A 57,671-nucleotide genomic window follows, 5' to 3' on the forward strand; every position below is an offset into this window, starting at 1 on the left:
AGCAAATGTCATAAATGAAAATTATGAGTACAGGCGGATAATTAACTAATAAATATATATTTCTGCTGCTTTACCTGTTTATTATCTGTGTAGGCGGGATAAAACTGTGCAGAAGCCCAATCAATTATCCCCCGGTATGCGTAGAATACAGGGGGAAGTAATTAAAAGTGGATTAATTCAGTAGCAGTGATTACTGGCAGACATTAGCGGAAGTAGTCATGCCTGTTGCTGCCATCGAAAGCAGCCGGTTTTCAGACAACACTTCTTAAAAGCTGCGGCCGGAGTTGCATGGACAGGGATCATTGCGCCCCAGCTTTTCATGCAGAACTTTGTCACCATGAACAGTTCTTATCAGTCCGCGTTTAACGTTGGTTTCTGACGGGAAACCTCTGCGGCGTTTGCTGGTTGGCTCAAAAGAAGCCTTTATCATTAAATTTGCGCACTATCGTACTCCTTTTTAAGATAATGTAATTAAACAGCAATCACAACTTGCTCGGAATATTTTACAGTAAAAAATATAACATTATCAATGTCGGATGCTTGTCATAAGCTATCTTCAGGAGAAGTAGAAAATAAAAAAACTGCCTGAATCTGAATTCAGGCAGTGTATTAAAAATACAGGTTATTGCGGCATGATACCTTTCATGCCTTTGGCCAGACGCATCAGTTTACCCATACCGCCCTTGGTAAATGATTTCATCATTTTTTGTGACTGCTCAAATTGTTTGAGCATTTTATTCACTTCCTGCACGGTAACGCCGGAACCATTGGCAATGCGGCGTTTACGGCTGGCTTTAATTAGCAGCGGATTGGCGCGTTCTTTGGCAGTCATTGAGTTGATAATGGCTTCCACACGACTCATGGCTTTTTCTGCCGTGCCTTCCGGAACCTGTTTGGCCATTTGTCCCATATCGCCCGGCAGCTTAGACATAATGGATTCAATTCCACCCATTTTACGCATCTGCTGAATTTGTGCTTTAAAGTCATTCAGGTCAAAACCTTTGCCTTTATGCAGTTTTTTTGCCATCTGCTGCGCGGTTTTTTCATCAATGCCTTTTTGTACATCTTCAATCAGTGAGAGTACATCCCCCATGCCGAGAATACGCGAAGCCAGACGATCCGGATAAAACGGTTCCAGCCCGTTGATTTTTTCACCTACACCAATAAACTTAATCGGTTTGCCAGTTACATGGCGTACAGACAAAGCGGCACCCCCACGGGCATCGCCATCCATTTTGGTTAATACCACACCTGTCAGAGGCAGCGTATCATTAAAAGCCTGTGCTGTATTTACGGCATCCTGACCCTGCATGGCATCTACTACAAACAGAGTTTCTACTGGATTAATCGCTGCATGTATCTGCCGGATTTCATCCATCATTTTCTGGTCAATAGCTAGCCGGCCGGCAGTATCCACCATCAGTACATCATAAAAATGTTTTTTGGCATGATCCAAAGCATTTAATGCAATGGTCACCGGCTGTTCACCTTCGTGTGACGGGAAAAAATCCACTTCAACCTGTTGTGCCAGCAATTTTAGCTGCTCTATTGCCGCCGGACGGTATACGTCGGCAGAAACCACCAGTACCTTTTTCTTCTGCTCATTTTTCAGCAGCCGGGCCAGTTTGCCCACCGTAGTGGTTTTACCCGCACCCTGCAAACCTGCCATCAGAATCACGGCCGGTGGAACTGCAGCCAGATTCAGACTGCTGTTTTGTGTGCCCATCAGTTCGGTAAGGGCATCGTTTACCACACCAACAAAAGCTTGCCCGGGTGTGAGACTGCCAATGACTTCCTGCCCGACTGCACGTTCTTTTACCGAAGCCATAAACGTTTTTACAACTGGCAGGGCAACGTCTGCTTCGAGTAATGCCATACGTACTTCACGCAGAGCATCTTTGATATTGTCTTCACTCAAACGCGCCTGTCCGCGCAGAGTTTTCGCGATTTTACTAAAGCGATCTGATAGATTGTCTAACATCGAAACCATCTCCGGCTAATTGTAAGCAGCCTGTATATGTTCGGTGAAAATTGCCTGTTGCCAGTCAATTCGCACAATAAATAGGTATGATAAGTAGCAATTTGGTTATAAAATGGCACCCCGTTGCTATACCTGCCTGTATTTTTTAGCAGGCATAGCAATAATAAATACCTATTTTACACTACGCGCGCCAATTTTTGGCGCGCTATTGCTGCGGAAAAATCATGAGCTTATTGCTGCTGGTGCTTATTCTTGCTTATGTCGTGCTTTCTGTACTGGCATGGCGGTTCTGGCAACGTCATACTGATGTGCCTTATCCGTTGCGGGGTGAGCAGTTACTGTTACTGCTGATATTGCTGCTGCATACCTTTGTTGTATGGCAGCCAATGTTGCAGCAGCATGTACTGCTGGTGGGGTTCGGTCAGGCACTCAATCTGATTACCTGGTTAATGGTAATGCTGTATTGGGTGGGCAGTTTTCGCTATCGCCTGCAGGGATTACAGCTGGCGCTGTTTCCCTGTTCGGCACTCGTACTGTTGATTGCCTTACTGCTGCCCGGGCAGGCTATTGCTTACCCGATGCACAACACAGCATTCATGATACATGTTTTGTCGGCATTGCTGGCTTATGCCCTCTTTGGCATTACAACCCTGCTGGCTGTGCTCATGCTGGTACGCAATCATTATCTGCACCGGCGTAAAACTGTTCCGCAGCAATCATTCCTGCCGCCTTTGCTGGCTATTGAAAAATTAATGTTTCAGGGCCTGCAGGCGGGTTTTGTGCTTCTGACTATAGCGGCTGTCAGCGGCACAGTATTTTCCGAAGCTGTATTTGGTGAGCCGGCACGTTTTAATCATAAAACGGTATTCGGCGTGCTGTCATGGATAATCTATCTGGTTATCCTGCTCAGACATCATATGCAGGCATGGCGCGGGAAAAAAGTGGCATGGTGGGTTATTGTGTCATTTGTCAGCCTGATGCTGGCTTATTTTGGCAGCAAGTTTGTGCTGGAAATTTTGTTTTAATCTTTTTTGTAACTAGTTTCACCCTGATTTGTAACCATAGGATATTTGAATGAGTGACTTACAATCGTCAGTTGACAGCCCGAAACTGAGCGCAGCTGAACAGCGTTTAGCCACACCTGAAGGACGACGGGAATTTATTAAGGCAACACTTTCCTGCTGGCTCGGAACCACCATGGAGTATGTGGATTTTGCTTTATACGGTCTGGCCGCAGGGCTGGTATTCGGAGATGTGTTTTTTCCCGAATTAACGCCTGCAATTGCTCTTCTGTCCAGTTTTGCCACTTATTCAGTCGGCTTTGTTGCCCGCCCGATCGGTGCCATATTTTTTGGCCGTCTTGGCGACCTTAAAGGACGTAAATTTGTACTGGTAACCACTATTGCCCTGATGGGTATTTCCACTACGCTGATTGGTCTTATCCCTAGTTATGCCACTATCGGGATATGGGCACCACTTCTTTTAGCTGTACTGCGTTTTATGCAGGGCTTCGGGGCCGGAGCCGAACTTTCCGGTGCTACAGTTATGCTGGGAGAATATGCTCCACCTAAACACCGCGGTCTGATTGCTTCTATTATCGGTATCGGTTCCAACAGTGGTACACTGGTCGCTTCGTCTGTCTGGCTGCTGGTGTTAATGCTGGATAAAGAAGATGTAGCCAGCTGGGGTTGGCGGATACCATTTATTCTCAGTGCACTGATAGCTATTGCCGCTACTCTTATTCGCCGCCATGTACGGGAAACTCCGGTATTCGAGCAGGAACAAAATGAAGTTAAACAGTCCCGGGTGCAAAAAACTGAAATATCAGCTTCACAAACTACGGTGACAGCTGAAAAAACTTCCTTTCTGGCACGTAATAAAGCATTTTTCGTCATGCTGGGCTTGCGTATCGGTGAAAACGGTCCATCTTACCTCGCACAGGGATTTGTTATCGGCTATGTGGTCAAATTTCTGAAAGTGAATCAAACTGTCGCTACTTCTGCAGTATTTGTTGCGTCTTTGTTAGGCTTTTTTGTGATTCCGTTTGCCGGCTGGTTATCCGACCGGTTTGGCCGCCGTATTGTTTACCGCTGGTTCTGTTTTCTGCTGATGCTGTATGCTGTTCCGGCTTATATGTTTCTGGAAACACGGGATCCTTTTATTGTAGCCAGTATTATTGTTATTGGTATGTGTCTGGCATCACTGGGTATTTTCGGTGTACAGGCAGCCTATGGAGTAGAGCTGTTCGGGGTGCGTAACCGTTATTCCAAAATGGCTCTGGCTAAAGAGTTCGGAGGCATTATGTCTGGTGGTATTGCGCCATTAGTTGCCTCAGCATTGCTGGCTCAGTATGGTACATGGTGGCCGATTGCAATTTATTTTGTAGCAATGGCAGGTATTGGCTTTATAACTACATTCTATGCTCCGGAAACTCGCGGACGCGACTTAAATGCAGTAGAAGACGCTATTTAACTGCTTTAACAAATTGATAGAATCACCAATAACGGAGTCAGTTACTGACTCCGTTATAATTGAAGCACAGGTAAATATTTATGAAGCGTATCGTAATTGACTGTGATCCCGGCAATGGTATTGCAGGCGCGAATGTAGATGACGGGCTGGCGCTGGCGCTGGCACTGGCTGCAGATTCAATTAAACTGGAATTGATTACCATTGTGGCCGGTAATACACCGCGGGATACCGGTTTTCAGGTAGCGCACCAATTAATGCAGGAATTGAATCAAAGCATCCCGGTAGTAAAAGGAGCTGCTCAGGCATTACTTGAACCGGCTGCCCCATGGCGTGAACAACTGGATAATAATGTACGCAAACAGGGATTATTGTCTTTATGGGACAATCTGCCACCGCTGCCGCCATTAAATGATCACAGTGCGCCACATGCGGCTCAGGCAATTGGTGAACTGGTATGTAATAACCCCGGTGAAATTACCGTGGTGGCTATTGGTCCGTTAACCAATATTGCCCATACCATCCAGCTTTATCCCGATTTTGCCCGGTCTGTTGCCGAAATTGTCATCATGGGCGGTGTATTTCAGCTGGACAGCTACCTTAAGGACACCAACTTTGCCGTTGATCCTGAAGCAGCCAAAATTGTTATCGAGAGTGGAGCCAATATTACCCTTGCACCGCTGGACGTAACTACACAGACACTGCTCACCCATCAGGATCTGGATAAACTTCAGAGCTTTGCCAATCCGCTTGCAGATTTTATTGTCCGTACATCACGTCCGTGGATGGACTATTCTATTCAGACACGCCAGCTGGCCGGTTGCTGGATTCATGATGTATTGTGTGTCGCCAAGCTGATTGATGAAAGCATTGTTACCAGCTCGCCTTATATGGTTGATGTATCCACTGCGCGTGACTGTACCCGTGCCAGCAGCCGCCGCTGGAAAGAGGGTGCGCTCAGACTGACTGTTGGTATGCCGCCGGTCAGTCATCAGCCTGTTAATGTAATGGAGCAGGTAGATAACCGGCGTTTACTTGAAATTATATTTAATGCATTAAGTCAGTATCGCTGCTAGAAAATATCAGAATATCTTACAGTAATAACAAAAATCTGTTCTAATACCGCTATAATAAATATTTATGGTTTTAATAACCATCATGATAACGATAATCCGCATCAGAATATTGCATTTGTTTATTTCAGTGTTAGGATAGGCACGCAATACAAGAGAAATCAGCAGGTTTACCATGTATAAATTAATTATCAATATTTCTCTTCCTGTTTTGTGGCGACAACAAAACAGGAGAGCATAATGTTAGCCAAAATCAGTCAGAAATTACCTGAGTTATCTTCAGCAGAACGCCGGGTGGCTGAATGTGTACTGGCGCAGACCAAGTGGTTTGTACACGCAGCTGTAGCCAATATTGCCAAAGAGGCACGCGTGAGCCAGCCTACGGTTATTCGTTTTTGCCGTACCATGGGCTATAGCGGGTTACCTGAATTTAAACTCAATCTTTCCGCCAGTATCGGTCATGACGGTATGCCGTATGTCCATGAAGAACTCAATAGCACCGATTCTATGCAGGATGTGCTGAATAAAGTTATAGCCAGTACCGCAGCCACGGTGCTTGGCAGCCGTAAATCCCTTAATGCGGCCGACCTGGAAACCGCAGTCAGGCTGATGGCCAAAGCGCGCCGTATAGAATTCTATGGGGCAGGCAATTCAGGTATTGTCGCAATGGATGCTCAGCACAAACTTTTCCGTTTTGGTTTGTCTACAGTTGCCTATACCGATAGTCATGTACAACTGATGGCTGCTGCCGTATTGTCACCACAAGATGTGCTGGTTGTTATTTCGCATTCAGGTTCTTCACGAGATTTACTTGATGCAATTAAAATTGCCAAGGGTAACGGCGCCAAAGTAATCGCTCTTACCCGTGCCGGATCACCCGTCGCACAAGCCTGTGACTGTGTCATTAGTGTTGTTACCCCTGAAGACAGCGAAAAATATACCCCGATGATTTCCCGTCTGCTGCAGCTGATGGTAGTTGATATGCTGACTATCGGCCTGGCCTTGCATCTGGGCGAAAATGTAAGCGAAATGCTGGCAAAAACCAAGGCAGGAGTTAAGCTGAAATTTTTACAACACTAATTTCAGCAGAAAAACAGCTTTTAGTATGATTCACTATCAGCCAATATGATTACCTGTATGAAGTTTCTGCCGGTTGTCAGCGGGTTTGCATTGTCCCCTCAGGCACGGTATTTATCTTAAATTATTACAACGAAATGAGCGCTAGTGAGTAACAAAACCCGTCAAATTAAACGTCAGACCGAACAGCAGAAAAACGTTAAAAATTCAGAAGCGGCTACGCAGCAGAAAAGAGGCTCTGCCATTCTGGTAGGCATTATTGCTATTTGTCTGCTTGCCGGAGGGCTGTATATCGGCGGCTGGTTTAATCTGGTTACGCCGGCACAGATTCAGCAGTGTGAAACAGCAGTCAGACAAACATTTCCACAGGCTGCTGATCAGAATGTCTTGCTGCCCAAATGTAATAATCGCCATATGATTGAAGGCATGAGCAGTCCGGGCAGCCAGAAACTGAGTTCTAAACAGATACTGGACAGTCTGGATGTGGGCAAAACTGTTGATTTAGTTTCCATGTTTATCGGTGGTGCGCTGATTGGTGCGGCTATTGCTGCATTTGCAGCCAGCTACCGTATTTTCCAGCGCAAGCTTGGTAAAAATACCGATTGATTTAAAAGCGTACTTTACAGCCTAAATTCTATAAAAACTGGTTAATCAATGTATATGCAGTATAATTAATCATTATTTACTAATAAGATATGGTTTGTACATGAATAAAAAAACTATCCGTTTATTGCTGGCTCTGGTGTGCAGTTTATTTTTCAGCCTGAATGTCTATGCCCAAAAATCCTTTAAACCACAAAATGGTGATCTTATTTTTCTGGAAAATTGTGACGGCGGTATGAATAGTGCCATTAAGGCTGCTACCAGTGGTCTGGCCGGATACAATTTTACTCATGTTGGAATTGTCTGGCAGAAAAACCCAAATCAGTATTTTGTTATTGAAGCCACCACTCCTGAAGTCCGTATCACATCACTGAAAACATATCTGCATCCCAAAAAAAAATGTCAGCCGCGAGCAGTAGTGGGCAGATTGAAAGCACCTTATCAGGCACTGATTCCTTCTGCTCTGATTTATGCACAGCAAAAAGTAGGTAAAAAATACGATGATGCCTTTGATATCAATAACGATCAGTATTACTGTTCTGAGCTGATTTATCAGATATTCAAGGAAGCCAATAACGGGCAGGAAGTATTCCCTTTACGCGCAATGACCTTTAAGTCTAAAGATACTGGAGAATTTCCTGATTACTGGGTAAAGCATTTCCAGAAAATGGGTATTCCGATACCTGAAGGTCAGCCCGGAAATAATCCGGGTGATATGTCCCGCTCTGATTTAATTGATATTGTTCATTATTATTAGTCATTAACCAACAGACCGGCATTAATTATGCTGGTCTGTTTCATTATAGAAACTAAACGTTATCCGGCACATACCAATTTAACCAATCACCAATTATGAGCCAGATAAACGGATTAATACAGATATCCGTACTATTCCTGAATAATGAAAACTAATAGCATCAAAAAATTTTATACCGAGTTAGCTGTCTTATATTTATGATTAGTAAAATGACAAATGTATTTTTAAAGAAAGAAATTTATATATCAATTCAGCATCATACTATTAATAGAATAGAAAAGCGAATAGATAAAATAATCCAATTGTAATTAACTTGCATAAAAAATTCAGAAGTAGATTATTATTAGCGCATAAAATTATTTATTTTGTACCGAGTTCACCCGCTTAAGCTCTATTTCATTATCTATATTGGTATTTTATGTTTACGTTGTGTAAATATCCTCTTTATAATACACAACACTCAATTTACACCTGAAAGCACTAAACAGTGTCATCGTCTGCCGTATTACAATCAGGACAGGAATTTAAAAGAGGGTTGATTACCGCTTTGCCGGTTATGCTGAGTTTTATTCCGTTTTCATTGGTGTTAGGTGCGCAGGCAATTCAAAAAGGAATGCGTACCGGTGAAATTTCACTGCTTACTGCGGTAAACTTTGCCGGTGGTTCCGAATTTGTAGCGGTTAATTTGTGGACTTCACCCCCGCATTTAATCTTAATTGCTTTAATGACACTACTGGTAAACAGTCGCCATATTCTGATGAGTGCGGCACTGACACCTTATCTAAAAGATCTGCCCAGACGAAAAGTATTATCTGCGCTGTTTTTAATGTGTGACGAAAGCTGGGCACTGGCATTTACTGATGCGAAAAACTCACCAAAGCAGAAATTCAGCTATTATTTTTATCTTGGTGCCGGCATAGGTCTGTATGTCGTCTGGGTCGGATTCACAACTGTGGGTGCACTTATCGGACCGGTTATTGGCGATGTTACTCATTACGGTTTTGATATGGCCTTTGTGGCAGTGTTTCTGGTTTTACTCAAAGGAATGTGGAAAGGTTTTACTGCAGCTGTTCCATGGCTGGTGAGCCTGCTGGCGGCGATTGCCGGCTATCTTTTTCTGCCTGGTGCATGGTATGTATTACTGGGTACAATATCCGGCTTAACTGTAGCTTTTATCATGGCAGCATATGATTGATTTATCAGCTTTACTCACTATTCTGTCCATGGCGGTAGTTACTTACATCACCCGAATCAGTGGTTATCTGTTATTACGCAATCGTGAGCTTAGTCCGCGCCTGACTAAAGTTCTTGAATCCATCCCCGGCTGTGTTCTGATTGCTGTAATCGCTCCTGCCTTTGCCACAACCAATCCGGCTAATCTTTTTGCCGTTATCATCACAATATTACTGGCGTGGCGATTTTCACTGTTACCAACAGTGGTGTTCAGTATCGCTATTACGGCTTTTCTGCGTCACTATCTGCTCAGCTAAATACCGCATATTCCTGACCCAATAACAGTAATAATTTCTAAAAATATATAAAAAACAGTCTGTTTGATTGCGCAAATCTGGCATTTCATGGAAATAAAAAATCAATTCCTGTAAGGAAATGCTGTGTAACAACGACTTCAAACCGGCGCAATTATCATCAATTCCGATTTATTTTGCTTGTTATGTTCTGTTTTTTAAGAAAATAAAATTTATTAGTATCTTAAATGAATAATTTTTGTACTGATAAACAGGGCTGGGTAGATGTAAATTTTTCCGCTAGTATATAAATGTATGTTGGAGTTAATTTATTAATTTAATTGCATAATGATAAAGGAAAGAACATGAATAATACATTAATAGAAGCCATTGAAAAACGTCGTACCCAGTATGCACTCGGCAGGAATATTACTCAGGCACAGGAAGAAATAACTGCTTTAATAGAAGAAGCCATTAAACTGTCTCCGTCAGCTTTTAATTCGCAAAGTTCACGTGCTGTAATCCTGTTTGGTCAGCAAAGTGAAAAATTCTGGCATATTGTCATGAATGAATTGCGTATCAGAGTACCTGCAGACAAATTTGACTCCACAGAAGCCAAAATTAAGAGTTTTGCGGCTGGTATCGGTACCATATTATTTTATGAAGATCAGCAAATCATCGCCAGCCTGCAACAGCAATATCCCAACTATGCTGAGCAGTTTCCTGTCTGGTCGGAACAGGGAAGCGGTATTGCCCAGTTTGCAGTCTGGTCTGCTCTGGCGAATGCCGGCATCGGCGCCAGCCTGCAACACTATAACCCTTTGCCGGATGCGGCAGCTGCTAAAGAATGGCAGATACCGGAAAGCTGGAAGCTGCGTGCCATGATGCCTTTTGGTTCCAATGAAGCACCTTTCCCTGAAAAAAGCTTTATTGATGATACGGAACGATTTAAAGTATTTTACTGAATCAGATAAGATATCTGCATAAAATGAATTCTGAAATGCTGCCGGCCGGATCAGAATATCTCTGATCCGGTCAGATTTTTATCGATTTTCCGCTTTGGAATGATAATTTTAGCCCTTTTGAACAATAAGAACTAATATTGCTTTTTTATTATAATTAAAAAATAAAATTTTAAGATTTTAAATAAATTAATTTAATATTGATAATTAAATATAAATTTAAACATAAAAAAAGCTAATACTGTATTTTGATATAAATTTTATATCTGAAAACTTTTATATAATTCATTAATTTTAATTAACTTAAAAAAATTATTTTAAAACATATATTTATATAATATTTAATATCGATTTAATGCAAGTTTCTATAAAAAATACTGTTACTACTAAAGTTATTAAGTATATTTATGTAAATGATATTAGAATATCTAAAGTTGTAATTAACTTTAAATAACGTTAAAATTAACTATTATTAACATTCATTAAGCATAAATGCGTATAAAAAACCCAGTTTTATTGTTAAATCTATTAGGGATAAGTCTGTTACAAGCCAATGCTGCATCAATGAACGAAGCGGCTGAACAGATAGATAAGAAACAACAGCAGCAGATTATACGCGAGCAGCAGCGTCAGCAGCAATTCCGGCAGCAAATGCAGCCTGATGTAAACGTACATTTGCAGCCTGCGGAAGAAAATCTGTCTGGAACAGGTAAACTGATAACAGATGAAACTCCCTGTTTTGCTATCCAGGACATCCGTCTGGTCGGAGAAGATGCAGGTCATTTTCAGTTTGCCCTGAAAAAAGCTCTTCGTCAGAGTCAGTTTACGCCCGGTATGTGTCTCGGCGGAAAAGCGATAAATCAGATTATGACTCTGGCACAAAATGCCGTTATAGAACGTGGCTATACCACTACCCGTATTCTGGCCAGTCCGCAAGATATTAATAGCGGGCAGCTACAGCTGAGTGTTATTGCCGGACGGGTTCATGCTATTCGTTATAATCTGGATGATTCTGCTTCCAAACATGTTGGTCGTATTCGCCATATTCAGAATGAATTTCCGGTCAGGGCTGGTGATATTCTGAATTTACGTGCATTGGAGCAAGGGCTTGAAAACCTTCGCCGAGTTCCGACTGCTGAAGCCGATATTCAGATTGTGCCGGCAGACGAGCCCAATCAGAGTGATATAGTAATAAGCTGGTCACAGCGTACCGTGCCAATGCGTTTAAGTTTCAATATAGACGATTCCGGCAGTCATTCAACCGGACGTTATCAGGGAGGTGTCACTCTATCGGTAGATAATCCTCTTGGATTAAGTGATTTATTCTACATCAACTACAATCATGATCTGGGTAGCAAAGACAGCTATTTTGACAGTGATGGCAATCGTACCGGCAGTGGTACACACGGCTATGCCCTGCATTACTCAGTTCCTTTCGGTAACTGGCAGATTGCCTTTAACCGCAATCATTACCGCTATCATCAGGCAATAGCAGGTTATAACGAAAACTATGATTACAGTGGTAACAGTGACAATACCGATCTGGGTTTAACCCGTATGCTTTACCGCAACAGCCATCGCAAAATCGATGTTACCGCTAAGGTATGGAAACGCGAATCGCATAATTTTATTAACGATGCCGAAATTGAAGTTCAGCAGCGTCATACTGCAGGCTGGGCTGTCAATCTGAATCATCAGGAATATATCGGTAATGCCGTCGTCAATCTGGGGCTGGGCTACAAGCGTGGTACTGGCGCGGATAACAGTTTGCGTGCACCTGAAGAAGAATTTGGTGAAGGTACTTCACGCATGAAAATCATTACCGTAGATGCCGGTTTATTGTGGCCGTTCACGCTGGGTAATCAGCAGTTAAGCTATGACAGCTCCTTTCACGGACAGTGGAACAAAACACCATTAATTACCCAGGATCAGCTTTCCATTGGCGGCCGTTACACCGTGCGTGGTTTTGATGGCGAAGTTACCTTGATGGGTGAGCGCGGCTGGTATTGGAATAATAACCTGAACTGGCAATACAAAGGCCGCCATCAGGTATATCTCGGACTTGATGTCGGCCACGTTTCCGGGCCGTCAACTGAAATGCAGCTGGGAAAAACACTGGCTGGAGCAGTTATCGGCTTTAAAGGACAAATCAAAGCCGGCGGACAATGGTATTACGACATCTTTGCCGGTAAACCAATATACAAACCGCAATACTTCCGTACGGACAGAACCAATGTAGGCTTCAGTCTTAATTATTCAATGTAAATTGTTAAAGAAACAAAAAATGGCTATGAATTAAAGATATAAAGCCAGATTTAAGAGGATCAATCATGAATAAAAACCGTTATAAAATCATATTCAATAAAAAAAGAGGCATGCTGGTAGCCGTAGCAGAAAACACCACTCGCGAAGGTAAAAGCACAGCCGACCGCAGCAGCAGTAACAGCATTACCGGCAGCCTGCTGGCCAAACTGCCATTAATCACCGGCTCTATCCTGTTAGGACTGGGCTTATGCGTACTGACCGGTAACGGAGCCATAGCGGCCGACATTCACGCAGATACATCTGCACCTAAGAATCAGCAGCCCACCATATTACAAACTGCCAATGGTGTACCACAGATAAATATTCAGACTCCAAGTAAAGGCGGCGTGTCCGTCAATCAGTACCGGCAGCTGGATGTAAATCAAAAAGGTGCTATTCTCAACAATAGCCGAAAAAGCATTCAGACACAGCAGGCTGGTTGGGTACAGGGCAATCCCTGGCTGGCCAGAGGCGAAGCCAGAGTCATCGTTAACCAGATTAATAGCAGCAATCCCAGCCGGATTAACGGCTACATCGAAGTAGCCGGTAAACGTGCCGAAGTTATCATGGCAAACCCCGCCGGAATCAATGTTAACGGAGGCGGCTTTATTAATGCTGCCGGTGTAACACTGACTACCGGCAAACCCATACTCAATAATGGTAGTCTGGATGGTTTTCAGGTACGTGAAGGCAATATCAGCATCAACGGACAGGGGCTGGATAGCCGGGGTAGTGATTACACCAATATCCTGACCAAAGCTGCTCAAATCAATGCCGGCATCTGGGCAAATAATCTCAATATTATTGCCGGCAGCAACGATATTACTTCGCAGGGAGCAATTACGCCCAGCTATCCGGCTGAGAACTCAGCCCAGAACCGGGTAGCCATAGACAGTAGCAAACTGGCCGGTATGTACGCAGGTAAAATCACACTCGTCAGCAACGACAAAGGTGTCGGCATTAATAATGCCGGTCAGATATTTGCCGGGGCAGGTGGCGTACAGATTAGTGCCGATGGCAAACTGAGTAACAGCGGCAGCATCGTTGCTGCTGATAAGAGCAGTGTCGGCGCAGATAGTGCCGCAGCCGCCATCAAAGCTGACAGTATCAGCAACAGCGGTACTGTCTCCAGCCTGGGTAAACTGCAATTACAGAGCCGGCAGCTGGACAACAGTGGTTTAATTACCAGTGCTGACGAACTGAATATCCGTAACCGGCAACAACTGGATAATCAGGGAGAAATCAACGGCGGCCGTCTGGACATCATCAGTGACAGCCTTCATAACCGTAACGGCAAAATTATCCAGAGCGGTTTGCAGGCGTTGAGTCTGGAAACAGATAAACTAAGCAACGAAAACAACGGTCTGATTGGCTATGCACCAGCAGAAAGCAGCACAGAACCAGCCCCTGACAAACCGGCTAACACCGGAGAACCGTCAGACAGTAATACCAATCCGCCAAGCAGTGCAACAGCAACAGGTCAGACCAAACCTGCGCTCAGCCAGCCTAAACAGTTTGCAGCCGGACAAATCATCAGCCGGCAGGAAATTATCAATGATAACGGGCAGATTACAGGTAACGGCGGCATCGATCTTAATGCTCATAACGGATTGAGTAACCATGCTAATCTGCATCTGAATCACCTTCAGGTAAGCGGAGATTTGCTGGATAATACTCAGGGCAAACTGATTGTCAGACAGGCACAAATCAAAACTGACCGGCTGGATAACCGGCAGGGTGAAATCAGCGGCAGCGAGCAGTTACAGTACGCAGGAAAAGTACTGGATAACCGCCATGGTCGTATCCAGTCAGCCGGACAGATAGAAATTAACAGCGCAGAAACAAATAACAGCAATAGCGGCGTAATAGCAGCCCAGAACAAATTGCAGCTTAATAGCAGCAGCTACATTGATAACAGCAATGCCGGGCAGTTGTGGAGCGGCGGTCAGACAGAGCTGGAAACAGACAGTCTGAACAACAGCAGCGGAGCGATAGACAGTAACAGCCTGAGGATAGATGCAGCAAATCTGAATAACCGGCAGGGTGCTGTCCGCAGCATAGCTGATCAGCAACTGAAGATACAAAATCAGGCAGATAATCGTGACGGACAAATTGGCAGTAATGGTCAGCTGACTATTTATGCTAAAAGCATAGAAAACAGCAATGGTAAAATCAGTGCCGGTAAACAGGCAGATATATACAGTAGCGAATTAAACAATCAGCAGGGTTCAATAGATGCAGAATCCATCCGGATTAGCAGTAATAATCTGAATAACAAACAAGGCGCTATACGTGCCAATGAAAAAATCGATGCCGTAATTAACCAGTCTCTCGTTAATCAGCAGGGGCAGATAAGCGCTCTTAAAGACATATCAATTAGCGGTAACGGCACTGATAACAGTGGCAATAATCTCCATGTGGATAATAGCGATAATGGCCGGATTATTGCCGGACAGAATCTTAGTCTGCATGCCAAAAATCTCAACAACCAAAGTACTATTGCTGCCGGGAATGATGCAGATATTGCACTGATTGATGATTTCAGCATTGATACAGATCTGAGTGCCGGTCATAACCTGAGTATCAGCAGTCAGGGAAATATCAGTAATAGCCATACCGTAACCGGCGGCAATAGCGTAATTATCAAAGCGGCAAACATCAGTAACCAGACCAATGGGATTATTCAGAGCAACAGCCATACCGAACTGAACGCAGCTGACAGCATTACTAATCGCGGTCTGCTCAATAGTAACGGTACTACACTGATACAGTCGGGCAGCAACATCAACAACATCGGTGCCGGCCGTATTTATGGTAATCATGTGGCTATCGGTACTCATAACTTGTTTAATCAGGAAGAAAACATTGGTACCGAAACCAAAGCGGCAGTGGTAGCAGCCAGAAACCGTCTGGATATTGGTGCTTCCAATATCATAAATCAAGAGCATGCTCTGTTATCCAGCGAAGGTGATATTGCTATCGGAGGCATTCTGAATGAGCAGCATCAGGCCAGTGGTATGGCAGACAGTCTCATTAACAGCAGTGCACGGATAGAAGCGCAGGGTAATGGCAATATTGCAGTTAAACAATTGAAAAATCAAAATAACCACTTTAGCGTAGAAGAATATCTGGAGAGCAGTAAGAAAATTCATCAGTATCAGGAGAAAGGTAACCCTGAAATCTGGGTAGATGGTGTAGACGGTAAATATAAAGAAGAAAGAAAAAAAATCAGTTTTACCTTTAATGATAAAAGCAAGAAAGTATGGAAAAAATATTCAGTATCAAAACTGCACTGGTGGGATTTCAAGCGTGATATTTATAAACAGAAAGTAACTGAAACTCAGCCCGGAGAAATTATTATAGGCGGAGATTTGACCGTCAGTGGTGAACACTGGCTGAATGACAACAGCCATATTATCGTTGGTGGCACCTTGCAGAGTACAGATAATCTGAATCTGGAGAACAAAGAAACCAAAGGCCGGCAGCGAGTAGAAGAGCATGGAATAGAGGGTGGCTATAAGTATGTGAACTCAATCACGTCAAAGGGAAAAATTGAAACGAATGGAGAAACCTCGTATAACAAAACTATCATCAGCAGCCATGAATTTGAGACTCCGGTCAGTGTAGTGCAGCAACACACCAGCACAGGAACCAATCAGGCACATGCAGAGCAGGTTCAAAACAATAACCAGCTACAGCAGCAAGATAAAGCACAGACACAGTTAAACAGTCACAACCAGAACATACAGACCCTCAGTGATTACACTACCAAACTGCCTAACAACAGCCTTTATCATATCAGTCCGGACAATAGCGGCTATCTGGTAGAAACCGATCCGGCCTTTACCAACATGAGAAAATGGCTGGGCAGTGATTATATGCTCAGCGCTCTGGGGCAGAATCCCGAGAATATGCAAAAACGGCTTGGTGACGGCTACTATGAACAGCGGCTGATTAACGAGCAGATAGCTAAACTGACCGGTTACCGTTATCTCGAAGGTTACAGCAATAATGAAGAGCAATATAAAGCACTGATGAATGCCGGTATCGCATATGCACAGAAATTTAACCTGACACCGGGAATAGACCTGAGCCCTGAGCAAATGGCACAACTGACTAGTAACATCGTGTGGATGGTCAGCCAGACCGTCACTCTGGCAGATGGCAGCCAGCAGACAGTACTTGTACCCAAAGTGTACCTGATGGTTCACAGCGGAGATGTCAATGACAACGGCAGTCTCATCAGTGCCCGCAATATTAACCTGCAAAATAGCGGTAATATAAATAATCAGGGCACCATAGCCGGTCAGAATATTACCAGTATCGGTGCACAGAATATCAGCAACAGCGGTACTATCAGCGGCAGTAAAGTTGGTCTCACTGCCAAAGAGAACATCGACTTTAATGGCGGAGTGGCCACAGGTAAAGATCTGCTTAGTCTGAAAGCCGATAAAATCAACCTCAGCAGCACTACCGTCAGCTATGGAGATGAACATAATGGCGGCACCATTATTGACCGCACCGCCGGATTATATGTCACTGGTGAAAAAGACAGTATTCTTAGTGTGGCCGGTATACACGGTATTACCAGTCACGGTGCCGGCATTACCAATACAGCTGAGAATGGCATTACTCAGCTTAGCTCTGGAGAGGGCAGTATCGATCTTAATACAGTGACCACTACAACCAATATGGCTTCAGGCAGCCGCAGCGATAAAAATCACTGGATAAACCGTTATCAGAATGAAACCGGTACCAGCATCAATGCCATCGGCGACATTAACATACTTTCCGGAGAGCAACTCAATATCAGGCAGGGTGATATCAACAGCCTTCAGGGTAATATCAACCTTTATGGTAAAAACGGCGTTAATATCAGCGAAGGACGCCAGCAAACTGAGATGGATCATTCTACATATATTAAATCCAGCGGTCTGTTGTCGAAAAAAACCAGTCTTGATCAGTATCAGGCCGACCATGATGAAGCTGTATCCAGTAATATTACCGGAGCTTTAATCAACATCAGCAGCGATAAAGATATTAATATCCGCGGTAGTAACGTCATCTCTGATTTCGGTACCATTATGCAGGCGGGTAACAATATCAGCATCAGCGCAGCAGAAAATCATTATGCTGATCGTCAGTATCACAAAGATACTAAATCCGGTCTGATGGGCAGCGGCGGTATCGGCTTCACTATCGGTAAACAGAAAGAAACTGACGATACCACCAGTAAATCTCTTGTTCACAGCGGCAGCAGCATCGGCAGCCTGTACGGAGATACCGTTATCATTGCGGATAATCACTACAACCAGACCGGCAGCAGCGTGAGCACACCTGCAGGCAATGTAACCATAGCGGCTAAAGATATAAATATTGCAGCTGCGCAAGATAAACATAACCGAGACAATATTCATACTTTTGAAAAGAGCGGACTCACCGTTGCTGTCAACGTACCTGTGGTGAATGCCATCCAGACTGCGAATACTGCCATTAACCGCGTAGGTAAAAGTAAAAATGACCGCGTCAATGCCATGGCTGCCTTCAATGCCGGTATGGATACCTACAAAGCAGGCGAAGCTTTGAATAAACTTGGCAGCGATCAATCAGCAGACCAAAATGTCAGTGTCAGCATAACCATCGGTCAGCAGAAGAGTCGCAGTGAAAATCACACAAAAGATACCGTGGCCTCTGCCAGTCAGATTAATGCCGGCGGAACAGTCAATTTACTGGCAACGGGCGCAGGCAAAGATTCTAATATCAACATCATCGGATCAGATGTGGCAGGCAGCAAAGGCACCCATTTACAGGCAGATAACGAAATTAACCTGCTTGCAGCCGAACAAAGCCACAGCGAGCGCAGCAGTAATAAATCCAGCGGTTGGAATGCCGGAGTGGCTATCAGCTATGGCTCTGGTGGCACATCTCTGGGTGTTACAGCCGGGGGCAATCTGGGTAAAGGCCATGGTAACGGAGACGAAACCAGCTACCGGAACAGCCATGTTGGCAGTAGTAGCGGCAGTACCAGCCTCAGCAGTGGCGGTGCTACCAACATCATAGGTGCACAGGTAATCGGTAAAGGCGTGAGTATAGATGCAGCCGAGCTGAACATAGCCAGCCTGCAGGACAAAGCAAAATATGACAGTAAACAGGAGAATATCAGCGGACAGGTCACTGTAGGCTACGGTGCATCGGGATCCGCCAGCTACAGCAAGAGCAAAATCAAAGCCGATTATGCCGGAGTAACCGAACAAAGCGGCATCATAGCCGGAGATGACGGCTATCAGATTAAAATCAAAGGCAATACAGATCTGAAAGGAGCCATCATCACCTCTGCCAGTGCCGCAGAAGCAGCAGGTAAAAACAGCCTGGTTACCGGCAGTCTTACCAGCAGTGACATCAAAAATCACAGCGATTACAGTGGCAGCAGTATTGGAATAGGTGCCAGTGGTAACTATCACGGAGGCTGGGATAATTCCAGCATAAACAACCAAACAGGCGAGAGTGTCAGCAACGTCAAAGGAACGGTTGGCTATGGTAGTGACAGTGGTCATACCAGTAGTATTACCCACAGTGGTATTAATACCGGCAATATCATCATCACTGATGAAGTAGTGCAGCAGCAGAAAACCGGCAAAACCGTAGCAGAAACCATAGCAGCCATCCATACTGATATCAGCAGCGAAGATTATGCTGATAAGGCCGGATATCTGCATAATAACTTTGATAAAGATAAGGTACAGAAAGAGCTGGATTTACAGCGTGAAATCAGTCAGGAATTCAGCGATAACATGCAGACAGCCTCTGCCATAATAAACAGTAAAAAAGATGCCCTCAAAGAAAAACTGAAAAATACAGCACTGAGTCCGGAAGAACGTGAAAAATATGAAAAAGAACTGTCGCAGTGGAATGCAGGCGGATTACTGTTAAATGTGATAGGAGCAGGTCTGTCCGCACCGACTAACAGCATAGGAGGGATAGTGGCAGCCACAGCCAGCCCGATAGTTTCATATCAGATAGGGCAGTACTTTAAAGGAAAAGATGCAGAAGGCAGCACTGCGCATCTGGTGGCGCACGCAGTAGTAGGAGCAGCAGTAGCGGCAGCAGGAGGAAATAATGCACTGGCTGGCGGACTGGCTGCGGCAGGAACAGAAGCTCTGGCGCCGGTAGTATCGAAATGGCTGTATGGCAAGGAATCAAAAGATTTAACTGCAGATGAAAAAGCCACGGTTTCATCAATCATAGGGTTGGCTGGAGCAGCAACAGGAGCGGCAGTAGGCGGCAGTATGGCTGATGTGGCACAGGGGAATCAGGCCGGGCATACGGCGGTTGATAATAATGCACTTCGTAACAGTAAGGGGGAAAGTAAACTTAACACTCAGGAAAAAATATTAAATGAAAAACTGAAAAAAGCAGGTGTACAAAGTGCGGATGATTATCAAAGAAAATATGATGCATGCAAAACAGATCAGTGCAGGATTCAGGTTGAAAAAGAATATTTAAAGGCCTCTGATGAAGCAAATAAAATCATATTGAATTTGTATATGACAGAACAAATAACAGAAGAAGAATCCAAAATATTATTGACAAGCTATGCTAATAAAATGATGAGGGGGGCTGGAGAAAGTCAGCGTAGGTTTGGTTCACGCATATTTGATTTAAATGCAAATGAATGGATACCAGCGAGCGTAATTGGCAATGCAGATTTCAACCAAATTACAATGTTAAATCTAGTCAAAAAAATGAAACGCTCTGGAGCTTCTGACGAACAGATAGCCATAAGAGTATTCCAATATCAAATTGCTGGGAGCTACATAGGGTCAGTTAGTATAATGCAACAGCAAGTTGATACATTACTCAACTCAGGAGTTAGTGTTGAAACAGTTATACGTGCACTGAGCATGAAAAAAGGAAGGAGACTAACCAATGACGAAATAGGTTTGATAAAAAATAGATATTCTGTAATGATGCAAAAGCAGGGTTCTAAAGCAAAAGCCGGAAAGGGAACGGCGGGACCTACACAGGTTGCAAGGGAAGGGATTGGAGTGCCAGTAACTCAATCTAAAAATCCACTTAGTCCAGTACAACAATATGATGCTTATGGAAATGAAATTGTTTATAGAACTATGTCACCAGAACAGTTTAAGCAATTTGAGCGAACAGGTATAATGCCAGCAACGACTGAAACTTCTGTTTCACCAGTATTAAAATATTCATCAAAGTATAACGGCATTACGGTTAAAATAGTAGTTAAACCAGGGACGTTTTCTCAGCTTGAAAAAATTGGGATTTCAGCAAACAAACCAGCAAGTACACAATTCCCTAATATGTCTACTCAAACAGGAAAATGGATGAATACGAATACTCGATTCAAAGTGGAAGGAGGGCAAATGACAACCCAACTTGGGCAAGGTAAAGGCATAGAGATTTTTAATAAAAATATTGTCCATTTTGAAAAAGTAAAATAAAAGGTAAGAAATATGTTATTAAAGTTAGAAAATTCAAAAGTTCCTATGAAATTAGTTTATCTTTTATCTGAAGAGTTAAAAGATAATCCTGAGCAAATTGTAATGACACAGTCACTCACGCTCGATAAGTCGAGACCAAATATGGGTTTAAAAGGTACAAATGGCCTTTTTGGTTCTAAAGAATGGTGGAATAGTATTAAACAAGGAAAAATGCCTTTACTGCACGTGTCGGGAGTAATAACTAGAACCTATGTGGCAGGTCAAGATCCTTCTTCTGTAGATAATGCTTTTAGTTTACTATTAGATGATGGTTCCGAAGTTGAAGAAAGCATTTATAACTATATTAATTACAAGGATAAAAAGCTTTTTCAAAAAGGGGCTAAAGTTGAAATTATTTACGCATATGATGAACTGAAACGGCGAAATCATAATGGCGAAAAAGCTTACTTAGATATAGTATTAGAAATGGCTGTTTCATTAGAGCCCGTTGAATAAGTATCAATCCCCACCTAATTTGTGTGAGGATCTTTTATTGTTTTTTAAAACTTGCTTGTTAGTTTAATAATAAGTTTATTTTGCTTAACTTTAATGATAACTGTACAACCAACATAAAAGCCTATCTGCTCCAGCCAGCGCCCCTTGATGGTCAGTTGCGGTCTGGGGTTGCTGAACCCGCCGTTAGACGTGTAACCTACGGTGTAAAACCGCTCAGTGGGCGGCTCGTGTTCGTATAATCCACATTATGTCTTGCGCCCCCACAATCGGCACCTTAGCGCGGAGTGGCGCACAGCTCGCAAGCTCGCTCTGCTGTTGGCAGCAGTCATCCACATCCCTGCCGCCATCGCCGCATCCCTGCGGCTCCAAGGTCAACACCAGTAAGGCAGGTCGGCCGTAGGCCTTCGCTAAAAAGCTTTACCCCGCACAACCCTCAGTCATCCAACGCTGTGCGCGGGCTGCAGTCACGTTGTTTCTTGCTCCTTACCGTGCTCGCTATCTGCCTGTTCATCCGCCCCTTAAAAGGGGCTCCCCGCTAAATCATCACTTGCGAACCTTGACCCGGTTCGCGCTCCCGGTCAACGCGTCCGTGACTCACAGACAAGCTGCGAGTCACGGACGCGTTATCGAAAAATCCCTCAAAGCGAGTTGCAAAACGGCGAAAAAAGCATGTCGGGGTAAAAAAATACGATAGAATAGTGAACTAAGGAAAAAGGTGTTGCAACCACCTGATGCATATAGGGAAAAACTGAAACAGTCGGGCGATGGATGTAGAGCAACACTAATACTGGAAAGGGGACGACAAGTGCACAAGGATTTATTGGTAAGGATTTTGAAAATTATTTGCATCAAACTTTAGGTGGTAAAGGTAGCTTTAAAAATCAGGGACGAGAGTTTGATGGCGCTTATGGCCCAAATAATTCAATCTGGTATGAAGCTAAATCAGGACGCTATTGGCAAGATCATGCTCAGACAGGTAGTAAAGGATTTGAAAAATTCAAATCTGATGTGGGATCTCATGCGAGTATTACCAAGCAAAATGGTGTGTCTTTTGAAGTGCATTCAAACACACCTATCCCTCAGTATATTAAAGACTGGTTAACACCAAAGAACATAACGTTTAAGGAATATTAATATGGGAGTGCAAGTCAGCATAGATATAAATTTTGCACAAGAATATTCTCCTAAAGAGATATTAAAGTGCCTGATAAATAGTGGCTGGAATATTTATTATCAAAATATAGTTACTTATCTATCGTCAAATGATATCGAAGATTATGATTGGTTGAATACAGACATGAATCTGTTCAATTTAGACGAGTTTATAAACTCTCATAATATTATGGATAAAGTCGGTATAGTGATGGTTTATGATAATGAATCAGGAGGTAATTTATTAATTTACCCTAACTATTTATCTATGTCACTGTCAATAAATCGTCAGTATTTATCTGGGGAAGATATTCCAGATTTTAATTGGTATCTAAAAAAAATGAGTGCTTTTTTGAGAAATATAAAACTGTCTAGCATACAGTGTGAAACCATCTATTAATGAATAATCCCCACCTTACCCGTGGGGATTTTGTTTTACCTCTTATCTCAGTCTCTCAATCCTGATAATCAACAGCCCCGGCTGTAAATCAATGATGACTAACTGACCGGTAGTAAAGCAGGAAAGGGAATGAATGGTAATTCTCTGAATGGAATTTTTGGCAAAACTACCCCAAAAAGACTATTTACGGTAAGCAATATGCGTCGATTGGAAACAGATTATATTCACAACATGCAGTTGATAGGATGGAACCATCATGGTTAGGGTTCCCTGCCGGTACAGTTGGAGCTGGTTGTAACATTTCTCCTAATATTGTAGAGCACACTATACAAAATGGAACAAAAACCAGTTCAATGGTTAATGGTGTAAAAAGGACTGTATATTGGAGTGGTGGTGTAGGTGTTGTTACCGAAAGGAATAGTAAAATTGTAGTGACCATTCTAAGAAGGAGTGAAAAGTGATGAATTGGATATATCCTGATGTTATTAATAATCTTAAAAAAAAATGTAATTCTTATTTAAATAAAAAAATTAGTTTGGATGAAATACAATCTAGTATTTATGAAGCTGAGCATCAGATATTGGCATTAGAAGAAAAATGGTTAAGAGAATTGCTATTTGATGCAGAAAATCAAATTGAATTAAATCGTTATACGATAGATAGTGAAAAGCTAGAACAATCTGTTGAACCTATTATCAAAAATATAATGACTAAAATATCATAATAAAAATAATTCCTACCTAACTATTAGAGATTCTAATTATTATCTTTTAGACTTATATAGCAAGTTGAGTAAATAATTTACCCTACTCTATTGTTATGATTATGAGCTTACTCCAGAGTCTGTAAAATTAACAAGCCAAGAACAGTTAAGAAGTTTTCAGTCAGCTGTAAATAACGCTACTAAAAATAATATTCCTTATAATGATAGAGTTACTGTCAATGGGTGTCAATTGGAGTTTAAACCACCTAGATCAGAGGTGAGTTACCAACAATTACCCATGTACGATATATGAGAGCGCACTAATGGATATCTTAATTAATAATCCAATAAAAATTTCTATAGACACAATTGAAATAGATGAGCATTGGCCTTCATTAAAATTGTATATTTCGATTGATATTGAAAAAAGTGGTTTCGAGCTAAAAAATGTGTCAGAAGCTTGGTTTGAATGTAATGTTTTTGATTCTTTCATTAAAGACCTACAATTATCTAAATTCGCAGTATTTAAGGATATGAATGATAATTTCAAACTAGAAATAGACATTAAAAAGAATAAGATGTGTTGGATTTCTCTTAAAAAAGACATTAATGAAAATATATCTAAATCTGAAGGCTACGAAAGGATCGATTTAGACGAGAGGGATAATATATTAAATGCTTTTATAGCGTATCCAAAATGGTGGTGATCAATAATCCCCGCCTAATTAGTGGGGATTATTTTTATCGCTGGAAAGAGGATGAGTGGAGCGGGACAAGCTGGAAATGCTGCTTCTGAGTTATCCGCTTTACTACCAGATAAACAAGGTTCCGTTATTAAAAATGCACTTGAGCCACATGAATATCAACAAACATCAGATATGGTGAAATATAAAGGTGGTACTTTTAAAGGAGCAGAAAAAGCAAACAATCCTAGTATTGATGGTTGGCTTGATGGGGTTCCTGTTCAATTGAAAGAAGTTCAAGGGTAAAGCATTCATGCGGTCCGACGAAACATTACTGATGGTGCTAAGGATATGGCCAAGCAAGGATATAAAGGTGATTTATATATAGATGCTTCTAAAACAGGTGTGAGTATGAATGAAATAATTAATCATTTTAAACCAGGATCACCTGTATGCAATATTACAAAAGAAGGTACTGTAAGTAATATTTATATTAAAACTCAAGATGGTTAGTTAAATGTAACTGGCAGCTCAATATCAAAAGGCGGAAGTAAATAATGACTAATGAAATCATGTTTCCAATTAAAGAAACTTCCTCTTTCGATAAAATAGTTAAAGGATTAGTTAGTAATCTGAAAGAGCTATTAATTGATACAAGAATGATTTCTATTGGGGTTTTAAATAATAGTGATTTAGATTTATCTCATGGTTTTATAATTATTCAGGATCATAGTAACGATAATGTATGCTGGAGTAATTTTTCTTACTTTGAACCAGAAGTTAGAGATGAGTCAGAAGCTGATTTACCAATTATGTCAGGAGTAATCTATCGTGGAGAGAAAAACCGAAAATTTTCAGTATTGGTTACTTACATACTAGCTAAGATTCTTGAAGCCAGAGTAATTTATGACGATGCTTATCTAGTACAGAGAAAAGAAATCTATCCTGTGGAGGAGTTAAAGCCTTTTGTTGAATAATATATTAAAGAGCTTTATCCGGTAGATGAGTAATGAAGCTTCCCGCCTAAGCAACGGAGAGCTTTTATTATTTTCCAGATATGCATAGCAAGTCAGATAATCGGTCGGTCTTGCTGGAAAAGGAATGACCGTAATAAATCCTGATGAAATCAGATTTTCACAGAATAAGGTTTCTTATAGCAAAACTGAATGATGGACTACTATCATATGGGGAACCTGTGCTGCAATGCAGAAAAAAACATGATGAAGAGCTAAGAGCAAAAGGTAAAAGAGTCATGTAAGTGTTGCTAGCCTGATAATATCAGCCCCATATTTATATCTTAATGTGACATTATCATAATAATACAGATAAAAATAATTATAGAAACGGTATTTTCTATTAATTGGTATTTTTAGTGAAAGCATGTATTATAAAAAATAAATCATATTGAAGTGAAATTATGACTAAGAAAAAATACTCACCTGATAAATTTTATGAAATTGGCACCATTGATTAAGTTAAGAATTAATCATTTAAGATTAATATTATGATTAATCATATTAATTAAAATATGAGAAAAATTTGAGAATTTCTAACTGAAAAGTGAAAGATTATCTAATGTATTTATTTGAGTATCTAATTTATATTTATTTTAAAATTGATTAAATATATTTAATTTAAGGAAAATAAACCAAATTTACAACAAAAATTGTTAATTAAATTAAATTTATATTTAATATTTTTTAAAACAATAATTTAATTCTAATTTTTGAATATCTGACCTGAAGCCAGAAAAAGAAAACTATAATAGCTTTATATATTTATATATAATATTTTTTAATTTAATATATTGAAATATTTATATAAAATTAATTTCTATAAATATTTTTTTTCTGTAAATACCTGAACTAAATTTTCTTAATAAAATAATTTTATTATAAATAAATCAGTTAAATAATTTGTTTAGTTAATTTATGTATTATATTATTAATTAAAATAAGAATTTGTAGGTAATGTTATGAACATCAGTAAATACCTATTTTTTTTAAGTCTAATTAACGGGGTAATATATCAGACGTATGCTGCACCATCGTCAGGTCCGGCTAATCCGGCAGATATTGAACAGCAGCAGATTATTCGCGAACAGCAAAGGCTGAAACAGTTTCAGGAAAAAATGCAGCCTGAAGTCAATGTGCGATTACAGCCTCCCCAAATTGAAGGTACGGTTAACGGTTTACCTCAGGATGAAAAACCATGTTTTGCCATCAGAAGCATCAAATTAAATGGTGATCAGGCACAGCGGTTTCAATTTGCATTAAATAAAGCTATTTATCAGAGTAAATTCAAACCGGGATTGTGTCTGGGTAGCAATGGTATTAATTATATTATGACACTGGCGCAGAATGCAGTAATAGACAGGGGATATACTACTACACGCATTCTGGCCAGCCCGCAGGATTTAAGTACTGGTGAGCTGGTATTGACAGTTATTCCGGGACGAATTCATGAAATTCGTTATAACCTTGATAATGCTGATCAGACACATGTAAATCGTATTCGTCGTATTCAGAATGAATTTCCTGCCAGATCTGGTGACATATTGAATCTGCGGGATTTAGAACAAGGACTGGAAAACCTGAAACGCGTACCGACAGTAGAGGCAGATATCCAGATAGTGCCGGCTGAAGCACCGAACGAAAGTGATGTGGTTGTTTCATGGTCGCAGCGTAAAGTACCAGTACGGATTAGCTTTAATGCAGATGACTCAGGTAGTCATGCTACCGGACGTTATCAGGGCGGTGTAACTTTATCTGTTGATAATCCGTTAGGTTTAAGTGATCTGTTTTATGTGAACTATAACCATGATCTGGGTAGTAAAGACAGTACAGTAGATATTGATGGTAATCGTACCGGCAGTGGTACACACGGCTATTCCCTTCATTATTCAGTGCCGGTAGGAAACTGGCTGATAGCTTTTAACCAGAATTATTACCGCTACCATCAGGCTATAGCCGGTTATAACCAGAATTATGATTATAACGGCAGCAGTGAAAATACAGATTTGGGGATAACCCGAATGATATATCGTAACAGCTACCGTAAAATTGATGTAAGTGCCAGAATATGGCGGCGTAAATCTCATAACTATATAGACGATGCTGAAATCGAAGTACAGAGAAGGCATACGGCGGGCTGGGCTATAGGGCTGAATCATCAGGAATATTTAGGAAATGCCATACTTAATCTGAGTGCAGGTTATAAGCGCGGAACCGGTGCAGACCACAGTTTACGAGCAGCGGAAGAAGAATTTGGTGAAGGCACTTCGAGGATGGAGATAATCACACTGGATGCTTCACTGATGAAGCCGTTCAGGGTAGGAAAATATAACTTTAGCTATGACACCTCGTTTCACGGGCAGTGGAATAAAACCCCGTTAATTACTCAGGATCAAGTATCGATAGGCGGGCGCTACACTGTGCGGGGATTTGACGGAGAGCTTACTTTGATGGGAGAGCATGGCTGGTACTGGAATAACAATCTGAACTGGCAGTATTTACCGGGTCATCAGGTATATGCGGGGATTGACGTAGGGCATATAACGGGAAGAACAAGTGAAATGCAGTTAGGAAAGACGCTGGCGGGTACGGTACTGGGTTTTAAAGGTCAAATAAAGGCTGGCGGAAACTGGTATTACGACGTATTTATGGGAAAGCCGATTTATAAACCGCAGCATTTTCGTACAGACAGAACCACATTCGGATTTAATCTGAATTATTCACTTTAAGAGCTGTAATACAAATTTATTCAAAATATAGCGTTGATTATGAAATAAAGAGGATTGCATGATGAATAATAGAGTTACCGGAAAAATTACGAATAATCGATCAATTAATAATTATTGTTTTGTCATTATTAGAATTTTATTCTGCTGATATACGTTTGATTTTAATCTGAATAAATTTATTTAATATTTGGCTTTTTCTGAATAAATATTAAGACAATATTCCAGTTGGTTTTGAGAAATTTTAATTAAATATACTCTTCAAAGGGCAGGAAAATGAATAAGAATCTTTTTAAGGTAATTTTCAATAAAAAACGCGGGCAAATGATGGCTGTTGCGGAAAATACTATTCGTGAAGGAAAAAGTACTGCAGACAGTACTGCCGGTAGTACCGCAATAATGAATAGCACAATCAAGATTGTAGGTTTGCCTGTTCTGGCTTGGTCTATTCTGCTGGGTTTCGGTTTATGCACTCTGGTTATTGATTCCAGCCGAGCAGGTTCGATTCATGCTGATACTTCTGCACCGAAAAATCAGCAGCCGACTATTTTGCAAACAGCGAATGGAACACCGCAAATTAATATTCGAACACCTACTAAAGGCGGAGTTTCAATTAATCAGTTCCGGCAGATGGATGTAGATAACAAAGGCGCTATTTTAAATAATAGCCGAAAAAATACGGAAACCAGACTGGCCGGCTGGATACAGGCCAATCCGTGGCTGAGTAAAGGTGAAGCCAGAGTTATTGTTAATCAGATTAATAGTACCAATCCCAGTCAGCTGAATGGCTATATAGAAGTTGCCGGTCGGCGTGCAGAAGTAATTATAGCCAATCCGGCGGGGATAAATGTGAATGGCAGCGGATTTATTAATGCAGCGGGAGTAACGCTGACTACAGGTAAACCGCTAATCAAGAATGGTAATTTAGATGGGTTTGAAGTCCGGCAGGGTAATATCAGTATCGGTGGAGACGGTCTGGATACCGGAAGCAGTGAATATACACGCATTCTATCGCAGGCCGCACAGATTAATGCGGGTATCTGGGCAAATAATCTGAATATTACAGCAGGGAGCAATAATACAGATGTACAGGGAAATATAACTGAGTCTGTACTGACCTCTGCAGAGAATAAACCTTTAGTAGCTATCGATGCAGGCAAACTGGGTGGTATGTATGCCGGTAAGATTGTACTGGTTAGTACTGATAAAGGCGTTGGTGTTAATAATGCGGGGCAGATTTATGCCGGTAATGGTAATTTAAGCATAGATGCTAATGGTTACCTGAGCAATAGCGGCAGTATTGTCGTTTCTGATCAGAAATCTTCTGGTGCTGATATTGCCAGTGTTTCCCTCAATGCTGACAGAGTAACGAATAGTGGAACAGTTTCAAGTCAGGGAAAAATGCTGGTTCATAGTGAGCAGTTAGAAAACAGTGGTTTACTGACTACTGCAGATGAAATCAATATCCGACAGCAAAAACTGCATAATCAGGGAGAAATTAATGCCGGCCGGATAGATATTATTGCAGATAATATTCATAATCAGAACGGGAAAATTATTCAGACCGGTACTCAAGGTTTAGCGCTGGATATGAATAAGCTGGATAATCGTAATAATGGCCTGATTGGTTATGCACCTGAGAAAGATAAGCCTGCTCCGCCTGTACCGGAGCATAAACCAGAACCGGCAGAACCTGTTACCCCTCCTACTACAGCCGCCGGTAGCGGACAAACAGTCACTGCTGTTAATCCGCATAAAACACAATTTGAAACCGGACAAATTATCGGTAATCAGGAAATAATTAATGATAATGGTCAGATTATTGCCAATGGTGGTATTGATTTAACCTCGAAGACTGGTCTGAATAATCATGGCAGTCTGAATCTGAATAAATTAACGGTAAGTGGTGAAATATTTGATAATTATCAAGGTAAACTCAGTGCTCGGCAGGCATTAATTAATACCAATAGCATTGATAATCATCAGGGTGAAATTACTACAACAGAATTATTATCGGCAAAAAGTGGCAAACTGGATAACAGAAAAGGTAAATTACAGTCGGTAAAGAATATTGATATAGACAGTGCCCAGCTGGATAACAGTGATAATGGTTTGATTGCGGCTCAGGAACAGCTAAGTATACAGAGTGGAAATATAAATAACAGTCTGGACGGAAAAATTCAGTCCGGTGCATCTCTTAAACTGAATACGAATAACCTGAATAACCGGCAGGGCAGTATTGATAGTAATAGTCTGATATTAAAAGCCGATATTGTTGATAACAGTAAGGGAGCGATTCGTACCAATCAGCAGCTTAATGCACAGATTGGCAGCCGTCTGAATAATCAGGGCGGAGAATTCGGCAGTGGCGAAGATATATTACTCAACAGTGAAGGCGAAAGCCGTCTGAGTGTTGATAACAGTGATGGCGGAAAAATCATAGCGAATAAAAATGCCTATCTGAATACAGAAAGTATTAAAAATAATAATAAAGGGATAATAAGCAGTGAGAATCTGAATCTGAAAGCAGCACGCGCAGAGAATACGGCAGGGGGTGTTATTCAGGCAGGTAAACAGTTAAAGGCGCAGATTGACGAAAAGCTGGATAACATGGGAGGAAATATTGCAAGTAATGAAGAGTTACTGCTAAATGCTGATGGGCTCAGCAATCTGGTATTGAATAACAGCGCAAATGGCAAGATTCAGGCTGGTAAAGGAGCAGTAATTCATGCATCGACACTGGATAACAGTAATGATGGAAGCATAGATGCAGGCAGTATTGATCTGACAGCAAACAGTATAAACAATGCAGCTGGAGCGATACGGACAAACCAGAGATTAAAGGCACAGATTGGCACCAGCCTGAATAATCAGGGCGGAGAATTTGGTAGTGGCGGAGATGTGTTGCTCAACAGTGAAGGTGAAAGCCATCTGGCTGTTGATAACAGTGACGGCGGAAAAATCATAGCCGGTAAAGATGCCTATCTGAATACGGAAAGTATTAAAAATAATAATAAAGGGATAATAAGCAGTGAAAATCTGCATCTTAAGGCATCAGTAAGTATAAACAACAGTGGAAATGGTGTGATTCAGTCGGGCAAAGAGGCAGTAATTCAAGCATCGACACTGGATAACAGCAATAATGGCAGCATAGATGCAGACAGTATTGATCTGACAGCAGACAGTGTAAACAATGCAGCCGGAGCTATCCGGACAAACCAGAGATTAAAGGCACAGATTGGCAGCAGCCTGAATAATCAGGGCGGAGAATTCGGCAGTGGTGGAGATGTGTTGCTCAACAGTGAAGGCGAAAGCCATTTGGCTGTTGATAACAGTGACGGCGGAAAAATCATAGCCGGTAAAGATGCCTATCTAAATACGGAAAGTATTAAAAATAATAATAAAGGGATAATAAGCAGTGAAAATCTGCATCTTAAGGCATCGGTAAGTTTAAACAACAGTACAAATGGTGTGATTCAGTCGGGCAAAGAGGCTGTAATTCAAGCATCAACACTGGATAATAGCAATAATGGCAGCATAGATGCAGACAGTATTGATCTGACAGCAGACAGTGTAAACAATGCAGCCGGAGCTATCCGGACGAATAAGCAGTTAAAGGCACAGATTGGCAGCAGCCTGAATAATCAAGGCGGAGAATTTGGTAGTGGCGGAGATGTGTTGCTCAACAGTGAAGGCGAAAGCCATTTGGCTGTTGATAACAGTAACGGCGGAAAAATCATAGCCGGTAAAGATGCCTATCTAAATACGGAAAGTATTAAAAATAATAATAAAGGGATAATAAGCAGTGAAAATCTGCATCTTAAGGCATCGGTAAGTTTAAACAACAGTACAAATGGTGTGATTCAGTCGGGCAAAGAGGCTGTAATTCAAGCATCAACACTGGATAATAGCAATAATGGCAGCATAGATGCAGACAGTATTGATCTGACAGCAGACAGTGTAAACAATGCTGCCGGAGCTATCCGGACAAATCAGCAGTTAAAGGCACAGATTGGCAGCAGCCTGAATAATCAGGGCGGAGAATTTGGCAGTGGCGGAGATGTGTTGCTCAACAGTGAAGGCGAAAGCCATTTGGCTGTTGATAACAGTAACGGCGGAAAAATCATAGCCGGTAAAGATGCCTATCTAAATACGGAAAGTATTAAAAATAATAATAAAGGAATAATAAGCAGTGAGAAGAATCTGAATCTGAAAGCAGCCCGCGTTGAGAATAAATCAGAAGGTATCATTCAGGCAGGTAAACAGTTAAAGGCGCAGATTGACGAAAAGTTGGATAACACAGGCGGAAATATTGTAAGTAATGAAGAATTACTGCTAAATGCTGATGGACCAGGCAATCTGGTATTGAATAACAGCGCAAACGGTCAGATTCAGGCTGGTAAAGGTGCAGTAATTCAAGCATCGACACTGGATAACAGCAATAATGGCAGTATAGATGCAGACAGTATTGATCTCACAGCAGACAGTATCGATAACACTGCTGGTAACATCCGCGCCAATAAGCAGCTAAATGCACAAATCAATCAGAAACTACTTAATCAGTATGGACAAATCAGTAGCGCAGATAATGTAAATATTCATGATCAGCTGCATAATACTTTGGAAATTGATAATACCAAAAACGGTAAAATTCTTGCCGGAAATGATTTAAATTTACAGGCAAAAAAACTGGATTATGCCAGTACTGACGATGCCGGCATAGCTGCCGGTCATGATGCATCTATAGATTTAACAGATGATTTTAATATTAACGGGAATATAAGTGCTAATGCTGGTCTGAAATTGCATAGTAATGGCAAAATAATTAATAATCATAATGTTATCGGTGATAGTGTTATTATTGATGCCAGCCGAATAGATAATCAGGCAGCCGGTACTATTCAGAGTAATAAGCATACAGAATTAAATGTGCAGGACAGTGTAATTAACCGAGGTCTGATAAACAGTAATGGTCTGACTCTGATTCAAGCTGGAAACCTTGTAGATAACGTTGGTACCGGACGCATTTACGGAGACCATGTGGCGATAGGTACCGGCAGTTTGTTAAATCGAGAAGAAATAACGGGTAATGAGACTAAGGCAGCAATTATTGCTGCACGCCAGCAGCTGGATATAGGTGCCAGAGATATAGTTAATAAGGAGCAGGGCTATTTACTCAGTGAAGGTGATCTTGCTATTGGCGGAAAGCTGGACAAACAATATCATGCTTCCGGAATGGCTGATAGTCTGATAAACAGCAGTGCGCGTATTGAGGCAAAAGGAAATGGAAATATTGCCGTAAATGAATTACGTAATCTGAATAATCATTTCACTCTTGAAGAATATCTGGCAAATCCTGAGCAGCATATTCAACAGTATTTATTCCCCGGCCAGACAGAGAAATGGACAGAGGGAGTGGACGGGCATTTTAATGAACGAAAGATTAAAAAACAACATTCTGAATTTTATTTTAATGATGGCCGTCCTATGGCCAGAGCGGAAAAAACCGGTATCACATGGTGGGATTTCAATCGCAAAACTTATAAACAACGTGTCAGTGAAAGCAGTCCGGGTGAAATTATTATTGGCGGTAACTTAAATATAAGCGGCAACCATTGGGAAAATAATAACAGCCGGATTCTGGTAGGCGGTAGTCTGACTGGTGCAGATTCGTTACAGCTGGATAATATTGAAAGTAAAGGTCAGCAGCGTGTTGTTGATACTGGTACAGTAGGCGGATATAAAAAAGGTAAAAGTGGCTGGGGAATCGAGCATCGTGTCTATAGAAGAGAAGAAAGAGGTAAGATAAACGAGACCACAACCACGACTATTGATCTTGAACAACCTGTCAGCATTATCCAGCAACACACGGAAGTTAATTTTAAGGACAATACCATTATTGGAGTAAATAATAATACCAGTAACATAGAGAATGCAGGAAGTGTACATACGGGTAGTACATCTATTGGCAGTTCCAATAGTAAGCATACAGATACAGACAATGTTACAAGCAATAATTCAGTTAAAGATAATGTCAATGCTGATAATACAGACGATCACAACATGTCAGCCAATAATCAGCATGTAGGTGATAATAAAACTGATAGTGCAAATGTACCCAATGTTAAAACACTTACCAGCCTGAATAATAAATTACCTAATAATAGTTTGTATCATATTGATCCGGATAATAAAGGTTATTTGGTTGAAACCGATCCAGCATTTACCAATAAAAATAAATGGCTTAGTAGCAATTATTTGTTAGAAGCGCTAGGTCAGGATCCGGAAAAAATACAGAAGCGCTTAGGGGACGGTTATTACGAACAAAGACTGATTAATGAACAAATAGATCGGTTAACCGGTTATCGCCGCCTTGCAGGATATGACAGTGATGAAGATGAATATAAGGCATTAATGGATGCCGGCATAAGTATGGCAAAAACCATGGGGCTGGTACCGGGAGTTGCTCTGAGTGCCGATCAGATAGCGCGCCTGACCAGTGATATTGTCTGGATGGTAAGTCAGACTGTAACCATGCCTGATGGAAGTCAGCAAACCGTACTGGTTCCGCAGGTATATCTGATGGTACGCGACGGAGATCTGAATACAGCCGGTGCATTAATCAGTGCTGATAATATCAGTCTGCATACTAATAAGGATATTAATAATCAGGGAACAGTGGCCGGTCGCAGAATTGTAGATTTGGGTGCACATAATCTTAGTAACAGTGGTCTGATTAGCGGGCAAAATGTGCTGCTTAATGCAACTGATAATATTGATATTAATGGCGGTACCGTTCAGGCACAGAATGTGCTTGGCATGCAGGCACAACGTATAAATGTTAACACTACCACTGCAACGCACGGTGATGAGCGCAATGGCGGTACCGTGATTGATCGGGTGGCAGGACTATATGTAACAGGCAGTAAAGATGGAATTCTGGCAGTTAATAGTGTAGATGATCTGAATTTTCATGGTGCTAATATTGTTAATACGGCAACCAACGGACTGACTCAGCTGGCCAGCAGTAACGGAAGTGTTAATCTGGGTACAGTTCAGACAGCAAGCCACTCCGGATATGGTGAACTCAGTGACAGAAACCATCTGGCGTTGGATCATAAAAATGAAAGCGGTACTCAGATTGTTGCTGATGGTAATGTTTCATTAAATGGCAACAAAGTTAATATCCGGCAGAGTGATATTAACAGTATTAATGGTGATATTAATATTTATGGTAAGGAAGGAGTTAATATTACCGAGGGCAGGGCAAAAACGGATCTGGATGAAGCTCATTACAATAAAACAAAAGGAATTTTGTCCACTAAAAAAAGCATAGATAAATATCAGAAACATAATGATGAAGCAGTAGGCAGTACTATTACTGGTAGTAATGTCAGTATCGGCAGTGAACAGGATATTAGTATCCGCGGCAGCAATGTTATTGCAGATAATCAGACAGTATTACATGCCGGTCGTGATATTAAAATCGAGGCGGCAGAAAATCAGTATCAGGAACAGGAATATCATGCCAGAAAAAAATCCGGTCTGATGAAGAGCGGAGGTTCTGGTATCTTTATCGGCAGTCAGAAACAAACCGATGACATTGCCGGAAATTCCCTTATCCATAGCGGCAGCAATGTCGGTAGTCTGAAAGGTGATACCACAATTATTGCCGGTAATCATTATACGCAAAGCGGCAGTACTGTTGCTTCCACTGAAGGTAATGTGGCTGTTGTGGCTAAACAAATTAATGTGCTGGCAGCTCAGGATCAGTACAGCACTGATTATGTGCACACTATGAAGCAAAGTGGTGTTACAGTAAGTGTAAATAGTTCTAAGGGTGGTTCTGTCAAAAAAGCCAAAGATGCAATTGGGCGTATAAATAAAAGTAAATATGATCGTGTTAATGCCTTAGCTGTCTTTAATGCTGGAATGGACACATATAAAGCGGCCAGTGATATTATCAGTAATCCCAAAAAGCCTAAGGATGTTAATGTCGGCATAACATTCGGTCAGCAGAAGTCCCGTTTGGAGAATCACACAGAAGATAAGGTGGCCTCAGCCAGCCGGATTAATGCCGGAGGAACAGTCAATCTGCTGGCAACCGGAGCAGGCAAAGATTCCAATATCAACATCATCGGATCAGATGTAGCAGGCAATAAAGGCACCCATTTACAGGCAGATAATCAAATTAATCTGCGCGCAGCCGAACAAAGCCACAATGAGAGCAGCAGCAATAAATCCAGTGGCTGGAATGCCGGAGTGTCTGCCAGTTTGGGCTCCAGTGGTACATCTCTGGGTATTACTGGCGGGGTCAATCTGGGTAAAGGTGGTGGCGAAGGACAAGGGACAAGCAATCGTAATAGTCATGTCGGCAGCAACAGTAGCAATACCAGCCTTAGCAGTGGCGGCGCCACCAATATCATAGGTGCGCAAGTAATCGGTAAAGGCGTGAGCATAGATGCAGCTGAGCTGAACATAGCCAGCCTTCAGGACAAAGCGGAATATCAGAGTAAACAGCAGAATGTCAGCGGACAAATAAATGTAGACTCAAACTTCATTCCAACCGGTTCAGCCGGCTATAGTGATAACAAAATCAAGGCAGATTATGCCAGTGTAACCGAACAGAGCGGCATCATAGCTGGAAATAATGGCTATCAGATTAAAGTTAAAGGCAATACAGATCTGAAAGGGGCGATCATCACCTCTGCCAGTGCCGCAGAAGCAGAAGGTAAAAACAGCTTGATTACCGGCAGTCTTACCAGCAGTGACATCAAAAATTACAGCGATTACAGTGGTAGCAGTAACGGTATTGATGTCAGTGGCAGTTTGAATCTGAATTCCCCTAAGAAGCTTACCGGCAGCTACTCATCCGGAGAGGGGCATGACAGTGGTCACGACAGCAGTACTACACATAGTGGTATTAATACCAAAAATATCGTCATTACTGATGAAGCAGCTCAGCAGCAGAATTCCGATAAAACCTCAGCAGAGGCCATAGCCGCTATTCACACTGACACCAGCAGCGAAGATTATGCCGATAAGGCCGGTTATCTGGCTAACAACTTTGATAAGGAAAAAGTACTTAATGAATTAAATATTCAGGTAGAAGTTAATAAAGAATTCCGTCAGAACAGCCATAAGTTAATTAACTCTTATATCGATTCTCAACAGGTAGAGCTGAGGGAAAAAATCAAAAAAGAAACATCAGAAGAAAAGAAAACTGCACTGTATGAAGAAATTTATAAATTGCAATATCAGCGGCGATTACTGGATACAGTAGTCGATATACTGACCATTAATCCAGAGAAAGCTATTACACAAAATACATTAAAGTCGGCAGCCGATAAAATACGTAAAGAAAATCTGACCAATGCCTTAAAATCGCCCAAAACAGTAGTTGACAAGAAAACCGGAGAAATAAAGAATAATGTTTCCTATGATAATGTGTTTTTTGATGGAGTTGATTTCGGCGGGGTACTGAACTCAAAATTGTTAAAGGTATTATACCAATTAGGAATATATTAGGAAAATAACAATGAAACTTAAAAGATTTGTTATGTTTCCGGGGCTATCAGAAGATAGATGCTATTGGCCATACCAATGTACAACAACAGGAATCTGATGTGATCTGTGGTGTAAGAGATTTAAGGAGCGATAATCTGGATTTAAAAATTCTGTATCGTGATATGACAGAAAATCGAGTTACACCACGTCAGCATGGTTTATAATTTGCTGATATATAAAAAATTCTGAAAAATTGTACAAATAAGGAAAGGCTATCCGGATTTTGTAATTAAAAAACATTTCCGATAAACTAACTGAGCATGATTATTGAAAGGATATCAATGAACAGATGCGAGGCTGAGAAAAAAGACAGTAATGATGCCTCGCATAACCATAATGAATTTAAGAATACTGAAGGATTCAAAAAAGTATGCTAGAAATTTAGCAAAAAGATAATGCGTGCAATTTGTTACAGAAAGCCCTCAGTACAGGAGTAGCAGCTCCGGACTGTAATTGTAGTAAAGTGATCCGTATCTGGGATTTCCACAAAACTATATATGGGAATACAGTAGTAGCTTCTAATCCAGATATTTACCGTGACTAAGAAACGTCTTTAGAAATGTAGCAGAATAAAATCTGTAATCAGCCTACGGTAATTTGTATGTTGCTGTTAATAATTCTGCTTTAGAAGTTATCTCCGGCCGGATAACGCAAAAAATAATCAGTACCATGCAGATACTGATTCATGAAATTAATGGCAAACGCTATTTTGTATTTGAAGAAAAGCAACTTAGGCAGAAGTGAATTGCTAAAATCTGTTTACTTATATTTGTCGGTATCGGCGTATATCTGAGCGATTGCCGTGTAATAAACTTGCAGAATAGTGAATATGCAGAGAGAGAGCAGTAATAAAACAATTTAAATGATGAACAACATGTTTGTTCTGTGTATGAAAAACGCGGAATACCTACATATGCAACTTACTTTGTAATGCAACAGCAACAATTGAAATTTTAGTTCAAAACAAAAGGTAAAAATTAATGATGTAAGTATTGATAGTCTGATATATCAGTCCTGAATTTAATTTAATTATTTATTCAGAAAATAGTTGAAATTTATAATTCATGGTAGTTTTACAGGATAATATTTTGATCATTATTAAAAATAGCTAAGAATAAAAGTTAAATGACTGAGGAAATTAAAAGAAACTCTATTAAAATAATAACTGTTTTGCGTAAATAAAATAAGAATATTGACATTAAAGTTAATAATATTCTTATATCATAAAAATAAGCTAAGATGATATAATTTAACCTATATGAATATTTTGATAAATTTTAAAAATAAATAAGCTTATTCGGCAATTTGTTTCAACAATTTATTCAATCGTCCTGTGGCATTTTTATAAGGGGAGGAGGTATTAAACTGAATCATGCGTCCGCGTGTGTATTTTTCATGCCAGGGTGAGCCATACAGCTCTTCATTACTAAAGCTATCAATAAGTGAAATCAGATTCTTTTTGTTGGTCTCCAGAAGCGAGAGTAACTGTTTGAAATCGGTAATGTCCTGATAATCACGATAAAATTTCTGTGCCAGTAATCCCAGTTGATTCCATTTATATCCTGCTTCCGGAAAGGCAATTTTCTGCCCTGACTGTTCCTGTTTATGCCATGACAGCACCAGTTCTCCCCAGCCAATTAAATAAGACACAAGCTGTGCAGCACTCATCATTGTACCTTTAGCATGGCCTTCCATCAGAGGCAGATAGGCTTTCTGTTCAGGTACAGCAGCCAGCTTTTTGGTCAGTAGTGTATAGTTTTTATTAATTGCTTCAATTAGTTCCTGTTTTGATTCTGGTATTGCCATTTGGTTCTCCCTACCTTCAGACATTAACTATATAAACTATGTGGTACAGCATAACATATTTTATGGCAGATAAATGGAGGCGCTATGATGATTCGGAAAATAAAACTACGGCAAAAGGCAGCTTATTTATACAATCATTCTTATGTTCACTGTTATTTTTATTAAACTTTTTATTTATTTATGTATCTTTTGGTTAAATAAATATTAAAAATATTTTGATTTAATTTTTGCTTGTTTATTGTCAATAAATTCGATTGTATTAGATGTTTTAATCCTGCATTTGTGCAGGTATTGATACCTGCTGATTGATGTTTTTATTTATGGGGTTGGTGAAAACAGATGAGTAGGAAAATACCTGAACTGGTGTGCCCGGCAGGTAATTTACCGGCGCTGAAAATGGCAGTAGACCATGGAGCGGATACGGTTTATATGGGGCTGAAGGATGCAACTAATGCACGTAATTTTGCCGGTCTGAATTTTGACTATAAATCAGCCGCTGAGGGAATTGCTTATGCACATCAGTACGGGCGTAAGGTGCTGATGGCAATTAATACTTATGCACAGGCCGGCGATGTACTGAAATGGCAGCAGGCTGTGGATACAGCGGCTGAGCTGGGCGTAGATGCGGTTATTCTGGCTGATCTGGGGATGTTGGCTTATGCGCGAAAAACACATCCTCAGCTGGCATTGCATATGTCGGTACAGGGGTCGGCTACGAATTATGAGGCGATTAATCTGGCTCAGGAGCTGTTTGGTATTAAACGGGTGGTATTGCCGCGGGTGCTGACCTTACCTCAGGTGGAGCAGGTAATTAAACATACTTCTGTAGAAATTGAGGTGTTTGGGTTTGGCAGTTTGTGTGTGATGGTAGAGGGACGCTGTCTGCTTTCAAGTTATGTGACGGGAGAGTCACCTAATACTTTCGGTGTGTGTTCACCGGCAAAATATGTTCGCTGGGAGCAGCATAACAACGGGATGGATGCGCGGCTGAATAATATTCTGATTGACCGGTATATTGTGGATGAGCCGGCCGGTTATCCGACTTTATGCAAAGGGCGGTTTCAGGTAAATCAGGAAACGTATTATGCGCTGGAAGAACCAACCAGTCTGAATGTTATAGAAATTTTGCCGCAATTGCTGGAAATCGGTGTGGCGGCGATTAAGGTGGAAGGCAGGCAGCGCAGTCCGGCCTATACAGCTCAGGTCACTAAGGTATTACGGCAGGCTCTGGATATGGCAATACAAAGTCCGGAACAGTTCAGTGTTAATCCGTTGTGGCAGCAGGCACTGGCCAAAGTCTCAGAAGGCCAGCAGGTAACGCTGGGTGCTTATAACCGGCCGTGGAAATAATAAGGGAATGTAGATGATGCAACAGGGTAAACTGGCTTTATCGTTAGGGCCGATTCTGTTTTTCTGGCATAAGCAGCAGATTGTGGATTTTTACCGGCAGATGGCTGAGCAGCCACTAAAAACGGTTTATATGGGTGAGACGGTATGTTCCCGCCGGCAGGAGCTGAAAGTAGCCGACTGGATTGATTTGGCTCATGATGTTGCTACCAGCGGGCATGAGGTGATTTTATCATCACAGGTGCTGCTGGAGAGTGAATCTGATTTAAAGCGGCTGCGTAAACTGACAGAACAAGCTGATTTTCAGGTAGAGGCTAATGATCTTGCTGCGGTGAGGCTGCTGTATGCAAAGGGAATCCCTTTTGTTGCGGGGCAGGCACTGAATATTTATAACGAGCAGACGCTGGCATTGATGCAGTCACTGGGGGCTTATCGCTGGATTGCTCCGGTTGAGCTGGGCGCAGACCGGCTGGCCAAGATGATTGCGGCAGTGCCGGATATGACTTGTGAGGTATTTGGCTGGGGAAAATTGCCGTTGGCTTATTCTTCACGCTGTTTTACCGCACGGCATTACAATCTGAAAAAAGACAGTTGTGAATTTAAATGTCTGGAACATGCTGATGGTCTGCTGCTGAATACACGCGAAAAGCAGGCTTTTCTGACTATTAACGGGATTCAGACAATGTCTGCCGGCTATCATTCTTTACTCGCCAGTTATCAGCAGTTGATGGCTATTGGTGTGAAGTATTTAAGAATTTCTCCGCAAAAAGAGTATATGGCGGAAGTGATTGAATTGCATCAGCAGGTTCTGGACGGAGCAAAAAAGGCAACTTCTGCTTTATCTGAGCTCAAAATGCATGCAGGTAATGTACTGGTGGATGGTTACTGGCATGGTAAAGCCGGAATTAATCAATGCGAAGGGATGATACATGCAGGTGCCTGATAAAGTAATGCCGGTATTTTTGAAAAAGATAATTTCAGTACTGCCGGCAAAACCACCGGCATGGGTATTGGTTAATACCTTAAATCAGTTACTCAGAAGAGAGATATTACTGGCAGATATGTCTTTGCTGGCCGGACGTCATTTCCGGATTGTAGTATCAGATTTGGGGCTGGATTTATGTTTCAGTGCCAGTAACGAGCGTTTTATGGCTGCTGATGCTGCTGGTGTGGTGGATTTATGTCTGAGTGCCAATACCGCCGATTTTATGAAGATGCTATTGCGCCAGGAAGATCCGGATACACTGTTTTTCAATCGCCGGTTAAAAATTGAGGGTGATACAGAACTGGGATTAGTGGTAAAAAATCTGCTCGACAGTATTGACTGGTCGACTGTTCCTGTTATGAAGTCACTGGTAGGGCAGTAGCTACAGGCTGTGATTCAGGAACTGTCACAGCAGCCGGTATCTGGTTATGATACCGGCTTTTTACATAGGCTGTTACTAGTCTAAAGGACGGCGGCAGGCAATCATGTAATTGACATCCAGACTGTCGGTAAGGTAATAGCGTCTGGTTAACGGGTTGTAGGTAAAGCCACTGCTACCCAGCCATTCCAGACCAGCCTGACGGCACAGGCGTGCCAGTTCTGCCGGCGTGATGAATTTGCGGTGATCATGGGTGCCATGCGGCATCAGTTGCAAGATGTATTCTGCTGCAATGATGGCTTGCATGTATGATTTGATATTGCGGTTGATAGTGGAAAAACAAACTACGCCGCCAGGTTGGACTAATTGTGCACAGGCATGCACTACACTGCCCGGATCGGGTACATGTTCCAGCATCTCCATACAGGTAACTGCTCCGAAGCCGGCCGGCATTTCTGCAGCTAAATCTTCTACACTGACCATACGGTAGCTTACGTTGCCAACATGTTCCTGCATAGCGTGTAACTGGGCGATTTTCAGGGATTTTTTGGCTAAATCAATACCAGTAACGCTACTGGCACCGGCTTTTGCCATGGCTTCGCTCAGAATTCCGCCGCCGCAGCCTACATCCAGTACATCTTTACCGGCCAGCCGAGCATAACTATCAATAAAACTGAGCCGCAAGGGATTAATGTCATGCAGAGGTTTAAACTCGCTCTCTTTGTCCCACCACTTATGTGCCAGCTGGCTGAATTTGTCGATTTCGCCGGCATCGACGTTGGCGGGTGTGGCCGGCAGACTGGTTTGTTGCTCTACTGGAGTATTCATAATTGTTATTCCTTTGTTGCAGTGGATTTAACCCACAAGGCGATGATGTTGTTTTTTTCACGCGGACGGGCGCCAGACCAGATTTCATGCCATTCAGGCGGCGGAGTGGTTTTGGAGTCTCTGCTGATCAGACGATAGTTACAGTGCGGATTATCCGGCAGCAGAGGAATCCAGCTATATTGCTGCCATGCAATACGCATGCTAAAGCTATTCTGGTTAACGCTGATGCAGTCATGCATATTAATAAAAGCCTGTTGTTGTTCTTCGCTCAGACTGTTTTGCATTTGCTGGACAACCGGCCGGGCGGATTTGGCTGCATCCAGCCATGGTAAGAACAGAGTAAGCAGCAGTGACCACACCAGTAATACGCCGGCAGCCCAGTTAGTGACTGCCTGTCTGCCGCGGATATGCTGGCGGGTAATTGCCCATAGCCATAATGGTGTCAGTACGCAGGCAACAATTACTGGAAAGTAGTTTACATCGTAGCGGTAGTACGGGCTGAAATAAACTGCCCGTTCAGCCAGTTTGGCCGGCCAGCCGTAATTCATGGCAATAAAGCCCAGCCAGAGAAATACAGCCAGAAAGCCGAAAGCCATAATGCCGAACCAGTTGAGAAATGCTATGGCGTTGCGACGCAGGGCATCCAGCTGTGCTGCTCCTAATACAGCCAGCGGTGGCAGGACAAATACTAATAAATCCTGATATTGCTGCGGCAGCAGAGCAAATACAAGCAGAGACAGGCTCAGCCAGATAATACCGAGAATACCCCAGCGCAGATTGTTCAGTTTGCAGCGTGTGGCTGTCCAGATGGCTAATGGCCATGCAGGGAAAGCAAACCAGATAAGATTTTTCAGGTAATACCCAAGTGAGAAATGTGCCTCAAAATGGCTGAAACCGCCAAATGGTGCGAGGGCATGGTATTGCCACCACAAATTGAATATATTGGCAGCGGTCTGATGTAAGGCCAGTGGCCAGATCAGCATCAGCGGTAAAGCACAGAGCAGGGAGATGAGTAATACCAGATGGTAGCGCCGGCTTTGCCATTTCGAATGCAGCAGCAGGCTGAATGCAATCAGAATCAGCAATAGCGGCCAGAGTAAACTGCCGGTTAAAGACAGAACTGCCAGACCGCCGCCGAGCATCATGCTGGCCATCATAATACGCCGTTCCGCCAGCGCAAAACCATACCAGCACATGGATGCACCAAGACAGAGAATCATGCTGTCGTTAATAAAGTGTGCCGGTATCAGCAGACCGGTACATCCTAATAAAATCAGTACGGCAATCCGGCCGTAGCCTCGCCCGAGAAATTCGCGTGCGGAACCGCCAATACAGGAAAACGTGAGTACTATGAGGATAACATTGGTAAGACGGGTGGCTTCATAGACATCCATGCGTTTCGGGCTGAATAAGTGCTGACATAAGACTGCCAGCCATGTATATAAGGGAGAAGCTTCCCAGTTTATCTCACCAAAAATAGTTGGAACTGCCCAGTTTGAAGTTTGCCACTGACTGACGGTAGTAAACAGATAAGGTTCACCTGGTGTCCATAAATCATGATGCAGTACACCCGGCCACAGCCACACAAATACCAGTAACAGCAGCAGCCATGAACGTTTTTTGTTCATCTGAGGTGAACTGCCGGATTTTGCGGGGGTATAGGTAAGCATGTGATTCTGACTGTAATAAATAATAAGTAAACGGGCTTAATGTTAGCTGAAAATGCAGCAGGCAGCCAGTTGTGGCTGCCTGTAGTCTGTATGATTAATGTAAATACTGGTTTTAATCGATATGTTTGCTGAGATTCACCTTGTCGAGAGGTACTTTACGAGTATGGTAGCGCAACTTGTGATACAGATAGAATGCTGCGAATACCGGCAGCCCCATATAGGTAATTGCAAAGCGCTGCCATTTAAAATCACCATGCAATAGTAACTGGCTGTCCTGACCGATTATCACCAGAATACACAGTAAAAGCGCCAAAATGGGGCCAAACGGAAACCATTTGGCACGATAAACCAGAGAATTCACATCATTACCCTGCCGCACAAAAGCACGCCGGAAACGATAGTGGCTGATGGCAATACCTAGCCAGGCAATAAAACCGGTAAGACCGGATGCCGCAACAATGTATTCGTATGCACCTTCATCGACACTTTCCAGCAGGAAAATAGCCAGTACGACAATTGCTGTTGCCAGCAATGCCAGTACAGGTACACCGCGACGGTTTACTTCAGCAAAAGTGCGGTGAGCCATGCCGTCTTTACCCATTGCATACAACATACGGGTAGATGCATAAAGACCGGAATTGCCGGCAGAAAGAATAGAAGTCAGAATCACAGTGTTCATTATGGCTGCGGCAAAAGCCAGACCGGCACGCTCAAATACCAGTGTAAAGGGCGATTTTGCAACCTGATCCACATCTGCACCGAGCAGAGCATCGCTGTTATAAGGAATAAGCAGACCTATTACCAGCATGGCCAGAATATAAAAAATCAGAATGCGCCAGAAAACCTGTTTGATTGCTTTGGGAATACTTTCCTGCGGGTTTTCTGACTCACCGGCAGTAATACCGATAAGTTCTGTTCCCTGAAATGAGAAACCGGCAATCAGAAATACACCGAGTACGGTAAAAAATCCGCCCGACCAGCCATGTCCGAGAATCGGTGCGTCGCCGATAGTGAAATTACTTAAGCCTATATACTGGCCGCCAAGAATACCGAAAATAGTCAGTACACCCACGCCCAGAAACACAATTACCGTAACTACTTTAATCAGAGCAAACCAGTATTCTGATTCGCCGTAGGCTCGTACAGATAAAATATTCAGCAGAAACACGAGAGCAAAAAACAGCAAACTCCAGCTCCATGCCGGCATAAAGCGCAATGGTTCCCAGTAGGTAATAACCAGTGAAGCTATGGAAATATCGGCTGCAACGGTAATAACCCAGTTAAACCAGTAGTTCCAGCCCAGTGCAAATCCCAGTGACGGATCCACAAAACGGGCGGCATAGGTAGAGAAGGAACCAGAGGTAGGCAGATAAGTTGCCATTTCCCCGAGCGAGGTCATCAGGAAATACACCATAACCCCGATAGCCATATACGCCAGCAGTGCTCCTCCCGGCCCGGCATCGTGAATGGCACTGCCGCTGGCCATGAATAATCCCGTACCAATACTGCCGCCAATGGCAATCATTGACAGATGGCGGGTTTTCAGATGGCGTTTAACTTGATTGGAAGAGGAGTTAGCGTCTGTCATTCTGGTATTGAGTAAATAATCTCTGGTATACATGAATGTATGGCAGTATCCGGCATACATTCATTACTCTGATACCGGCATAATGATGCAACGGCACCATCTGAAACAATGTCCAGTGTGCTATACCAAAGTGGATTGCAGATTAATGTATAAACAGCATTTGCCGGAGTTATTATCCTTTTTGCATATACTGTTTTGCTGTAAAAACGTTCATTATAACAAATGTATTGTTGACTGGCAGGATTATTCAGCGATTGCGTTGAGCAGGGCAGTATTTACCACTATTTAACATGATAAGATTTTCCGGCCAGCGCAATGCGGCCAGATGCATCCGGCTGTCTGCCGGTAAGATGGCATTTTTGCGCTCACGCCAGCGGGCACCTATGGAAAAATCCACACAGAATACCTGTTGCTGCTTACCCAGCCAGTGAGTTGGCGGTTCGGGAAACAGATCTTTGCGATGTTCGGCCACGCCTGCTGTGCCATACCAGCTGCGCCAGTAATGCCCGATAATTACCGCCACCGGATCAGTATATTGCTGCCACCACGGCTTTCTTACCGTAAATCGCCAGCGGCCGTTTATATAAAATGGCTGCTGAGTTAAAGCCTGAATACCGCTGGTCAGTGCACGTATAGGATTATGGCAGCTACGTAATAAATCATAATGAGCAACACCGGGCTGAAATGGCATGGTATAGTTTTCATCTTCCAGTTCTGTTTTTAGCTGCTGTGTTTCCTGTATATAAGATTCGTACCATTCAGTCTGACGAAAATCATCAAAAAAACGGTTCTCCCAGTAGTGATACTGTTTAATCAGAGATTTTTCGCCACAATGAATCAGTTTATCAATGCTGTCCGGCAGCCATGCGGCATGAACAATGCGTAAATCGTCGCGTTGCAGAATTAATGGCCATTGTGCCATGGTTTCCTGTAGTTGCCTGCGCTTGTCTTTCGGATAATGCTGCCATGGTGCAAAATATGTTTCGTCCTGCGGACGGTTGTCAAAATACCAGCCCGAACCGTCTTTAGGATCATCAATCAATAAATTCAGTTCATGATTGCCAATAATGGTAAATGCATTTTCAGCTGCGACCGCTTGAATTACCCAGTCGAGTACAGCCGGACTATCCGGTCCCCGATCACATAAATCGCCGACAAATACCAGTTTTCTGCCATGTTTATGCCGTCCGTTCTCATCATAACCGAGAAAGTGCAATAATTGCTGTAAAGCTTCCCACTCGCCATGCACATCACCAATAACATCCAGTGCAGTACTGGCAGGAAGAGGACGTATAAATGAACATGAATCAGAATACATATATGTGGCCTGTCAAACAGACCTGACAGCTGTCTGTAGGGATATTTCTTTGTTATAAAACAAAATTTAATGCATCAAAGTTATTAAACATAGCACAAAAATTTTACGTATGCCAAATTTACTGCAATTAATCTCTCATTTTATGTGATTATTACCAGTATGAATAAAAATATGAATAAAATATTTAATTTCATATGGTTGCTTTTTAGAAACAGGCGGAGAATAATTTTTATGTTATATGGATATAGATTGCTTTTGCCAAACTGTCTGATTTGGGCTAAAATCTGCCACTCTTAATATTTATCAGCATCCATAGCTCAGTTGGAAGAGTGTCGGTTTCCGAAGCCGGAGGTCACAGGTTCGATCCCTGTTGGGTGCACCAGAATTTTTTTAAGGGCTTTTAGTTTTCTAAAAGCCCTTAAATTTTATGTGTATCAATTATTTTTGTTGATAAAGATATTTGATTTTAAATAACCTGTTACATTCTTTAATCATCAAATCATAATTGTTGCTATCATAATGTATTCATAATTATCTCTTATTTTGTTGCAAAGACTTTGAGTAATACATTCTGAACTATTTGCCTTGCCGAAAAAATTTATTAATTATTTAATTTAATATCAATAATAGTTTAAACTGTTTTGGATAAAAAATTCTGATGGCATTTGATTTGTATAAATAGAGAGATTTTTCATGTTAGTGTCAAAAAAAGCCCAAGGGCATTTGATTGCGCTGTTTACGATATTTATCTGGGGAACAACCTATATTTCCACCAAGGTTTTACTGACAGAATTCAAACCTATAGAAATTCTATTTTTCCGATTTATGCTGGGTTACTTTACACTGTGGGTTCTGGCTCCTCATTTTTTGAGTTGGCAGGGCATCAGGAAAGAGCTTTTGTTTATGGCTGCCGGTTTTTGTGGAGTCACCTGCTATTTTTTATGTGAGAATATTGCATTAACTTATACAACAGCTTCTAATGTGGGTGTAATCGCCAGTCTGGCTCCGGTATTTACCGCCATTTTAGCGATGTTCTTTTTAAAAGCAGAAACACCTTCTCTGCGTTTTTATATTGGCTGTCTGCTGGCAGTTTTTGGTGTGGTCTTAATTAGTTTTAATGGTAAGTTTGTTCTTTCTCTGAATCCGCTCGGTGATTTTCTGGCAGTTGTAGCCTGTCTGTTCTGGGCTGGTTATTCGATTTTAACCAAAAAAAGCAGCAGTTTTGATTGCAATATTATTTTACTGACCAGACGCTTCTTTTTTTATGGCTTGATTCTGATGTTGCCTGCATTGTATTTATTTAATTTTGAATGGGGACTGGTACGTTTTTACAAGCCGGTTAATATGCTTAATATCCTGTTTTTAGGAGTAGGTGCTTCTGCAATCTGCTTTGTTTCATGGAATTATGCAGTTAAGTTAGTCGGGGCTGTTAAAATCAGTATTTATATTTATTTAGTACCTATTATTACAATAATCAGTGCGGTACTTATTTTGAAAGAACCATTTAACTTAATTGCTGCTGTGGGTACATTGCTGACATTAAGTGGTGTGGTATTGTCACAGGGTAAGAGGAGTAAAAAGCTGTAATTACTATGTATTTTGATGATGATTAGAATTTTACTGTGCCAAAAAGCTCCGTGAATTAAGGAGCTTTTCAATTTAAAATGTCAATGCTGATAATTAATAGGTTGGTACACTTGCATCTACTTCATGTGACCATGCATTGATACCGCCATTGAGATTATAGAGATTTTCAAAGCCGGCTTCCTGCAGATATAAAGCTACCTGCATGCTGCGCATACCAAGGTGGCAATATAAGACGATGGGTTTATCATCCGGTAATTCATTCTGGCGTAACGGAATCATATTCATCGGAATGTGTATAGAGCCAGGTATAGCTGCATACTGAACTTCATTATCTTCCCGAACGTCGAGTAAGACAAAATCCTGATTTTGCTGTTGCCATTGCTGCAATTGGACAGCGTTCAATGTTTGGATACTCATATTATAAACTGATTTGTGAAATGTCATTTATGGTTTAAATTATAGAAACTGATTTATTCCTCAAATTCTACTCGTACGTATTCAACCATAAAATTGGATAAGTTATCTACCTCAATGTATTCTCTTACTATAGGAAGAGTAATTTAAGCGTTTAGATTGTTATAATTATATTGCTTAATCAAAAATCTTCCGTTTGTTTTTTGTCTTAAACTGAGTCAGCATTCATAATTTAAAGCTCTCGCTAAGATGGTGATAAAAATCTTCATTTGAAAGTTTCTGACAAAACTATCTTGAAACTCCATCATGGTTTTATCTCTTTTTAGTTTATTCTGTCTGACTTTTTAGTATGTCCTATTTCTAATGAGAAATTCACTGTCACAGTAAGCGGTTTTAGAGGAAAGTAATGTCTGTACCGCGCTAATTATGATAATGTTTTGTCAAATGGCATATATAATCACTATACTTTGTTCTAGTGATGGTTGGTAGTAATCAGACGATAACTGAAAGAGGATAAAACCAAAGCAGGTTTTGGTTTGATACATGAAATATACTATTGACTAGTGCTTTATCTAGCAGGAAAAAGTCTGGCGGGCAGGGTGTTAAAAGAAATGTGTTCTCATAATTATCATTTGAGATACACACTATGCTTTGGAAAAGAGACTTACACCTGCATATCGACAGTGTAATTAAAATAGAGTCAACAAATTGATTGCCTTAAATACAAGTTTGCGCTGCTTTTTGTCGTTTACTCTTGCAGATTATTGCTGGTGGGATTAAGGCAATCACAAAAATTATTTGGGCTGCCACTTGCCATCTTTACCTTTATGGTAAGTTTTTTCTACTGCCGCCCACGCAACTTTATATGCAATGGTTTCGGCATCGCTGTTATCGCGGCGTTTTTTCGGATCCTGATATTCCTGAATTGCGTGATTAAAAGCTTCTTTGAAAATATCCTGTGCATGTTCAGGCAATGCCTGTTTTACTGCTGCCGGTAAGTCTGCGCGGGTTTGATAAGGCATGATTCTGCTCCTGAAGATAAAATTATTTTAAATATTACCAGAGCAATGAAATAAGTATTCGAAATTTCGGAATATCTTTTTTATTTTACAGTTTTTAAAACAATGTGTTGCTGTTTTTCAATATACCGGCTTATGGTTGCCGGGATTGCTATTTAAAGTAGTATCAGACAAAAAAATAAAAAATAAATTTATCTGTTAAATACTGATATTAATTAAAGTTTGCGGATGATTATTGATAGCCTGTCAGGTGTATATTGTCTTAAAAAAAAGAATTTTCTGATAGCAGCACAATTTTCAAAATGATAAATTGCGCTGCTTATTTTGAATTAAAGCTTGTTCAGAATTTAAACTGACTTGGTGCAGGTATTTCTAAGCTATGTAGAGCCGGTGCTACAGTTTCAAATAATACAGTTTCTCTAAGCTGATTATTCTGGCGTTCAAATAAAATAGCACGCATTACCGGCGCTTCACCGATAATAGCAACCATGCGACCATCCTCTGCCAGCTGATCCAGTAATAAATCAGGTAGTTTTGGTAATGAACCGCCAACATAAATGGCACTGAATGGTGCGCCGGGGAGTTTGTCCGCCAAGCCATCACAGGTTTTATAGCTGATATTAGTATAGTCCATATCACTAAGTATTAGCTGGGCGCGCTGTTGTTGTTCAGCATCAATATCAACACTGATTACTTTACCGGCCATTTTTGCCAGTATGGCTGTAGCATAGCCGGAGCCTGTGCCGATTTCTACTACAGTATCGGTCAGATTAAGTTTCAGTGCCTGAATCATTCTGGCCACGACTTTGGGTTCAAGCATTTTGCCACCGTTAGCCAGCCCGAGTGCCTGATCGGTATAGGCTACTTCCTGCTGCTGAGGCAGGACAAAACGTTCACGCGGAATGTCGGACAGGACATCCAGTAAATCAAAATCTAATACGTCCCAAGGACGGATTTGCTGCTCAACCATGTTATAGCGGGCGGTATTGAAATCCATGTCTGCTCCGAAATGCTGATACCCGCCGGGCGGGTGGGTAGTAAGTGGGTTCAGAAAAGCAATATGCTCTGTTATTAGACTATTGTATACGAATATCGTTTAAGTTGATTATAAAACTATTTACGGTGCGGCAGTAGGGTATTGGTAAATCAATTCTGCTGTTCAGATTACAGGTAGTCAGACAGAATCATGTCTGATGCTTTTTCTAGCATGGAAAAAAATCATATGGCTATTTATTCAATACGATATAAGATAATTGTTTTTAATCTGTTTTTTGGGGGGGCGGATAAGTAGATTTCCTTATGGCTGTTTTCTATTATTTTCTTTCTATTATGAAGATATAAAGAATAAATCTGGTCAACAGAATTATTTTGATGAAGTTAAGACAATATTTACCTTGGGTTAAGTGTGTATAGTTGCAGTTAAACATGTGCTTAATTCTGAGTAATGATAAGGCACAGATGGTAATTTTCCGTTACAATGCCGCCATTTTAAAGCTGAAGCTAATTTATGGCATGAATAATAGCTTTCTGTCATAGCCATACGCTCAGGTTTGGCATGTTATTTGTCTTAAGGGAAAATATATGTGGCAGCAAAAGTGGGTAATAGGCAATTGGAAAATGAATGGCAGTAATGCAGCTAACCGCACGCTGCTGCAAGAATTGCTTCAACCTGTAAACGCAGCTGCGGCACAGGTATATTGTGGTATTGCCACCCCGAATGTTTATCTTGCCGGTATCAAAGAATTTGCTGCCAATACAGCACTGGCTGTAGGTGCGGAAGATGTCAGCCGGTTTGCTGTTAATGGTGCTTTTACCGGTGAAGTAAGTGCACAGATGCTGGCTGATGTCGGAGCACAGTTTGTGCTGGTCGGACACTCGGAGCGCAGACAGTATTTTCAGGAAGATAATCCTATTCTGCTGGAAAAGATGCAGAACAGTATTGCAGCAGGATTGCTGCCTATTTTGTGTGTTGGCGAAACACTTGCCGAACGGGACGCCGGACAGGAAGAGCAGGTAGTAGCTGCACAGTTGTCATTGCTGGCAGAGGCAGATCTGAGTGAAGTAGCGGTGGCATATGAGCCGGTATGGGCAATAGGGACGGGAAAAGTTCCGGTTACAGAACAGATTGCCGCCATGCATGAGTTAATTTACCGGCAAATCTTGTCTTTATGTGGTAAAGATGTTAAAATCCGCGTCCTTTATGGCGGTAGTGTCAATGCGGGCAACGCGGCTGAAATTCTGGCTGTGTCACATGTTGACGGTGCTCTGGTTGGCGGTGCCTCATTGCAGGCTGACAGTTTTGCCGCTATTATTCAGGCTGCATATGCGCCTGCTTGATAAAAGTTGATATCATGGAAGCATTTAAAACCCTTATTTTAATCGTGAATATTTTCGCGGCGCTGAGTGTTATTGTGCTGGTGCTGATGCAGCAGGGCAAAGGTGCTGATGCGGGCGCAGCATTTGGTTCCGGTAGTGCTCAGGGTGTTTTTGGTGCAGCCGGCAATGCAAATTTCCTCAGTCGCAGCACAGCAATTGCTGCTACTGTATTCTTTGTTACCTGTTTAGCTTTAGGCTATATTTCCACACACCGGCACAGCGGGCTGGATTTTAGTAACGTGAAACCGAAGCAACAGGTAGTAGTACCGGCAGCCACACCTGCCAGTGCGCCAGCCGTACCGGCAAAACCGGCACAAAAACCGCTGATACCGGAATAAACAGTTTTTACAGTTAATTGCCGACATGGTGAAATTGGTAGACACGCCATCTTGAGGGGGTGGTGACCTCAGGTCGTACGAGTTCGATTCTCGTTGTCGGCACCATATAAAAATTAACAATTTATATTTTGTACATCGTATATACGAATGTGTGTGGCTAGTAAAAAGCATAATGAAATTATATTGTTGATTTTATTTAAATAATAGGGCAGCCTGTCTGGGCTGCCCTATTTGTTTATATTTATATCTGTATACCGTCTGATTCGTCCGGCCAGATAAACAGTCTGCTATATCAGAAGTGTTATATGGATTAAAAGATATAAATTATTGGAAAAATAAAGATGACAGATGCTGATCCTTTTGTGCATTTTGAAGACCTGGATAGTGAACTAACTCAGACTTTTATTCACCAGGCAGATGCAGCTGCTCAGGCTGAGTTTGCATCGAGTGATGAATATACAGCGGTGCGTGATGATATTGTGACTATGTTGCAGGATGAGCAGCAAATTCCTTTTTGTCAGGAACACCGTGCACGTATGTATCATTTTTATCAGTCAGCGGAATTTCCGAAGGGTGTGTACAGGGTATGTTCTGCGGCCAGTTATCGTGCAGGCTTGCCTGAATGGGAAATTTTGTTTTCAGTAGCTGATTTTGATTCTCTGCTTAACGATGATGTGTACTTACAGGGAGTGGCTCATTATGTGCAGGCACCGGAGCATGTATTAATCAGTCTGAGTGCGGGCGGATCTGATGCTGCTTATACAATCGAATTTAATCTGGCTGAGCGTAAAGTTGTCGAAGGCGGTTTTCATTTTCCGCTCAGTAAAAGCATTATTAGCTGGCGTGATACTGAAAGCGTATGGGTATGTCCGGCCTGGGATGAGCGGCAGTTAACGCAGGCGGGCTATCCCAGGCAAGTGTGGCTGATGCGCCGCGGACAATCTTTTGCGGAAGCACTGCCGATACTGGAAATGGCAGCAGAAGGCATGATGGTTAATGCCTGGCGTTATCTGGATAGCCAGGGCACACCGATTGATTTACTTGAAGCAGCAGAAGGGTTTTATCACAAACAGTATTATCAGGTACTGGCTGATTTTAGTGTTAAACCGCTGGGATTGCCGGATGATTGTGAATTGATGGGTTATCTGTACGGGCAATTGCTGGTGCAGTTACGCAGTGACTGGCAGCGGGCAAATAAATCCTATCCGGCAGGCAGTCTGGTGGCAGTGAAGTTGCATAAAGGTGAGCTTGGTGCGGCTGAGCTGATTTTTTTACCAACTGAAACTCAGGCTATTGAAAATATTGAAACTACACGACGTTTTGTGCTGGTGTCCATACTGGATAATGTGCATAGCCGTTTGCTGGCGTGGCATTTTGCAGATAGCCGCTGGCAGGAAATTACTTTGCCGAATTTGCCGGAAGGTGCACTGGAAATTACTGATCAGCCGTGGGGCGGTGATGTGGTGTATCTGGCTATCAGTAATTTTCTTGAGCCTCTGACTTTATATACGCTGGATATACATCTGGGTGAGTTGTGTGTTATGCGCTGCCAGCCACGGCAATTTAATCCGCAAGGAATGCAGGTACGGCAATTTAATGCAGTTGCAGCTGATGGCACATTTATTCCTTATTTTCATGTTGGTAAACAAACCGGTGAGGATACGCCAACGATTGTTTATGTGTATGGTGGTTTCGCTATGCCGCAACTACCGTATTATCTGGGCAGTATTGGTAGGCACTGGCTGGCCAGAGGCTATGCTTTTGTGCTGGCAAATGTCCGTGGCGGAGGCGAATTCGGACCATTATGGCATCAGGCTGCTCAAGGGATTAATAAACATATCAGTGTTGGTGATTTGCTGGCTGTGCTGCATGATTTATATAAACATCATCGAGCTGTGGCAGCACATACAGCGATACAGGGCGGTAGTAATGGTGGTCTGGTAGTAGCATCTGCTTTCTGCCGTGAGCCGCAGAGTATGGGGGCAATGGTGTGCGAAGTGCCACTGACAGATATGTTGCGTTACCCTTATCTTTCAGCAGGTTCTTCGTGGATTGATGAATACGGAAATCCTGAAAATTCTCTGGAAAGACCGGCATTAAAGCTGCTTTCTCCTTATCATAATTTGGGTGATTTGCAACACTATCCGCCGGCATTGATTACTACTAACCGGCACGATGATCGTGTGCATCCGGCACATGCACTGAAATTCTATGCACGTCTGCGGCAGCTGAAGCAGAGGGTATGGCTGGCAGCACCTGATACTGGCGGGCATGCCGGTGGCGGAACACAGGAAAATACAGCAGCGGAGCTGGCTCTGATTATGAATTTTTTATATAAAACTATTGTTAATAATGATTCAATATAAATCATATTGCTTGTCGCAAAAAATCAGGCTGTGCTAATATGGCTGCCGCTTGCTGTTAAATTTGCACTTGGGTGATAAGTAAAAGTGCGGTGAAAATCACTGAAAACCATGGAAAAGACGGCAAAAAACAATTTAAATGGAAAACTCTATTTTTATTAGGTACAATAATATCAACAACTAAAAAAGTTGATTTATTCAATTAACCCTGTCCGCACTTACTGCCGGGCAAAGAAAAGAAAGATCAGTCAATGGATAATAATATCGAACAACGTGTGAAAAAGATTGTTGCAGAACAATTAGGCGTGAGTGAAGCTGAAGTAAAAAATGAATCTTCTTTCCAGGAAGATCTGGGTGCTGACTCACTGGACACCGTTGAATTGGTAATGGCTCTGGAAGAAGCTTTTGGTTGCGAAATTCCGGACGAAGAAGCTGAAAAAATTACTACCGTACAACAAGCTATCGACTTTGTTGGCGCTCACTTGAATTAATTCCGTGTAGTGTTGGTCAAATTCAAATTCCTCTGTCGAAATAAGGCGCACTTTTCGTCTGATTCGGTAGAGGTTTTTTTCTTACGAGCAAAATTATGAGTAAAAAAAGAGTAGTCATTACCGGCCTGGGTCAGGTATCTCCTGTGGGTAATGATGTAACCACAGCATGGCAAAATCTACTTGCAGGTAAAAGCGGCATTGGCACTATTACCCATTTTGATGCTTCGTCTTTAGTTTGCCAGATTGCCGGTGAAGTTAAGAATTTTGATGTAACTCAGTACATCAGCGCAAAAGAAGCACGCAGAATGGATTCGTTTATTCATTTTGGTGTAGCTGCTGCGATGCAGGCAATTGCAGATGCTGGGCTGGATGACATACCAGGGCTGGATAAAACCCGGGTAGGGGTGAATATCGGTGCCGGTATCGGTGGATTACCTGCGATTGAAGCAACGGCACGGACTGTTGTGGAACACGGGGCACGTAAAATTAATCCGTTTTTCATTCCCAGTTCTCTGATTAATTTGATTTCCGGTCATGTTACTATTCTTAAAGGCTATCAGGGACCGAGCTATGGTATGGTTTCAGCCTGTACCACCGGTGCGCACAGTATTGGTGATTCTGCTCGTCTGATTAAGTATGGTGATGCAGATATTATGATAGCCGGCGGGGCAGAGGCGGCTATTTGTGAGCTGGGTGTAGGTGGTTTTGCTGCAATGAAAGCATTATCAACCCGCAATGATGATCCGGCTACAGCATCCAGACCATGGGACAAACAGCGTGACGGTTTTGTGATGGGTGAAGGTGCTGGGGTAATGGTGCTGGAAGAGTATGAGCATGCACGTAAACGCGGTGCCAGAATCTATGCTGAACTAGTGGGTTTTGGTATGAGTTCAGATGCATATCATATTACTGCGCCCAATACTGAGGGGCCGGCACTGGGTGTGACCCGTGCTCTGACAGACGGTGGTTTAAACCCTGAAGATATTGATTATGTGAATGCTCATGGTACATCGACCCCGCTGGGTGATGTAAATGAAACCAATGCATTAAAACTGGCTTTGGGTGAGCATGCTAAAAAACTGGTTGTGAATTCAACTAAATCCATGACCGGCCATCTGCTGGGCGGTGCCGGCGGTGTGGAAGCGGTATATACAGTAATGGCTATTCATACCCAAAAATCTCCGCCAACAATCAATATCTTTGAACAGGATATTGAGGCGGGATGTGATCTGGATTATTGCGCCAATGAGGCGCGTGATTTGC

The 57,671-nt window shown here is 41.9% G+C and carries 42 protein-coding genes, 2 tRNA genes and 1 pseudogene (1 of these 45 only partly in view); 34 read left to right on the forward strand and 11 right to left on the reverse strand.

Annotation, left to right across the window (positions count from 1 at the left end; all coding sequences use genetic code 11):
* Positions 1-265: 265 nt before the first annotated feature.
* Positions 266-430: an SEC-C metal-binding domain-containing protein gene (locus H3U73_RS00255; RefSeq protein ID WP_198189756.1), complete on the reverse strand. Its 165-nt coding sequence runs from the start codon at positions 428-430 to the stop codon at positions 266-268.
* Between the two features lie 192 nt (positions 431-622).
* Positions 623-1,981 carry a signal recognition particle protein gene (gene ffh, locus H3U73_RS00260; RefSeq protein ID WP_037394288.1) on the reverse strand — a complete coding sequence of 453 codons (1,359 nt, stop codon included), beginning with the start codon at positions 1,979-1,981 and terminating at the stop codon, positions 623-625.
* A 224-nt stretch (positions 1,982-2,205) separates the two neighbouring features.
* On the opposite strand from ffh, the gene H3U73_RS00265 reads away from it, so the two are divergent.
* From H3U73_RS00265 to H3U73_RS00320, 12 genes are all read left to right on the forward strand, one after another.
* Positions 2,206-3,006, forward strand: coding sequence for an inner membrane protein YpjD (locus tag H3U73_RS00265; RefSeq protein ID WP_198189765.1), 801 nt, complete (start codon positions 2,206-2,208; stop codon positions 3,004-3,006).
* Between the two features lie 49 nt (positions 3,007-3,055).
* Entirely contained in the window at positions 3,056-4,453 is a 1,398-nt protein-coding gene (locus tag H3U73_RS00270) for an MFS transporter (RefSeq protein ID WP_198189767.1), read from the forward strand.
* 80 nt (positions 4,454-4,533) lie between these two features.
* Positions 4,534-5,526 (forward strand): nucleoside hydrolase, encoded by a 993-nt coding sequence (locus H3U73_RS00275; RefSeq protein ID WP_198189769.1) that lies wholly within the window; start codon positions 4,534-4,536, stop codon positions 5,524-5,526.
* A 237-nt stretch (positions 5,527-5,763) separates the two neighbouring features.
* Entirely contained in the window at positions 5,764-6,603 is an 840-nt protein-coding gene (locus H3U73_RS00280) for a MurR/RpiR family transcriptional regulator (RefSeq protein WP_041880111.1), read from the forward strand.
* A 144-nt stretch (positions 6,604-6,747) separates the two neighbouring features.
* Positions 6,748-7,206: a hypothetical protein gene (locus H3U73_RS00285; protein ID WP_078475004.1), complete on the forward strand. Its 459-nt coding sequence runs from the start codon at positions 6,748-6,750 to the stop codon at positions 7,204-7,206.
* A gap of 100 nt (positions 7,207-7,306) precedes the next feature.
* Positions 7,307-7,960, forward strand: a complete 654-nt coding sequence (locus tag H3U73_RS00290; protein WP_198189771.1) for a YiiX/YebB-like N1pC/P60 family cysteine hydrolase — start codon at positions 7,307-7,309, stop codon at positions 7,958-7,960.
* Between the two features lie 487 nt (positions 7,961-8,447).
* Complete coding sequence (locus tag H3U73_RS00295) at positions 8,448-9,155, forward strand: AzlC family ABC transporter permease (RefSeq protein WP_370570137.1); 708 nt, start codon at positions 8,448-8,450, stop codon at positions 9,153-9,155.
* Positions 9,148-9,450 (forward strand): AzlD family protein, encoded by a 303-nt coding sequence (locus H3U73_RS00300; RefSeq protein WP_084550068.1) that lies wholly within the window; start codon positions 9,148-9,150, stop codon positions 9,448-9,450. Before H3U73_RS00295 ends, H3U73_RS00300 begins: the two co-directional genes overlap by 8 nt.
* A gap of 341 nt (positions 9,451-9,791) precedes the next feature.
* On the forward strand, positions 9,792-10,391 hold the full coding sequence (locus H3U73_RS00305; protein ID WP_084550066.1) for a nitroreductase family protein: 600 nt from the start codon (positions 9,792-9,794) through the stop codon (positions 10,389-10,391).
* A gap of 489 nt (positions 10,392-10,880) precedes the next feature.
* A complete protein-coding gene (locus H3U73_RS00310; protein ID WP_172397378.1) occupies positions 10,881-12,653 on the forward strand; it encodes a ShlB/FhaC/HecB family hemolysin secretion/activation protein in 1,773 nt (590 codons plus the stop codon).
* Between the two features lie 65 nt (positions 12,654-12,718).
* A complete protein-coding gene (locus H3U73_RS00315; protein ID WP_198189773.1) occupies positions 12,719-21,160 on the forward strand; it encodes a hemagglutinin repeat-containing protein in 8,442 nt (2,813 codons plus the stop codon).
* Between the two features lie 12 nt (positions 21,161-21,172).
* Positions 21,173-21,655 (forward strand): hypothetical protein, encoded by a 483-nt coding sequence (locus tag H3U73_RS00320; protein WP_034884800.1) that lies wholly within the window; start codon positions 21,173-21,175, stop codon positions 21,653-21,655.
* Positions 21,656-21,699: 44 nt separating this feature from the next.
* Here H3U73_RS00320 and H3U73_RS10795 read toward each other — a convergent pair.
* Positions 21,700-21,858: pseudogene (locus H3U73_RS10795) on the reverse strand (SymE family type I addiction module toxin); the annotation flags it as partial.
* Between the two features lie 640 nt (positions 21,859-22,498).
* Between H3U73_RS10795 and H3U73_RS00330 the strand changes: the two are divergent.
* From H3U73_RS00330 to H3U73_RS00380, 11 genes are all read left to right on the forward strand, one after another.
* Positions 22,499-22,789 carry a hypothetical protein gene (locus tag H3U73_RS00330; protein ID WP_084549829.1) on the forward strand — a complete coding sequence of 97 codons (291 nt, stop codon included), beginning with the start codon at positions 22,499-22,501 and terminating at the stop codon, positions 22,787-22,789.
* 1 nt (position 22,790) lies between these two features.
* Complete coding sequence (locus H3U73_RS00335; RefSeq protein ID WP_084549827.1) at positions 22,791-23,207, forward strand: hypothetical protein; 417 nt, start codon at positions 22,791-22,793, stop codon at positions 23,205-23,207.
* Positions 23,208-23,452: 245 nt separating this feature from the next.
* Positions 23,453-23,668, forward strand: coding sequence for a hypothetical protein (locus H3U73_RS00340; protein WP_198189775.1), 216 nt, complete (start codon positions 23,453-23,455; stop codon positions 23,666-23,668).
* Entirely contained in the window at positions 23,668-23,931 is a 264-nt protein-coding gene (locus tag H3U73_RS00345; RefSeq protein ID WP_198186786.1) for a hypothetical protein, read from the forward strand. The genes H3U73_RS00340 and H3U73_RS00345 overlap by 1 nt, the downstream gene beginning before the upstream one ends.
* Positions 23,932-24,233: 302 nt before the next feature.
* Positions 24,234-24,617: a hypothetical protein gene (locus H3U73_RS00350; RefSeq protein WP_084549824.1), complete on the forward strand. Its 384-nt coding sequence runs from the start codon at positions 24,234-24,236 to the stop codon at positions 24,615-24,617.
* A gap of 51 nt (positions 24,618-24,668) precedes the next feature.
* The gene (locus H3U73_RS00355; protein WP_078474256.1) at positions 24,669-24,899 is read left to right on the forward strand and encodes a hypothetical protein; all 231 of its coding nucleotides are present in this window, start codon (positions 24,669-24,671) and stop codon (positions 24,897-24,899) included.
* A gap of 45 nt (positions 24,900-24,944) precedes the next feature.
* A complete protein-coding gene (locus H3U73_RS00360; RefSeq protein ID WP_172397377.1) occupies positions 24,945-25,106 on the forward strand; it encodes a hypothetical protein in 162 nt (53 codons plus the stop codon).
* 44 nt (positions 25,107-25,150) lie between these two features.
* Positions 25,151-25,570, forward strand: a complete 420-nt coding sequence (locus H3U73_RS00365; protein ID WP_084549822.1) for a hypothetical protein — start codon at positions 25,151-25,153, stop codon at positions 25,568-25,570.
* A gap of 998 nt (positions 25,571-26,568) precedes the next feature.
* Positions 26,569-28,335 (forward strand): ShlB/FhaC/HecB family hemolysin secretion/activation protein, encoded by a 1,767-nt coding sequence (locus H3U73_RS00370; protein WP_084551717.1) that lies wholly within the window; start codon positions 26,569-26,571, stop codon positions 28,333-28,335.
* Between the two features lie 273 nt (positions 28,336-28,608).
* Positions 28,609-37,860 carry a hemagglutinin repeat-containing protein gene (locus H3U73_RS00375; protein ID WP_198189777.1) on the forward strand — a complete coding sequence of 3,084 codons (9,252 nt, stop codon included), beginning with the start codon at positions 28,609-28,611 and terminating at the stop codon, positions 37,858-37,860.
* A 26-nt stretch (positions 37,861-37,886) separates the two neighbouring features.
* On the forward strand, positions 37,887-38,063 hold the full coding sequence (locus H3U73_RS00380; RefSeq protein WP_158500020.1) for a hypothetical protein: 177 nt from the start codon (positions 37,887-37,889) through the stop codon (positions 38,061-38,063).
* Positions 38,064-39,192: 1,129 nt separating this feature from the next.
* On the opposite strand, the gene H3U73_RS00385 is transcribed toward H3U73_RS00380, so the two are convergent.
* Positions 39,193-39,705: a ClbS/DfsB family four-helix bundle protein gene (locus H3U73_RS00385; RefSeq protein ID WP_084551719.1), complete on the reverse strand. Its 513-nt coding sequence runs from the start codon at positions 39,703-39,705 to the stop codon at positions 39,193-39,195.
* Between the two features lie 339 nt (positions 39,706-40,044).
* Here H3U73_RS00385 and H3U73_RS00390 point away from each other — a divergent pair, with 339 nt between their 5' ends.
* Genes H3U73_RS00390 through H3U73_RS00400 form a run of 3 tightly spaced genes read left to right on the forward strand, consistent with a single transcriptional unit; the run spans position 40,045 to position 42,419 of the window.
* Positions 40,045-41,055, forward strand: a complete 1,011-nt coding sequence (locus H3U73_RS00390) for a peptidase U32 family protein (protein WP_198189778.1) — start codon at positions 40,045-40,047, stop codon at positions 41,053-41,055.
* Between the two features lie 16 nt (positions 41,056-41,071).
* Complete coding sequence (locus H3U73_RS00395; protein ID WP_198190319.1) at positions 41,072-41,995, forward strand: U32 family peptidase; 924 nt, start codon at positions 41,072-41,074, stop codon at positions 41,993-41,995.
* Positions 41,982-42,419 (forward strand): SCP2 domain-containing protein, encoded by a 438-nt coding sequence (locus H3U73_RS00400; protein WP_096766216.1) that lies wholly within the window; start codon positions 41,982-41,984, stop codon positions 42,417-42,419. Before H3U73_RS00395 ends, H3U73_RS00400 begins: the two co-directional genes overlap by 14 nt.
* 75 nt (positions 42,420-42,494) lie before the next feature.
* On the opposite strand, the gene ubiG is transcribed toward H3U73_RS00400, so the two are convergent.
* The 4 genes from ubiG to H3U73_RS00420 all read right to left on the reverse strand — a co-directional run bounded on the left by ubiG (position 42,495) and on the right by H3U73_RS00420 (position 47,820).
* On the reverse strand, positions 42,495-43,244 hold the full coding sequence (ubiG, locus tag H3U73_RS00405) for a bifunctional 2-polyprenyl-6-hydroxyphenol methylase/3-demethylubiquinol 3-O-methyltransferase UbiG (protein WP_198189780.1): 750 nt from the start codon (positions 43,242-43,244) through the stop codon (positions 42,495-42,497).
* Between the two features lie 5 nt (positions 43,245-43,249).
* Complete coding sequence (locus H3U73_RS00410) at positions 43,250-44,914, reverse strand: glycosyltransferase family 39 protein (RefSeq protein ID WP_198189782.1); 1,665 nt, start codon at positions 44,912-44,914, stop codon at positions 43,250-43,252.
* Positions 44,915-45,026: 112 nt separating this feature from the next.
* Positions 45,027-46,439, reverse strand: coding sequence for an amino acid permease (locus H3U73_RS00415; protein WP_219999562.1), 1,413 nt, complete (start codon positions 46,437-46,439; stop codon positions 45,027-45,029).
* 310 nt (positions 46,440-46,749) lie between these two features.
* On the reverse strand, positions 46,750-47,820 hold the full coding sequence (locus H3U73_RS00420; protein WP_198189784.1) for a metallophosphoesterase: 1,071 nt from the start codon (positions 47,818-47,820) through the stop codon (positions 46,750-46,752).
* A 306-nt stretch (positions 47,821-48,126) separates the two neighbouring features.
* Between H3U73_RS00420 and H3U73_RS00425 the strand changes: the two genes are divergently transcribed.
* Both H3U73_RS00425 and H3U73_RS00430 read left to right on the forward strand, forming a co-directional pair.
* Positions 48,127-48,202: transfer RNA gene (locus H3U73_RS00425), tRNA-Arg, on the forward strand.
* A 311-nt stretch (positions 48,203-48,513) separates the two neighbouring features.
* The gene (locus H3U73_RS00430) at positions 48,514-49,407 is read left to right on the forward strand and encodes a DMT family transporter (protein ID WP_198189786.1); all 894 of its coding nucleotides are present in this window, start codon (positions 48,514-48,516) and stop codon (positions 49,405-49,407) included.
* 93 nt (positions 49,408-49,500) lie between these two features.
* Here H3U73_RS00430 and H3U73_RS00435 read toward each other — a convergent pair whose 3' ends face one another.
* From H3U73_RS00435 to H3U73_RS00445, 3 genes are all read right to left on the reverse strand, one after another.
* Complete coding sequence (locus H3U73_RS00435) at positions 49,501-49,824, reverse strand: rhodanese-like domain-containing protein (protein WP_025331462.1); 324 nt, start codon at positions 49,822-49,824, stop codon at positions 49,501-49,503.
* A 791-nt stretch (positions 49,825-50,615) separates the two neighbouring features.
* On the reverse strand, positions 50,616-50,843 hold the full coding sequence (locus tag H3U73_RS00440) for a ChaB family protein (protein ID WP_025331461.1): 228 nt from the start codon (positions 50,841-50,843) through the stop codon (positions 50,616-50,618).
* A 337-nt stretch (positions 50,844-51,180) separates the two neighbouring features.
* Entirely contained in the window at positions 51,181-51,837 is a 657-nt protein-coding gene (locus tag H3U73_RS00445) for a protein-L-isoaspartate O-methyltransferase (RefSeq protein ID WP_037393349.1), read from the reverse strand.
* 584 nt (positions 51,838-52,421) lie between these two features.
* Here H3U73_RS00445 and tpiA point away from each other — a divergent pair.
* From tpiA to fabF, 6 genes are all read left to right on the forward strand, one after another.
* Positions 52,422-53,177 (forward strand): triose-phosphate isomerase, encoded by a 756-nt coding sequence (gene tpiA, locus H3U73_RS00450; protein ID WP_198189788.1) that lies wholly within the window; start codon positions 52,422-52,424, stop codon positions 53,175-53,177.
* A gap of 14 nt (positions 53,178-53,191) precedes the next feature.
* Positions 53,192-53,554, forward strand: coding sequence for a preprotein translocase subunit SecG (gene secG, locus H3U73_RS00455; protein ID WP_025331458.1), 363 nt, complete (start codon positions 53,192-53,194; stop codon positions 53,552-53,554).
* A gap of 19 nt (positions 53,555-53,573) precedes the next feature.
* A tRNA-Leu gene (locus H3U73_RS00460) sits at positions 53,574-53,659 on the forward strand.
* Positions 53,660-53,895: 236 nt separating this feature from the next.
* Entirely contained in the window at positions 53,896-55,920 is a 2,025-nt protein-coding gene (locus tag H3U73_RS00465; RefSeq protein WP_198189790.1) for a prolyl oligopeptidase family serine peptidase, read from the forward strand.
* Positions 55,921-56,168: 248 nt separating this feature from the next.
* Positions 56,169-56,408, forward strand: a complete 240-nt coding sequence (acpP, locus tag H3U73_RS00470; RefSeq protein ID WP_025331393.1) for an acyl carrier protein — start codon at positions 56,169-56,171, stop codon at positions 56,406-56,408.
* A gap of 95 nt (positions 56,409-56,503) precedes the next feature.
* Positions 56,504-57,671, forward strand: partial view of a beta-ketoacyl-ACP synthase II gene (gene fabF / locus H3U73_RS00475; RefSeq protein ID WP_084551727.1) — the 5' portion only. 80 nt of this gene lie beyond the right edge of the window; only the first 1,168 of its 1,248 coding nucleotides appear in the window; it begins with the start codon at positions 56,504-56,506; its stop codon lies beyond the right edge, outside the window.

The sequence above is a fragment of the Snodgrassella sp. W8124 genome (assembly GCF_016100875.1).
GTDB lineage: Bacteria > Pseudomonadota > Gammaproteobacteria > Burkholderiales > Neisseriaceae > Snodgrassella > Snodgrassella alvi.

Excerpts from the sequence above, each read along its gene's own strand:
- H3U73_RS00255 (WP_198189756.1), bottom strand. The coding sequence starts at position 430 with ATGATAAAGGCTTCTTTTGAGCCAACCAGCAAACGCCGCAGAGGTTTC.
- ffh (WP_037394288.1), bottom strand. The coding sequence starts at position 1,981 with ATGTTAGACAATCTATCAGATCGCTTTAGTAAAATCGCGAAAACTCTG.
- H3U73_RS00265 (WP_198189765.1), top strand. The coding sequence starts at position 2,206 with ATGAGCTTATTGCTGCTGGTGCTTATTCTTGCTTATGTCGTGCTTTCT.
- H3U73_RS00270 (WP_198189767.1), top strand. The coding sequence starts at position 3,056 with ATGAGTGACTTACAATCGTCAGTTGACAGCCCGAAACTGAGCGCAGCT.
- H3U73_RS00275 (WP_198189769.1), top strand. The coding sequence starts at position 4,534 with ATGAAGCGTATCGTAATTGACTGTGATCCCGGCAATGGTATTGCAGGC.
- H3U73_RS00280 (WP_041880111.1), top strand. The coding sequence starts at position 5,764 with ATGTTAGCCAAAATCAGTCAGAAATTACCTGAGTTATCTTCAGCAGAA.
- H3U73_RS00290 (WP_198189771.1), top strand. The coding sequence starts at position 7,307 with ATGAATAAAAAAACTATCCGTTTATTGCTGGCTCTGGTGTGCAGTTTA.
- H3U73_RS00300 (WP_084550068.1), top strand. The coding sequence starts at position 9,148 with ATGATTGATTTATCAGCTTTACTCACTATTCTGTCCATGGCGGTAGTT.
- H3U73_RS00305 (WP_084550066.1), top strand. The coding sequence starts at position 9,792 with ATGAATAATACATTAATAGAAGCCATTGAAAAACGTCGTACCCAGTAT.
- H3U73_RS00310 (WP_172397378.1), top strand. The coding sequence starts at position 10,881 with ATGCGTATAAAAAACCCAGTTTTATTGTTAAATCTATTAGGGATAAGT.
- H3U73_RS00315 (WP_198189773.1), top strand. The coding sequence starts at position 12,719 with ATGAATAAAAACCGTTATAAAATCATATTCAATAAAAAAAGAGGCATG.
- H3U73_RS00320 (WP_034884800.1), top strand. The coding sequence starts at position 21,173 with ATGTTATTAAAGTTAGAAAATTCAAAAGTTCCTATGAAATTAGTTTAT.
- H3U73_RS00335 (WP_084549827.1), top strand. The coding sequence starts at position 22,791 with ATGGGAGTGCAAGTCAGCATAGATATAAATTTTGCACAAGAATATTCT.
- H3U73_RS00340 (WP_198189775.1), top strand. The coding sequence starts at position 23,453 with ATGGAACCATCATGGTTAGGGTTCCCTGCCGGTACAGTTGGAGCTGGT.
- H3U73_RS00345 (WP_198186786.1), top strand. The coding sequence starts at position 23,668 with ATGAATTGGATATATCCTGATGTTATTAATAATCTTAAAAAAAAATGT.
- H3U73_RS00350 (WP_084549824.1), top strand. The coding sequence starts at position 24,234 with ATGGATATCTTAATTAATAATCCAATAAAAATTTCTATAGACACAATT.
- H3U73_RS00355 (WP_078474256.1), top strand. The coding sequence starts at position 24,669 with ATGAGTGGAGCGGGACAAGCTGGAAATGCTGCTTCTGAGTTATCCGCT.
- H3U73_RS00360 (WP_172397377.1), top strand. The coding sequence starts at position 24,945 with ATGGCCAAGCAAGGATATAAAGGTGATTTATATATAGATGCTTCTAAA.
- H3U73_RS00365 (WP_084549822.1), top strand. The coding sequence starts at position 25,151 with ATGACTAATGAAATCATGTTTCCAATTAAAGAAACTTCCTCTTTCGAT.
- H3U73_RS00370 (WP_084551717.1), top strand. The coding sequence starts at position 26,569 with ATGAACATCAGTAAATACCTATTTTTTTTAAGTCTAATTAACGGGGTA.
- H3U73_RS00375 (WP_198189777.1), top strand. The coding sequence starts at position 28,609 with ATGAATAAGAATCTTTTTAAGGTAATTTTCAATAAAAAACGCGGGCAA.
- H3U73_RS00385 (WP_084551719.1), bottom strand. The coding sequence starts at position 39,705 with ATGGCAATACCAGAATCAAAACAGGAACTAATTGAAGCAATTAATAAA.
- H3U73_RS00390 (WP_198189778.1), top strand. The coding sequence starts at position 40,045 with ATGAGTAGGAAAATACCTGAACTGGTGTGCCCGGCAGGTAATTTACCG.
- H3U73_RS00395 (WP_198190319.1), top strand. The coding sequence starts at position 41,072 with ATGCAACAGGGTAAACTGGCTTTATCGTTAGGGCCGATTCTGTTTTTC.
- H3U73_RS00400 (WP_096766216.1), top strand. The coding sequence starts at position 41,982 with ATGCAGGTGCCTGATAAAGTAATGCCGGTATTTTTGAAAAAGATAATT.
- ubiG (WP_198189780.1), bottom strand. The coding sequence starts at position 43,244 with ATGAATACTCCAGTAGAGCAACAAACCAGTCTGCCGGCCACACCCGCC.
- H3U73_RS00410 (WP_198189782.1), bottom strand. The coding sequence starts at position 44,914 with ATGCTTACCTATACCCCCGCAAAATCCGGCAGTTCACCTCAGATGAAC.
- H3U73_RS00415 (WP_219999562.1), bottom strand. The coding sequence starts at position 46,439 with ATGATTGCCATTGGCGGCAGTATTGGTACGGGATTATTCATGGCCAGC.
- H3U73_RS00420 (WP_198189784.1), bottom strand. The coding sequence starts at position 47,820 with ATGTATTCTGATTCATGTTCATTTATACGTCCTCTTCCTGCCAGTACT.
- H3U73_RS00430 (WP_198189786.1), top strand. The coding sequence starts at position 48,514 with ATGTTAGTGTCAAAAAAAGCCCAAGGGCATTTGATTGCGCTGTTTACG.
- H3U73_RS00435 (WP_025331462.1), bottom strand. The coding sequence starts at position 49,824 with ATGAGTATCCAAACATTGAACGCTGTCCAATTGCAGCAATGGCAACAG.
- H3U73_RS00440 (WP_025331461.1), bottom strand. The coding sequence starts at position 50,843 with ATGCCTTATCAAACCCGCGCAGACTTACCGGCAGCAGTAAAACAGGCA.
- H3U73_RS00445 (WP_037393349.1), bottom strand. The coding sequence starts at position 51,837 with ATGGATTTCAATACCGCCCGCTATAACATGGTTGAGCAGCAAATCCGT.
- tpiA (WP_198189788.1), top strand. The coding sequence starts at position 52,422 with ATGTGGCAGCAAAAGTGGGTAATAGGCAATTGGAAAATGAATGGCAGT.
- secG (WP_025331458.1), top strand. The coding sequence starts at position 53,192 with ATGGAAGCATTTAAAACCCTTATTTTAATCGTGAATATTTTCGCGGCG.
- H3U73_RS00465 (WP_198189790.1), top strand. The coding sequence starts at position 53,896 with ATGACAGATGCTGATCCTTTTGTGCATTTTGAAGACCTGGATAGTGAA.
- acpP (WP_025331393.1), top strand. The coding sequence starts at position 56,169 with ATGGATAATAATATCGAACAACGTGTGAAAAAGATTGTTGCAGAACAA.